Genomic DNA, 56497 nt, shown 5'->3' on the forward strand with positions numbered 1-56497 from the left:
ACGACTACCGCCTGACGAACTCGCACGGACTCTGCGAGCGAAACTCCCCTTAATAAGGGGAAGTCGCGGGATGAGTCCCCGGACAAGTGGCGATTTAATGAAGAAATTAGCTTAATTGCTATTCTACTTTCGTAAGCGCCAGCCCGCATCAAACCGGACAAAATAAATGAGCCTTAATCAGTGAAGTAAGCATTAATTTGCTTTTGGGAGATTCGTAGGCTCCTTTGTCCTTTCAACCCTTTTTCTCCCTAAACTAGATGAAATATTTAATCGTCGGTATTGACGTTAGTCGGTCGTCAATTGCCGCGTGTTTTATGCTGGAAAAACCCAGCAATCCCCGTGATGACTACTTTGACGCCGATATCGAAGTGTTTCACTCGAACCTTGAAAATTTGAATAAGTTGAGAGCCAAAATTGAAAGCTTTAAAGCTGACAAAATTATTGCTATCTGCGAACCAACCGGGATAAATTACGCACAACTGTGGATGAACAAACTTGCGGACTGGGGCTGCGAGGTACGCATGATATCAAACAGCAAGCTCCCTAATTACCGGGCGGAACTGATGGGAAAGGAAGGCAAGAGCGGGGCAAAGACTGACGATATTGATGCTTTTGCGATCGCCTGTTGGTACTTTGACAAGCCAGAAAACAGCTACCTCAAAATTCGCGACCCCCTCGTTAGTCAAATTAAGCACATCTGTTTACGACTAGAGCACCTCAACCGAGTACAAAGCCCAATCATCAACAGAATGAGACAGGAGCTTGCGTGGCAATGCCCGGAAATTGCTTTAGTGCGATCGGCAAAACTGCAAGATGATTTGGCACCGCTGCTGTGGGGATGGCTTGCAGGAAAAAGGAAATCCCAAAAGTACAATCGCATTTTGGAGAGAACGATCGGCTCCGGCATTGAACAACAAACTCGCTGGGCCGCCAAACAATACTGCGAGATTGAGGAAGAAATTTTTACACTCAAAAAACAGTTAATTCAACTGATTGACCATCCGCAGTTTGAGGAGTACCGACGGATTTTTACAAAATTTGGGTTTGGGTATCAGCTCCAAGGCTATTTACTCGGAGCGATTTACCCGATCGAAGATTTCCTCAAAGACGGTCAGCCAGAAGTCAAAATTAGAAAAAACCGCCAGACCGGGAAAGAATCTAAGCTCAAACTTTCAGAGCGCCGCTTCATGCGAGCCGTAGGTATGGGCGTAGTTCGCGAGGATAGCGGTCAGAAAAAGAAGGGCAAACAATCAGGCAGCGCGCTTTGTAGAAAGGCGTTGTGGCAATGGTGTTTTACTCGCCTGGAAGTGGCAAAGAATAATCCGCCATTGCAATTTACTTACGGTCAGGGCAAAGATGAAGAGCTCATGTCGCCGGCGGAAAATCTCAGGCGACGGAAAAAAGGCGGCACCCCAATCAAACTAGCTCGCCAGCGAGTGATTGCCCGGTGCATCCGCGAGCTGTTCAAGGAACTGTGCAGCATCGTCAAAATCTAAAATCTAAAATCTAAAATCTAAAAAACCCACGGGAGTAATCTGTCCGTGGGTCTTTTAAATGCTGCAAGAATGTCTACAGTGAAAGTGGAGGCGATCGCAGCCACAGAAGGCGAAGACTGGATAATTATCACTGTAATTGTCAAATTCTTTTGAGCAGGAGGTTCCATGAAACTGACTTACGATCCGAGATACAACGTAGCTTATATATACCTGAAAGAAAAAACCACACAGGTAAAAACTATCCAGGTTAGCGAGCAAATGAATGTGGATATTGCCCCAGACGGTACTATTTATGGAATTGAATTACTCAATGCCAATCAACAATTAGGGGCGGATAGTCAAGGAAAACTGATTGTAGTCAACGAAGCTTTGGGAGAGTCCTCTGAGATTAAACTCGCACTATAACTGCCTTAATAAAATTCTGTTAAATACAGATTAAAACCTACCATGAAAGCCTACGAGTTTCCAGCAAAAGTCACAGATGAAGGGAAAATAGAATTTCCCGATACTCTCTTAAAACACTTGGCAGCTAACCAAGCAGTCAGAGTTATTGTTCTGGTAAAAGAACCAACTGACACAGAAGAAGATGAAGAAGAGGAAAACGCTGCTTGGCAGATCCTTGCTGCTGAGCAATTATTGGCTGGCTACAGCGAGGAAGATGCTATCTACGACAATATTTGAAAGATGCCAAATTATCAATCAGGAGAAGTTCTCTTACTGGCACTACCTTTTGCCGATGTAACAACATCAAAACTCCGTCCTGTGCTGGTAGTTTTGGATACAGGAGATGAAGATATTGTTGTTGCACGAGTGACAAGTCAAACAACTAGGACTGTTTTTGATGTTGAGATTGTAGAATGGGAGCAGGCAGGTTTGTTGCGTTCGTCAGTGGTTCGGCTGCATAAGGTGAACACAATAGAAAAGCGTTTGGTCAATCGTCGATTGGGAATTTTAACCCCTAGCGACTGGACGCAAGTTAGAGAAAGAACACAACAAATATGGTATTCTATTTGAGCAGGTTTTAAAAATTATTTACTTGCCAAATTTTTGAGGTGCGTTTTCACTAAAAAATGAACAAATCAAAAAGACGCAAAAATCAGTGGTCAAATGAACTAAACGACATCATTCGAGGCGCATCTGGCGGCTTTTTGTTCGGGATTCCCCTGCTTTATACGATGGAGGTTTGGTGGATCGGTTCGCATACTAAACCAGCGGAAATGTCGATCGCGATCGCAACTACTTTTATCGTCGTTTTCTTGCTGACTCGCACTGAAGGTTTTCGCAAAACTAAAGACATCCGCTGGCTAGAAGCTGCAATCGATACCGTAGAAGCGATCGCCATCGGCATTGTCTGCGCGGCTTTGATCCTGTTTTTGCTCAGGGAAATTACGCCGGAGACTCCACTGCAAGAAACTCTGGGGAAAATCATCTTTGAAGGCCTGCCCTTTGCCTTGGGAGTTGCCCTGGCGAACGGTTTCTTGAGTGGCGATCGCTATCAAAGCTCAGACAGTGACAGCGAACCTAATATTAACCCAACTTTAGCAGATATCGGCGCTACTTTAATCGGCGCGATGATCATTGCTTTCAACATCGCCCCAACTGACGAAATTCCCATGCTAGCGGCAGGTATTTCGCCGCCTTGGCAATTAGCAATTATCGCTGCTTCGCTGCTAATTTCCTACGGTATTGTATTTGTAGCCGGCTTTACTTATCAAGCAAAACGGCAGCAGCAGCAAGGGATTTTTCAGCGTCCCCTCAGCGAAACTGTCATGGCCTATTTAGTGTCGCTGGCGGCTTCTGCATTTATGATGTTTTTCTTCCAAAAACTCACTTTTGACGACCCGTGGTCGCTTTGGTTGAACTATACGTTAGTATTGGGATTGCCGGCGGCTGTTGGTGGCGCGGCGGGGAGGTTGGCGGTATGAGTAAAAGTAATAACGAACAGCAACAAAAAAGAACGCCTGCTGAATGGGTGACATTTGCGATCGCCTGCTCTATCCTTTTTACCATCACCGGGCTCGTACTCTACAACTGGGTGACTAAAAAGCAGGAACCTCCGATTATTTCTGTCACTCGCAACACGCCTATTCGCGAAAATCAAGGGCAATTTTACGTACCGTTTACAGTGACAAATACGGGTGGCGAAACGGCAGAATCAGTGCAAATTATTGCCGAACTGCGCGTCAACGGTGAAGTTGTAGAATCCGGCGATCAACAAATTGATTTTTTGTCAAGTGGCGAAACTCAAGAAGGAGCTTTTATTTTCAGCCGTAACCCGAGTCAAGGTGAGTTGATTGTGCGATCGAGCAGTTATAAACTACCTTAACAAACATCAAAATCGGCGGTTAAAACCTTTTCACCTCTGTGAACTCTTTCTCTTCCTACCCTACCATTCGGGAACCCCTGCCGGGAAAGAGAAAGGCTTCGCCGAACGCGCCCTTTGAGTCTTCGCGGTTCGTTCAACCTAAAAACCCCCTTGCGCGTTGGCATTTATTGCTATATGCCGCACAGGCGCGATTTCAATCGCTTTGGAATTGCGATATATCTAACGCTTCACGAGATTGTTTTCCCACTTCCAAACACAGCTCGAAATCAAATTTGTGCAGATATGAGCCGTAATTGGCACTAACAAATTCCCAGTAGCTAACACACTGTAACCCAACAGCAATCCGACAGCCGTTGCCCAAACAGCATAAGGCCACTGATCCATGCCTCCCAAGTGCAGAATACCGAAACAAAAACTCGATAAAACTAAACCGGTAACATTCAATCCCAAAGCAGACAGCATCACCCCACGAAATAGCAATTCTTCGCTAAGTCCAGGCAGCAGTCCCAGCCAAATCAAATCCGGCCAAAACAAAGGTTTTAGCACTACTTCCAAGTAAACATCCGCACTCCGGCGATAACCCGGCCAGAGGTGATAAACGATCGCACTGCCGCCTGTAATTGCCAGTCCCAGCGCAAATCCTTTGAGCAAGTCCATTCCTATCAATTTGACTGGCAAAAGCGATACCGATCCAAATAGCAACCACAATTTAGCTACCGCCAGCAACATAATTGCTGTCACGCCCATTGCTACTAAAACTTGGGTGCGCGTCAAAGGTTCAATTTCAGGATTTCCGGGAAGTTTTTCTGCCACTTAATCACTTTTAGATTTGAGGTTTGAGATTTTAGATTTGTTGAGTTTAGTCAGACAAACAACGCAGGGAGGAGATGTCTGCACCCAAGGAAGCTGGACTGATGCCGGCCCGCAAAGCGACCAAAACTCCGATCGCCTCTAAATATGAGTTTACCTGCAAAGCTTTGATTCCGAGTTTTTCTGGAGTCGCCTGCATCTGGGTTTTGTTGTCCCCCACAGCGATGATTTGTACCGACGATCGCCCACTTAAACTCAGAATAGCACTGCCGCCGCAGGCTGTGGCGGGTATTACCACCGCATCGACTCGATCGGCGGTAATTGATAATTGATTGTGCTGCTGGCTTTCTGGCGCTACGAATTGGGGAGCTTTGCTGAGGCCGGCAAGGACGCAAGGTAGGAAAGTATAGCCGATTTCCTCAGCAGCCGATCGCGGGGACAGGTGCGGATCGAGGGGAAGTGGGGAAAGCGCGGGGGCGTGGGCGCAGGGGATTTTAAACGTCCTGACGATGAGGTGGCTGATGACAGCTTCGGCGCCGGCGAGGGGGTCAACTCCTTTGCCGCGGCGGTAGTTTTCGAGGGCGAGGCTGCCTTCATCGTCGGGAAATCTGGCGACAACTGCGATCGCCTCTACTCTTGCTTGTTCAATTAATTTTTCTGCCGCGCGCAATAAACTGTCGGGATTGCCGATCGTCCCCCAGGATGCCCCCGATTCAGAAATACGCAATTCTACTTGCAGAGGGCGATCGGTTAAAACACAATCAGTTATATTCAAACCCAATGTAGCTCTCGCTGCATCAGCCGCTTGCAAGTGGCGCAACTGCAAGTCTGGTTCAATGCCAGCATCGAGGATTAAGCCGATGCGATTTTGATGTACCGGTTGCAGTCCCCAGCATCCGGCAGCAAATTTGTCAAGGGCGTAACCTTCAACGTAGAGAGCGTTAGGTATCGGCCAATAAAGTTGAGCGCCGTTGAGGACGTTGGGGTGAGTGAGCAGGGTGTCTGAAATTTGGGCGATCGCCCTAGCCACCGGCAGCGCATCTCCTGCAAACCCACCAATCGATGCTCCAACGCCTGTGGGGACTATCAAAACCACTGTCAAAGGGCGGGGGTTCACGGTGTTGCGGGGGATGCTTCCACGAGCACGTAGCCTTCTACCACAGCCTTTTGCCGATCGACATCCACGTCTGTGACGGCCCAGCGCAGGGGTTCGCCGTGCTTTTGCAGTTCAATTTCAATAGCCGAGTGCAGTTGCTCGGCGGTATCGTGGAGGTCAACTTCTGCGGAAATGAAATGGGTGGTCATAGGGCGATCCATAGTGGTTTTACCGCTAACGGTACTTAGGTCAATTTTAGCTTAGTGCTAGGATTTACCGAATTGGCGATCGTACACAATGTCTTCTTTTTCTGTTTCTATCTTCAAGTTCGATCGGGGATAAGCAACGCACAGCAATACATAACCTTCTGCCTGAAGATCGGGACTAACGCCCATACCATCAGCTTGATCGACCGTCCCTTCAATAATTTTACCAGCACAGGTAGTACAAACCCCCGCATTGCAAGAACTCGGCAACTCAATGCCGGCGTCATTAGCGGCGCGGAGAATTTGTTTATCTTCGGGTACTTCTACGGTATAGGTAGAGCCTTGGTGGATCAATTCAACAGTGTAAGTCTTAGACATATTTCAATTATTGGTTTTAATTCCCCAATTGGAATTTACGCTAGATTTGGAAACAAAGCAATCAGTATTTTACCGCTGTTTGTGCTTTTGTGCAAATTTATAACTGCTGTTTTTATTGATTATTTTTTTTATTAATTGGGTGGGGCGAGCGAGCGGCATTTTGTCAATGACTTTTTCACAAATTATTACAATCCTCACGGCGGAACTCTGCCACAAAGCACTTATACCTAATTAATTTTTGGCTTTCAAGCCAACAACTCATCAACCGCAACACTAAAACCCGGCAGCACTAGGTGACTGCTGACTGTAGAGCCCCGGTTAAAGGTTAACTTTTGAGTTTGAGTCACGATCAATATCCAGCGACTTTCTGGAAAAACAATCCAAGCTTCCAGACAACCTGAATCTAAATATTCTTGTGCTTTTAGAAATATTTCTTCCGCAATATCAGTAGGAGAAACTATTTCAGCAATTAACGGCGGACTTTGAGGCAAAGTAGGAACATCGCCATATTGTGAGACTAATTCTGGAGTCAGATAAGCTACATCAGGACGGCGCACTCGCCTGTCAGTACGGCAAGGAACTTCTGTATAAACTTCGCCTCCTTGTCCGCTAGAATCTTTGTAATTTCCCCAAGCACGATCTAGTCTTGATTGGATTCGACTGTGTTTTACTGTCATACCATTTTTCTCCGAGATTTGCCCGTCCACCCATTCCATATCATCGGCGGGACAGGCTATAAATTCTTCTAGAGAAACATTTTCTGATAAAACTGCTGCCATTACCATAGCCATTTACTCCCTTTTGCAGAATTCACTCGTATTGTAGCAATCTATTGGTAATTGGTAATTGGTAATTGGTAATTGGAACTAACAAATAACCTATGCCCTATGCCCTATGCCCTATGCCCTATGCCCCATGCCCAATTTACTCAATATCAATTTGATTGGGAGGCTTAGGTTGATTCTGTTTGTCATCGTTCAAAGTTTTGCGCCCAGAACTAGCATAATCTTTATAAAAATCCACAAACATCTTGGTTAACTGCTGCAAAGAAAGTTGTTCCCCATTAACTTGAGCTTTCATATAAGCTTTAAGCACTTCAATGTAAGCCAAACCGAGGGCAAGCGTGAGAGTTGCTGCGGTTGCACCGGAGATAGCACCGCCGACAACAGTACCCGCACCAGGAATCATTTTAATCAAATTAGTAACAATACTTCTGCCAACAGCAGTAACCCCGCCTGTGCCGCTAATAGCAGACAGCATCGCCGAAATAAAGCCCTTATCAAAGGGCATTCCAAAAATCACAGTAATATTAGCAATCATTGCCGTTTGCATCGTCATCAAAATCGGCGCATCAGCAAAGGGTACAGGAGTCGCACCGACAATTGCAGAACCTGCAACATAAGCACTTAGATACTTAAATGCCATATCTGATTTGAGCGCAATATTAGCAATTTGTTCTTTAACAAAAGCTTTTTTAGCTACTTCCGGCAACAGTTGAAAAGTTGCATCTACCAACTTATCTAAACCGTGAGATTTTACTGTATAATCCTCATCTATTTCTTCCGGCTCAGCCATGACGGGGATGATTTGACTGACGGGCAAATTCATGTGTTCCAGTTGCTTGAAAAACTCGCTCGGCTTTTTAGATGTAGTCTGAGTCAGCACTAAAAGAACTGGTACATCTTTGACTTCCATTTCTTTTAGCCAGTTTTCCTCCACAGATTCTATTCTATTGGCGCTGTGATTGATGCAGTACCAGATGACGTGAATGTGTTCTTTGGGGTGCAGGAGTCTTTGGTCTTCAATCAGTTTAGCAACGTTTAATTGAATAACTTTAATTTGTTCGGCATTGAGTTCGAGTCCGGGAGTATCGTAGACTGTAATTGGGCAATTCGGTTTGGTATATTGGCGAATGCCTTGAGTGATGGGACGGCCGACTCCGGTTTCTGCTAAGCGTTGGCGAAAAACTGAATTTATCAGGGTACTTTTGCCGACGCCGGTTTTGCCGATGACTAAAACATTGCACTGTCCCACTTGGTTTTCTGCATCTTTGAAGGCGTAGTAACTTCTATTTAAAAGCTCGTCTAAGGAAAAGTCGTCTGACATGGCGGTTTGCTCCGATAATGGTGGGAGATTAATTAAATACCACCGAATAGAATTCCGATGCTCTACAAACGAAGTCCGCGAAGGCGGACTGAGGAGTCTTAAGAATATTGTAGCAATTTGATTTAAGAACTGGTGCAACGGGTAGAGGAGAGTTTTGTGTCGCGTGCTGCTAAATGAAAGGTTGTAGAATTTAGTTTAAGCTAGCAATCGATCGACATCGATGCTAAACCCGATCAGGATTTGTTGGGTGCTGGCGGTATCGCCGGATCTAAATGTCAATATTTGATTTTGAGCCATGACAAATATTAAACGACTTTCTGGAAAAACTAGCCAGACTTCCTGACAGCTAGATTCTAAATATTCCTGTGCTTTGAGAAATACATCTTCAGCGATATCGGTGGGTGAAACTATTTCGGCAATTAAGGGAAAACTTTGGGGTAAAGTGGCAAGATTGCCAAATTGTGCAACTAATTCGGGTGTGAGATAAGCGACATCGGGGCGGCGAATTTGTTGGTTAGTGCGGCAAGGTGGTGAAATATAAACTTCTCCTCCTTGTTTGCTGGAAATCATGTAATTTGCCCAAGCACAACCCAGGCTTGATTGAATTTTACCATGCTTGAGCGTGGCTCCATTTTTCTCCACGAGTTGTCCGTCCACCCATTCCATGTTGTCGGGGGGATTAGCCATGAAGTCTTCTAAAGTAAAATTCTTCTGTGCAGCAGTAGCAGTGACCATAGTTATTTATTCGCTTTTAGTAAACTTACTTATTACTATTATGAGCGATCGCCCTTGCCAATCGCACTTTGACCCACACTGCTGAAATTATACTGTAACGCCGTCAGGCCGAGCAGCGTAGGCTGACTTGCTTCTAATAGCGACAGCTTTTAACTTATCGGTTGTCGGCATTACGGGTATTTCCGGCGATCGACTTATGCAAATAAATCAGTTCCTCGGCTCATTTTTACAGAACAGTACCCAGAGGGAACCTTACAATAGCGACATTCCCAATCACTAGGTTTTGGGTTGGGAGGTTGAGAATTACAAAGCATGGCAATTAACTGCTGCAAACGCTGTCTAAATTGCTCATTAACACACCACTTAGGAATATCTAAAATGCCATCTCGATAAACTAAGCGCCCGTGCGGAATGTGACCTTTAAACATATCTTTGGTTTCGGGGGCAAAGGGCAACATTGACATATAGAGGAGCACTTGCATTTTATGGGAATCTTTGCGCTTGCCGGTTTTGATATCTTCGACAACTGCCCAATCATCTTTGATAGCAATGATATCAGGTCGGCCGGCAACGCAGATATCAAAAATTTGACCTTTATATTTGAAAGAATTTTGATTTTCAACATAGACAGTGAAGCCTTCGGTTTGCAGTTGGAATGCTCGTTGAATCAGCTTTTCTTCATGTTCTGAGGGGGCATAGGTACTCGGTTGTTTTTCAAATTGATAGTGAGTTCGTTGCCATAATGCGTGTAGGCAATCTTTTTCGGTTGCTAAGACTTCGGCAATCGCAGTTACAGTGGCGTAGGGATTGAATCTTTTTTGCGCTTGTACTAGCTTCATAATCAACTTCCTTTTAGTTAAGATTCCAGGTTCATAGTTTCACTATAAAAAAGTTGACATAGTTGGCAATACCCTTGACATAGTTGTTTTTATAGCGAGTCAGTTTATTTAGTTAAAATAGTCTAAATAGTTGAAATAGTTTGAGGTTTTTAGTGCCTTTTATTTCTGCTAGGGATGTGCTAGGTTGAAAGAGAGGTTTCAGAAACCCGGTTTCTGGCTCGTTGCATAATCAGAGGTATCCCGATGACTCCTGAACCAAAAAAGTTTCTTGACGACATTGCCGCAGAAATGAAAACGCAGCCGGCGTTTAATGATAGAGAGTCATTATTTTTCCCGCTGCGCTTCGATAAAAATCGCCCTTTTGCAGTTCAACACAAAGAAATTGCTGAAAACTTAATGCCAAAAGATCCTCTTCTTGGAGGTGTAAATTATGTAAGTTCAATCGGCACAACGGTGCAAAATATTGTGAGTGCAATGGTAGGGAGATTAGAAACCGAACACAAAAAAGCAATTTCAGGTCTATATGAAGCGGAAATGAGAACCGATGGGGTTGATGTTGATAGCTTACTGAATGGAAAAAAGGGAGAAAAAGGTACTTGGGAAGTCGTTTATGATTGGCTGTGGCATCATAAATACCTACGGTGGCTTGATAAAAATGGCTGGCAAATTTTGCAGGAAAAAGCTAAATCGCCTCCCAATTGGCTACAGTTTTTAACCAAACAGGAAATGGCATCCGTGCAAAGGGGAACTAGAGCCTTAATTTTGCCTCCGCCTCCCCCTGCGGTACAGAAAACTACGCCAACAATTCCCGTAGAACAGTCTCTTTGGATGGTTATTGATTTAGAATTTGATAATTCTCAATTGCTGTTGTTGAATCGCAGCCAAGATGGGCAAGCTTTACTCTGCCCGTCTTCCGCTTATGCACCGCATCCGATAGTGGATAAATCGCCGATTTTGCTGCCTCAAAATGATGCTTGGGCTGGTAATAGAGAGGAAAAGTTTGTGTTTGGGGAAGCGGGAAAGGAGGAATTTTTAGCAATTGTGTTGGAGAAGCCTTTGAGTTTACCTTGGCTGACTCCCCGCGAAGATGAATCTTTACCGGAATGGAATGCTGAACGGATTAAGGAGTTATTTGAACAATTGGAAAAACAAGGCAATTGGCAAGTTTTTTATCAAAATTTTGATGTCGTGTAAACTGCCTAATTGTAGTTGGGAGTGATCGAAAAAATAATCACAGAGAATAGAGGAAAATAACCATGTACGAAAATCGCAGGGCTGCCTATTTGCAACTCATCCAAAAACTGCTCAAATCTTCTAAAGGGGAAGAATTGCAAATCTTAAACGCACACTCCGACTTACTCGACCCCGGACTTTTGCAAATCATCATTTTGATTGCTCAACAATTTGATGATAGCGACAACCAAAATCTAGCTAATTTTTTAACTAACCTTGCCTTGCGACTGGGGGAACTTCTCGGTAGTAATCAACAGCGAAGGAAAGTAAGAAAAGTAACAGCAGCTATTTTATTTTTGTGGGGGAAAGAGCAATTTTACATGAGGCAGTTTCTCATTGCTTTCCAATGCTGGCAACAGTCTCTTGTCATTTATCAAGCTACTCACGACCGACAATGGGAAGCCAATTCTCTGGGAAATTTAGGCATCGCTTACGACTTTCTAGGAGAGTCCGAACTTGGGATCGCCTGCCAAGAAAAGCAATTAGCTATTTATAGGGAAATCAAAGATCGGCAAGGGGAAGCCAATTCTCTGATAAATTTAGGCATCTCTTACTGTTCTCTCGGAGAATATGACCTTGCGATCAGATCCCACAAAGAATCTTTAGTCATTTGTGGGCAAATCAAAGACCGTCGAGGGGAAGCAGTTTCATTGGGAAGTTTAGGTGTTGCTTACAAATCTATGGGAAAATACAAAAGAGCGATCACCTACCACGAAATGTCTTTAGCCATTAAACTAGAAATCAAAGACCGCGAAGGGGAAGGGAATTCACTAGGAAAATTAGGCGACGCTTACTTCTATCTGGGAGAGTACGAACGAGCGATTACTTACTACGAAAAGTCTTTAGCAATTTGTGGGGAAATCAGAGACCGCCGAGGGGAAGCAAATTCACTGGGACGTTTAGGCGACGCTTACAATTGTCTGGGAGATTACCAGCGATCGCTCGCCTACCACGAAAAGTCTTTAGCAATTTGTGGGGAAATCAAAGACCGCCAAGGGAAAGCAAATTCACTAGCAAGTTTAGGCATTTCTTACCGTTCTCTTGGAGAGTACAAACTCGCGATCGCTTGTCACGAAAAGTCTTTAGCCATTTGTCTGGAAATTAAAGATCGGCAAGGGGAAGCAACTTCACTCGGAAGTTTAGGTAACGCTTACCTCTTCCTGGGAGATTGCAAACGAGCGATCGCCTACTACGTCAAGTCTTTAGCTATTTGTTTGGAAATCAAATACCGCATTGGTGAAGTTGCTTCTCTCAACAATCTTGGTAACGCTTACCGCGAATTGCAGGAAACAGAGTTAGCAATACAAAAATATCAAGGTTGCCTAGAAATTGCTACCCCCGAAACCATGCCACCCGAATCCTTTACAGCCGGCCATAACCTCGGTAACATTGCTTTGATCAAAGGCGACTGGCATCTCGCCTTAGAAGGATACGAACCCGCTATAAAAGCCGTCGAACAACTCCGCAAAGGATCAACCACCGACGATCGCCGCCAAAAAATCATTGCAGAAGCCCTCTCAGTTTACGCCAACGCCGTCCAATGCTACATCAACCTCAAACAATACGATCGAGCTGTCGAAACCGCCGATCGCTCCCGATCGCGCCACCTCGCCGACTTATTCGCCAGCAAAGACCTCTACCCCCAAGGCGAAATTCCCCCAGAAGTCGAAGCATACTATCGCCTGCAACAACAAAGCGATCGCTTGCGTATTTCTGAAAATGACGGTACAAAAGCGATCGCCGCCACTCGCCAACCAATCCCCAACGGCGACGCTATCATCGAAAAAATTAAAGAATTAGAAGCAGAAAAACAGCAAGCTTGGCTAAAAATTCGCAGCAAAGACCAAGTTTTGGCGGCTCAATTGCAACCAGCCCCCCTCAGTTTCGACCAGATGCAAGCCTTAATTCCCGATGCCGAAACCGCCATCCTCAATTTTTACACCACTGCTGAGCATACCCACATTTTCATCTTGCGCCAAAGTCAAGCAACCAAACTCCACACCTGCGAAGGTCAAGGACTTGAAACCTTGCAAAATTGGCTATTGAACAACTGGTTAAGGCCTTATGTCGAAAACAAAACCGCATGGAAAAATCAAATGGGTGAATTTCTCCCAGAACTCGCTAACCGCCTGCAAATTAATCAACTAATTTCCCAACATCTCAACGGCATCAAAGAACTGATTATTATCCCTCACCTGTACCTGCATCAAATCCCCTTTGCTGCCTTACCATTAAACGAGATTCCCATTCCCCAAAGTGATACAGCTTCCGACAAAACACGCGGCTTAAAACCTCTGAGCAAACCCACCATCACCCCTACGAAAACCCCGCCCCAAAAACAACCCGAGTACCTCAGCGATAAATTCCGCATCCGCATCGTTCCCAGTTGCCAAATTCTCAACTTTTGCCACCAGCGAGGCAACCTCAAACCTGCGACAATGGGAATCGTAGAAAATGCCACAGGCGACCTCGTTTGCGCTGGCTACGAGTGCGAAACCCTGGCAACCATGCACCAAATTGATAAAAATTCCCGCCTCGAATATGAGCAAGCGACGATCGGCAACTATCACAACTTACTCAACCAAGTGCAAGTCCTTCATTCCAGCCATCACGCCAGTGCCGATCTGAATAATTCCCTAGAATCAAAACTGCATTTATTTGATGGCGATATCAACCTCGGTCGTGTTTTTACCTGGAGATTTACCGACTTAGCTGAAGTGTTCCTATCTTGCTGCGAAACTAATTTAACTTTTACCCAAATTACCGACGATCCGCTCTCCATTGCTAGCGGTTTTCTCTGTGCGGGTGCGCGAAATGTGGTTAGTACCTTGTGGGCTGTGGATGATTTAGCAACCGCTTTATTTTGCATTTTATACTATCAGGAAAAGCAGACTAATAGCCGATCGCAAGCGCTGCAAAAAGCACAATTTAAGCTACGCAACTTGACAGGTGATGAGTTATCTAGTAAATATAAACCCCTGTTAGAGGATTATTTTGAGCAACAAAAAGGAGAAAAACAAGCAGAAATTGTCAAAAATGTGCGATTGCGTTTAGACTGGCTTTGTCGGCAAGAATTGCCGTTTGTCAGTCCCTATAATTGGGCGGGGTTTATGTCGCAGGGTTTGGCGTAGGAGAAACAGAGGTCAAGAAAATCATCTTTTCGCCCAAAAAAAAGCGCCTGAGTTGCCTCAGACGCATACCATAAAATCAACAAATTGTCAACCCTAACCTAACCGTTCAAAGCCTCAGCACCGCCGCAAACTTCCAGGATTTCCTGAGTAATTGCCGCTTGCCGCGCCTTGTTATAAGTCAGCGTCAAACTACCGATCAAATCGCTAGCATTCTCACTAGCATTGTTCATCGCCGTCATCCGCGCAGCCAACTCGCTAGCAGCAGACTCTTGCAAAGCCCGCAGCAATTGGTTGTTCAAATACAAGGGCAAAAGAGCCTCCAGAATTTGCGCCGGATCTTGCTCGAAAATCATGTCTCTGGGCAAACTCTTCGTAGGTGAAGCAACCTTCTCCCGCGATACTTGAAACTGTCCGCCTTGCGATGTCAAGCGGAAGATTTCATCATCAGGAGTTTCCAAACCTTGGGGGTCGAGGGGCAGCAAAGTTTGAATTACCGGACGCGAACTAATTAATGACACAAACTTGGTGTAAATTAGCTCAACTCTGTCCACAGTTCCTGACAGGAACAAAGAAAGCAATTCGTCAGCAATTTGTGCCGCTTCCGGTGCTGTGGGAATTTGTTCTAAGTTAGCGTAAGTAGCATCGATCGGCTGTTCGCGGCGCTGGAAATACTGAGTAGCTTTGCGTCCTACCAACACGTATTTGTAGTCTAAGCCTTCAGCTTTGATTTCCTTAGCGCGATTTTCGGCGTATCTGATGATGTTGCTGTTGTAGCCGCCGCACAAACCCCGATCGCCCGAAACTACCAACAGTCCCACCGATCGCACTTCGCGTTTTTTCAGCAGCGGCAAATCCAGGTTTTCAAACTGCAAGCGTTCCGCCAAACCGTACAATACCTCTGCCAGTCGATCGGCAAAAGGACGAGTAGCAGTCACCTGTTCTTGAGCGCGGCGCACCTTTGCAGCGGCCACCAAGCGCATTGCTTCTGTAATCTTTTTAGTGTTCTTGACCGACTTAATGCGATCGCGAATAGTTTTCAGATTTGCCATAACTTTCTCCTTACATCCTTGCCCGCATCTTCTTAATTAAAACCGCAGATTAACGCAGAGTAACGCAGATTAACTTCAGATTATCTGCGTTAATCCGCGTTCATCTGCGGTTCAAAATTCCTACTTGTCTACGCAGAAACTAGAAAACTTTGCTTGTATTCAGTGATGCCTTCTTTCAGCAGCTTCTCAGCTTCATCAGTCAAAGCTTTTCCGCCTTGAACAATTTCGCCGTACTTCGGCTTGCTAGTCCGCAAATAGTCGCGCAAACCAACAGTAAACTTGCTTACTTTGTCCACATCGATGTCATCCATGTAGCCGTTAATGCCAGCATAGATCACAGCCACTTGTTCGTTCATCGGCAGAGGCGAGCTTTGAGGCTGTTTCAACAGTTCCCGCAAGCGCTGACCGCGCGACAATTGATTTTGAGTAGCTTTATCCAAGTCAGAAGCAAACTGAGAAAATGCTGCCAGTTCTTCAAACTGCGCCAATTCCAATTTCACCTTACCGGCTACTTTTTTCATCGCCTTAGTTTGAGCTGCCGAACCAACCCGCGATACCGAAATACCGGGGTTTACTGCCGGACGCAAACCAGCGTTAAACAAGTCAGAAGAAAGGAAGATTTGACCGTCGGTAATCGAAATTACGTTCGTCGGAATGTAAGCAGAAACGTCACCAGCTTGGGTTTCGATAATCGGCAAAGCTGTCATGCTGCCTTCGCCCAACTCGTCGCTCAATTTAGCAGCGCGTTCTAGCAAGCGAGAGTGCAGGTAAAACACGTCTCCGGGATAAGCTTCGCGACCGGGAGGACGGCGCAGCAACAGAGACATTTGGCGGTAAGCTTGTGCTTGTTTGGAAAGGTCATCGTAAATGACCAAAGTGTGCTTGCCTTTGTACATGAAATACTCGGCTAAGCTAGCACCTGTGTAGGGAGCCAAATATTGCAGGGTTGCGGGGTCACTAGCGTTGGCTGCTACTACGATCGTGTAGTCCATCGCGCCCTTTTCTTGCAGGACGTTGACGATGTTAGCTACTGTAGAAGCTTTTTGACCGATCGCTACGTAAACGCAGATCACGTTTTCCGATTTTTGGTTGATGATTGTGTCGATCGCGATCGCAGTTTTACCGGTTTGTCTGTCACCGATAATCAGTTCCCGCTGTCCTCTTCCCACCGGAATCATCGCATCAATAGCGGTAATTCCTGTTTGCATCGGTTCGTAAACAGAACGGCGAGAAACAATCCCCGGTGCCGGAGATTCAATCAAGCGAGATTCAGTAGTTTTAATTTCTCCTTTGCCGTCAATCGGACGGGCCAAAGCATCAACTACCCGTCCCAACATTGCTTCACCCACGGGGACTTCAGCAATTCTGCCAGTAGCAGTAACTGCCGAACCTTCTTGAATGCCGAGGCCTTGGCCCATCAACACTGCACCCACGTTATCTTGTTCGAGGTTCAGTGCAATGCCCACAGTGCCGTCGGCAAATTCTAGCAATTCCCCAGACATGGCTTTATCCAAGCCATAAATCCGAGCAATGCCGTCGCCTACTTGCAGAACAGTACCGACGTTAGAGACTTTTACGTCTTGGTCGTACTGCTCAATTTGCTGGCGAATAATGCTGCTAATTTCGTCAGGTCTGATTGCTGCCATGTTAGTTATTATTTGTCAGTTGTCAGTTGTTAGTTGTCAGTTGTACGTCGATGTTTTCGGCCAGAAAGAATTGGGATTTGGTAATAAGCATTTGGGAATAACAACTAAAAAACAGAAATTAATTTCTTCCTGCTTCCTGTTTGATTCTTCCTTCTTCCTTCTTCCTTCTTCCTTCTTCCTTCTTCCTGCTTCCTTAAATCAGGAATTCAAGCGAAGTCCCAAACGGCGCAATTGTCCCCGCAGGCTGGCATCAATTACTTGAGAGCCTACTTTGATTACCACACCGCCGATTAAATCTGCGTCTATTTTGGTTTCAATTTCTACGCTTCTAGCGCTGGTCATCGCCTGCACTTTCTCGCGAACAGTCTGCTGTTGAGCGTCTGAAAGCGGGACAGCCGATGTAACTTCAGCCAATACTGTTTGGTTGAGTTCTCGGAGCCTTGCCAAGTATTGTTTCCCAATTCCTTCTAAAAAAAGAATTCTTCCTTTGTCTACTAAAAGCTTCAGAAAGCTGTGCATCAAGGGGCTCATTTCTTCACCCGCTATTTGCTGAATCACAGCTTTTTTAGCATCCGGTTTGATCAGCGGATTGGCTAAAAATTGACGCAAGTCTTCCGAACCTTCTAGCAGGCTCAGCAAGGAACGAATATCTTCGCCGAACTTCTCTGAGAGATTACTGGACTGAGCCAGTGACATCAAGGCAGATGCGTAAGGCTGTAAGACTTCTGTGCTAACTGTACTCACGTTTTAGCCTCCCAGTAACGCAATGCTGCGATCGATTAATTGGTGTTGAGCGCTGTCGTCCAAGCTAGTTTTTAGCTGGCTTTCCACCTTTGCTAATGCCAGAGATACAACCGCCGATCGCAGTTGGGCGATCGCTCTTTCCCGCTCCGCTTCCAACTCTTGACCTGCTGTTGATCTCATTCGTTCAACGTCCTGCGCTGCCTGAGCTAGAATTGCTTCTTTTGCTTTCTTGGCAGTTTCTTCAGCAGCGGCACGAATTCGTTCCGCTTCTGCTTGCGCTTGAGTCAATTTTTGCTGTTGCTCTGCTAGAGCTGCTGCTGCATCTTTTTGGCGTTTTTCTGCTTCTTGAATCGCCTCTTGGATAGCCGAACGCCTCTCTGTCAGGATTTTACCTACAAATCCGCGCCCGAAATAAAACAGCACTGCAATAATAATGACCAGGTTAATCAGGTTGGTTTCTAAAATATCGAAATTTAAACCGAAACCACCTTCGTGGCTAGCTTCTGTGGCTAGCAATAAAACAGTCCCCATGATACTCTTCCATAATTGCGCGTGCAGATTGGGTGAAGCGATTTTAGATTTGAGATTCCATCAAAAATCTAAAACTCTTCTGTCTCGCTATTTGGCCAGCGACTGCCCTAATAGCTTTTCGAGAATTTGGCCGCTGAGCGCGTCTACTTGTTGTTCTAGTGAGCGCATTGCTTCTTGCTTTTGCTGCTCTATTTCTTGCCCAGCCTTTTCTCGCGCGACTTGAGCTTCTTGTTGAGCCTCAGCTACTTTTGCTGCCCCAATTTTTTGGGCATCAGCTTGAGCAGCAGCAATTACTGATTGAGACTGTTTGCGAGTTTCTCCCAGTTTTTGCTCGTACTGCTGCGCTAGTTGCTGAGCTTTTGCCAAGCGTTCTTGAGCGGAGACTTGAGTGTTGCGAATGTAATCGGCGCGATCGTCAATTGACTTGCTGAGCGGCTTGTAAAAAATTACATTCAAGACTGCGACTAGAATTAAAAACTGCACCGCCATCAGAGGCAGCGTAGCATCTATATCAAACAGTCCCCCTTCCTTAGCCGCTTCTTCAACTGCTAGTAATACTGTCCAGTGCATCATGATTTTTTGACGGCTTCCATCTAATTCGCTTAATCGATTTTAGATTTGAGATTTTGGATTAGAATCGCCAAAACCTCAAATCTAAAATTTTCAATTATTATGCGAAGGGGTTGGCAAACAGCAGCACTAGGGCTACGACCAAACCGTAAATTGTGAGCGCTTCCATGAACGCCAAACTCAACAGCAAGGTGCCGCGAATTTTACCTTCTGCTTCCGGCTGACGGGCAATCCCTTCTACAGCCTGACCTGCTGCATTTCCTTGACCGATGCCAGGGCCGATTGCAGCTAAACCTACTGCCAAAGCGGCGGCAATTACGGAAGCGGCAGCAACTGTTGGGTTCATGATGATTTTCCTTATCTAAAGTACAAAATTGAGAACAGAAAGTCTAGAGAATTGTCCGATGTGACGGGAGGAAGTTTGAGTTCAGAAATTTTCTTTTTCCTCCTTCATTCTTCGCCGTTTATCGTTAGTTAATCGTGGTGTTCTTCGCCGTGACCGCCTTCTAGAGCTTCACCTATGTAGGCTGCGGCTAAGGTTGCAAAAATCAAAGCTTGAATTGCACTGGTAAATAGTCCCAGAACCATCACTGGCAGAGGAACAAATAAAGGCACTAGCAACACTAGCACTCCGACCACCAACTCGTCCGCAAGAATGTTGCCAAACAAACGGAAACTTAGGGACAGAGGCTTAGTGAAATCTTCTATGATTTTGAACGGCAACATGAAAGGCACCGGTTCAACATAGTGGGCGAAATACCCCAAGCCGCTTTTGCTGAGACCTGCATAAAAATATGCTAGAGAAGTCAGCAGTGCAAATGCTACCGTCGTGTTGATGTCAGCGGTAGGAGCTCCCAATTCGCCTGATGGCAGCTTAATCAGCTTCCAAGGAATTAGAGCGCCAGACCAGTTTGACACAAAGATGAACAGAAATAATGTACCAATAAACGGTACCCAAGGGCGATATTCTTTTTCCCCAATTTGGTTTTTAGCCAAGTCCCGAATAAATTCCAGCGCATACTCCATAAAATTTTGCATTCCGCTGGGAATTCGCTGGATTTTGCTGGTTCCTAAAATCGAAACTACGACTAAAACAGCAATTACAAACCACGAGGTTAGAAAAACCTGTCCATGCACTTTCAGATTGCCGAGTTGCCAGTACAACTGCTGGCCAACTTCCAATTTGGCGAGGGGGAAACGATTAAAGGTGTTTAGAACGTCAAGCATTGCCATTCAACGGGCTTCCCCATACAAATCGATGAGTTGAGTTTTGCTCTTCTTACCTGACTTACCTGTAATCTAGTGCTAATGCACTTCGGATCACGTAAACCATCAGCGCAGCTTTGTAAGTCAGAAATCCCAAAAATATCGGTAAAATCTGTAGCTGATTCCACTGTGTTCCTACTATCATCACCGCGAAAAACAGACCGAGCCTTGTCTTGCTGATGCGTTGATTTTGGCTGCCGATTCGTTCAACGTCTCTAGCCAACATCTTTAAGTAAACCACACCTGTGACCGCCCCAAGCAAATAATTCAGGGCAATGTTAAGGGAGTAAAAAATCCAAACGGAGATAAAAATAATCGCCGTAAAAGCAAGGGTGTACGCCAACAACTCTTGTTGAAGGCGATAAAAGTCTTGCATGGGATTCGTTGTCTCGGACGAGACTGTCGAGACTGTCGAGACTGTGCCAGCTTGAGGAATATCCTCGGTTGCTGGTGTGGGTTCGGTGGGTGTGTTTTGCGTGTTCACGAAGCTCAGAAACTAATGCAGGTAGCAGGCGAGTGCTTTGCAAACTCAGAAAAATAATACCACGCTGCGGTAACAATACTTAAAATAAAATTAATCATATTTTCGGAATTTGGTTCCGGGCGCTTCGGAAACCTCAAGCCGTTAAATGTCCGATCGACCTTACCCTAAATCTTCCACCGCCAGATAACACTTTTTTACACATTGTTCTCGTCTTTCTCACTAAGTAAGCCTCACGTAGTGAGAGGGTACACAGGACGATCGCACGAATCGATGAGGTAACTCTCCCTTGTCTGCCTCTGCGCCCTACAAGAGTTAATTCAAATTCGATCTCATTCAATAACCTTAAACTCTTGAAGCGCCGGGATGAAATTTTTATTCTCGTGACTCGATCGACTAAGCTTAATCAAAGCAAATCGCTGTAGAGGCTGCAAACTCGCCCACTGGGCCAAAGAAATTGTCACGCCGAGCTCTTGCGCTTTTGCAGAAACCGACTCCGGTACAGTTGCAGCATCCATCCACGGGGGATTTTCATCAACAGCCAAATCAGTTCCCGGTTTGCCTGTCTGTTGAATTAATATTTGATTTAGCTGTTCTCGGTAATCAATAATTTCTGCTTCTGTCAAGCAAGGTAACTCTACAAGACTTTGCCGTTCTGCTTGGTTAAAATGATTCCAATCCTGCAACTTCAATTTAATGCCGCAAGTATCTAACTTGAGACGTACTTGCATGGGGATGCAGCGCAAAGCTTCGACAAAATCAGCTTCAAATTCAAAGAATGTCATAGATGTATAGACTTGCAAACTAGATTTTTTTTATTAACCGCAGAGGACGCAGAGAGCACAGAGTAAGAGAAAAGAGAGAAATCGATGCAGGTTTTTTGCTTTCTATCAATAATTGCAGAAAATGCGATCGCCATTTATAATTAAATAATATTACAAACTATTGACATGGATACCGTAGACTACCTTCGGATTAGTTTAATAGACCGCTGCAACTTCCGCTGTCTCTACTGTATGCCGGAAGGTAGCGAGTTGGACTATGTATTGCAGCAGCAGTTGTTAACTCACTCGGAATTGCTAACTCTGCTGCGGGAAGTTTTTATACCTGTGGGATTTACCAAGTTTCGCTTGACTGGGGGGGAACCGCTGCTGCGGCCTGGGGTGGTGGAATTGGTGAGGTCGATCGCATCTTTGCCCGAAACGCGAGATTTGTCAATGACAACTAACGGCTTTTTGCTGGCGGGAATGGCGGAAAATCTCTACAATGCTGGTTTGCGCCGGATTAATATTAGTTTGGATTCCTTGGAACCGGAGACTTTTGATAAGATAATTGGCAGTCGGGGACGATCGCGATGGACGCAGGTTTGGGAGGGAATTCAAGCAGCTTATCAAGCTGGATTCGACCCGCTGAAACTGAATGTTGTGGTAATTCCCGGTGTGAATGACGGCGAAATATTGGATTTAGCGGCGTTAACAATTAACCGGAATTGGCACGTTCGTTTTATTGAGTTTATGCCGATCGGGAATGGGGATTTATTTGGCGATAAAGGTTGGGTAGCATCGGCCGAATTGCGGCAACAAATTAACGACAAATACGGGTTAGCTGAGTCGGGTGTTCGCGGAAATGGGCCGGCGGATGTGTTTCAAATTCCGGGGGCGAAGGGCACTTTAGGATTTATTAGCCAAATGTCCGAGTGTTTTTGCGATCGCTGCAACCGGATGCGTTTGTCTGCTGACGGGTGGCTGCGGCCTTGTCTGCTGAACGAAACGGGTCAAATTGACTTAAAAACTGCTCTGCGTGGTGGGACTCCTACAAGCGAATTGCGCGATCGAGTGCGGCACATATTAGAAATTAAACCGGAGATTAATTTCAAGCAGCGAGATTCGGGAACTACTCAAGGAAGTTACAGCCGCACCATGTCTCAAATCGGCGGATGAACTGCCCGAAATCGATAATTTAGTTGGTACACTTAAGACATCATCCAATTTTGTAAGTCAGATGAACACCATCTCGATCGCCATTTCAGACCTGCTGATGCTGAAGCTACAAAAAGTTGCTGCTGAGATGAATGTATCCATCGAAGAATTAGTCTTGATGAACATTGAAAGCTCGATCGCGCAACGAGAAAATCCCGCAGCAAATACCGATAGAGATATCTTCAATAAAAATGCTGAAATTTCGAGCCAGGTAATTGACAAATTTTATACTCTTGCTACGGAATGGGAAAGTCAAGTTGCGGGAATGTCTTCCACAGCTCAAATGTCTCAGCATCCTGCATATCAGGAAATCATTAATATGGGATCTCAAGTCGTGCCGCTGTTGCTATCGGAACTGCAAAAAAATCCCCTTTACTGGTTAGCTGCATTGAATGCAATTACGGGTGAAAATCCCATTAAACCGGAACAAAGGGGAAGGGTAAAACAGATGGCATCAGCTTGGATAGAGTGGGGTAGTGATCGAGGCTACGCGATTGAAGAGAATGTATAGAAGACCGGAACTTGAAATTAAATGGCCTAACTTGTCTCACACTGATTATCGAGTTACTAGCCAAAAGTCACAGGAATATAATTGCTTTGCATGGGCTGCTGGTGAAGAAGATCGCTGGTGGCAACCGATACCGGGAGAGCAATTCTATTGGCCAGAAGGCGTGCCGCAAGAGGAGACTTTAGACGCATATATTCAGGCTTATCAAACACTGGGATATGAACTTTGTAATGGTGATATATTAGAAGCTGGATATCAAAAAATAGCAATATATGTTGATTCTAGCGGTATCCCTACTCATGCAGCCAGACAGTTACCTAATGGTAAGTGGACAAGTAAACTTGGATGGTTGGAAGATGTTGAACACGAATTGGATGGATTGACAGGCGACAGGTATGGAGTTGTCGGTCAAATTCTTAAATGTGCGATAAATTAGGGAAAGGCGATCGCTTTAACTCAACCCAATTTACAAATAATTATATTAAATGCGATCGAGTGCGGCACATATTAGAGATTAAACCGGAGATTAATTTCAAGCAGCGAGATTCGGGAACTACTCAAGGAAATTACAGCCGCACAATGTCTCAAATCGCCGGGTGAACTAACCGACATAGAGCGCTGAAGAAATAAAATACTTAAGGCAATACTTGAGTATAATTGTCACAGTATTCGATTCTCAACAAACTCGATGACCATCAAGCCGATTCGGTGGGTTGGCCTTGCCCGCGAAGAAATCCAATCTCTTCCTGAAGATGCCCGAAAAGAAGCCGGTTTTTCACTTTGGACTCTCCAGCAGGGCATACAACCACCAGACTTTAAACCGATGTCGATCGTAGGTAAAGGCGTTGAAGAAATTCGGATTCGGACAGAAAATGCCTATCGGGTTTTCTATATTGCTAGATTTGAAGAAGCTATTTATGTGCTCCATGCCTTCCAAAAGAAAACTCAGAAAACAGCCAAGAAAAATATCGAAGTTGGGCAGAAACGCTACCAAGATTTGTTACAAAATCGTTTAAACTCAAGAGAACCGGCACAATGAGCGAAAATACTATTATCCAAGCAGCCGATAATATCTTTCTAGACCTCGGATTTTCAGCCGAAGAAGCTGATAACTTACTAATCCGATCGCAACTAATTCTCGCCCTGACTCATCAGATTAAAGAGCGCGGTTGGACTCTCGATCAAACGGCTCAACATCTCCAACAGTCCAAGGATCGAATCAAAGCTCTAACTCAAGGTAAAATAGGGCAGTTTTCCGTTGACAGTCTGATTGCAATGCTCAATAAAGTAGGTATGACTGTCAAAGTCGAAATTTGCCCCAAGGTAGCTTAGGTAAAAATTATGCAATTTGGCGCATTCTACAACTGAAACTCTCCTCCCAAAACTTGTCCAGCCGTCAAATTCAACTGCGGAAATGTTGGAGAAACAAGTGTTTGTTCCCCTTGAAACATCCCAACTTCCACATACTCACCCGATTCTAGTTGAAGTACGGCTACAATTTGCTCTTGAGGGTCAACAATCCAATACTCAGGGATACCCCGCGCTGCATATTGAGCTCGTTTAGTAATGTAATCGCGATCGCGCCCAATTCTCCCAGGACTAACAACCTCAACCACCAACTGAGGAGGCGGCATATCAAGGGTGATAGTTAGCCTAGATGCTGTCAGCAAGATGTGTTCTGGCCGCAAAATCACTAAATCGGGGTAACGGTTAGCTGCGTCGCCCTCGCGCAGGATCGGAACTTGGATTTCGCACATATGTGTTTTGATACACCGCCAAGGGATGCCAGTATTGACGAGGACTAAAAACAGATAGCTGACAATGGCGTTGTTGGGTTCAGATTCTGGTGGCAATGTTACTAAGTCTCCGTCAATTAATTCGTAGCGGTTGTCGGTGTCGTCCTCATAGGTGAGGTACTCTTCAAAGGTAAGTTTTTGTTTGTGGGCTTGTATCATCTTTTACCTTCCAAGATTGTTATTGTTATTAAAATATTTACACATCCGAGGGAAGTGGCGGCCGCAGTGATTTTCATTGAATTAACAAGCTGGGTAGCACTGTCCGATCGACACGGGGCGATCGTCTCGACATCTCCGACACTTGGCACGGCTGCCACGGCTCCAAAATTGCACCATTTAGGGCGGTGTGGGTGAGTTTGAGGTAGATTGGATGGTGAGGACTGCCACGGCTGGCACAATTGCACCTAACCACGGTTGGAGCGGTGGGAGTGTTGCGGGTCTAGCGCGCGCGGTCGCTCGGAGCGATCAAACTGTTGCCAGTGTCGGAGCGGTGGCGGTCTAGCTTTTTTGCGTCACACTCGCACGTCACAACAGCACCGCCCCGACACTGCCAGCACCGCCACTGACCGCAGGGGCAATCGCCTCACCACCGCCACCACCTAACACCACACCAGCGCCGTCTATTTGCGCGTTTAACCCCTCTCTATCCGCTCTCGTGCCGAGATATGTCAATGGTATATACTTGTTGTTTATCTATAAGTTATTTACAATGTTGTCTGGGCTGGTAGAGCGCACACTACTTGGAGGTTTTATGTATCGCGTTGAATATTTAGTTATTGCAGCGGTAAGTATTGTTTTTATATTGCTAGCGAATTTACTTAAAGTATTTAGTAATGATTTTTTTCGACTTCTCTATTCGTTTGGTGTAATAGTAGGCATAGGGTTAGTATTTTGGATATTTTTCACAAATAGTGGTAAAACTTTTGCTCGCAATTACAATAGTAAGTTACAACGGACACTAACAGCCGAAGGTAAATTATTTGCCCAAGGGGAATCTTTAATTAGTGAAATTCCTTTCGACTATTTAATGAATAAGTTTAGAAATCTTTCTACTTTTTCTGAGGTAGCTGAATGGGATAAAGAAGCTGAAGTTGTTATCGCTGAAATAGTTGATAAAATAAAACTTTTAGATACGGTTGTTTTGCAGTACAGTAATGTTAATACTGCTACACAAACAAAATTCAAGCAAAAGTATCAAGAAATTCTAGAAAACATGGCATTAAAATTGCAGGAATCTATAGATTTCACTCCTAATAATTCAGATCAACAAAAAGCATTACTAAAAGAATTATCTTTTACCAAAAAAGAGTTGCAGTTGCAGAAGAAAGAGGTTACATCTACCATGAAGAATGTTAACGAAAGAGCGCGTTCAAAAAGTGTTCGTGCTGGCGGTAATTTTTTAGGTATTTATAATTCTAAAATTGCAGCTAGCGAACGACGTAATATTCGTTATCAAAGGGACGCACAGTTAAGACCTAACGAAGCGAGGAAAGCTGCTATTGAACGTCAAATTTTACAAATTGAAAAAGATATTCTATCAGTAAAACGTTTTACTAAATAATTATTTTTATCCATTGTTATCTAGGGAAGTACCCTGCCTATCGTTATATTCTCGTAGGGACAGGGTGAAAGCCTTTGTCCCTACACTTCATCAACCTGGAATAGGTTGTATCAATTGCGCGATTGTTGGATATTGCGAGAAACATTACCAATCGCGTCAATGGCGTATTTGTTTCCTAAATTAAACGCTAAGGCTCGCTTGAAATTGACTAACGCGGTTTGGTAGTCTTTCTGTTTCATTCCTGCGTATCCCAAATTCATACAGGTTTTGAAATCTGGACAAGTACCGGGTATCGCCATCACGTAAGGCTCAACAACGTTAATTTGCGTAAATGCTTTGATATCTTCTGGTTTGAGGAGTAAGGCTTGCTGAAAATAGTTGAGCGCTTGGGCTGGATTCGACTTAAGTTGCGTTTCCCCGCGACTCATGCAGTCGTTGAACGTCAGACAAACGCCTTCCGAACCTCCGCCACTGGGTGAACGAGAACCAGAACCGGAAGAACCCGACCCAGAACCGGAAGAACCCGACCCAGAACCGGAAGAACCCGACCCAGAACCGGAATTGTGACAATGGTATCCGCTTGTGCGACTGGTATGACATCCCTTGGCATCAGTGCCACCAGGACTTGCCCAGCTATTGTCCGTGAGCGAGATAGTCGATAAAGCTAATAAAGCAGCAGTTAGGGCTTTGGATACCTTGTGATTAATTTTCATGAGGTGTCATAGTGGTTTGGTATTTTGGTCAAACAAGCCGTAGATGCTGCGAAATCAAGAGCGAGTTACGATCGCGTTACGATCTATCCTACAGCGCCTGACATAAGAATCCACATTAGTGTGTTCTTTTTCTGCCGTATCCTGATTTTTGTCGTTTTTTCAAATAGGCTAAATTTAATTGTCACAATAAAATAAATGTTACGGAGAGACAAAGGATATGACGCTAAAGGAAGCAGGGCGACGAATTGACCAAGCAATCGAGGAAAAATTGACGGAACTGGATTTGGCTGGGTTGGGCTTAAAAAGATTGCCGGAGCAGATTGGCAAGTGTACACAGCTTAAGACCTTGGTATTGGGGAAGTGGGATGAGGAAAAAATAAAATGTGTGGGAAATAAGCTAACTAAGTTTCCTGATGGTGTTCTTCAATTACCCAACTTACAAACCCTTGACCTTGCTTGCAATCAAATTACCTTCATCCCAAAAGCTATAGGGCAATTGTCGAATCTGATAGAGCTTAACCTCAGTAGAAATAAGATTACCTCTATTTCAAAATATCTTGGGCAATTGTCTAATCTGAGAATACTTCACCTCAGTGACAATGAGCTTACCTCCATTCCAGAGTCGCTTGGGCAACTATCCAATCTGAGATGGCTTGACCTCAGTCGCAATCAGATTACCACCATCCCAGAGTCGTTCGGGCAATTGTCTGATTTGATAGTGCTTTACCTCAATAACAATAAAATTACCTCTATTCCAGAGTTGCTATGGCAATTGTCCTATCTGAGAGTGCTTCACATCGATAACAATGAAATTACCTCTATCCCAGAGTTGCTCGGGCAACCGTCCAATTTGTCAGTGCTTCACCTTAATAACAATGAAATTACTTCCATCCCAGAATCGCTTGGGCAAATGTCCAATCTGGTTGAGCTTGACCTGGATAATAATGAGATTACCTCCATCCCCGAGGCGATCGGGCAACTGTCCAATCTGATATTCCTTGACCTTAATTACAATGAGATTACCTCCATCCCCGAGGCGATCGGGCAACTGTCTAATCTGAGACGGCTTGATCTCGGTAACAATGTGATTACCTCCATCCCAGAGGCTCTTGGGCAACTGTCTTCTTTGGAAGTGCTTGACTTCAGTAGCAATAAGATTACTACCATCCCTGAAGCGCTTGGGCAACTGTACAATCTGATATGGCTTAATCTTAATTACAATGAGATTACCACCATCCCAGAGGCGTTCGGACAACTGTCGAATCTGACAGAACTTTACCTTAGTCTTAATAATATTACATCCATCCCGGAAACGCTTGGGCAACTGTCCAATCTGACATTGCTTGACCTCAGTAGTAATAAGATTACCTCCATTTCAGAGGCGCTCGGGCAACTATCGAATCTGACAGAACTTTACCTTAGTCTTAATAATATTACATCCATCCCGGAAACGTTTGGGCAACTGTCCAATCTGACATGGCTAGACCTCAGTAGTAATAAGATTACCTCCATTTCAAAGACGCTTCTTGACATTGTAATGCTGGAAAAAGTCGCATTGAAAGGAAATCCGATAATCCGATCCTAACTTCTTCTTAAATTTTCCAAAAAGAAGAATTTTAAAAACCAAAGCGATTTACTTAGTATTTTCGACTTTAACTGGTTCCCAGGCTAAGGCCTGGGAACCGAGATCCAGAGGCTCTGCCTCGCTTGCGGATAAAAACAAAAACAGGAGGCAGATGCTCATGGAAGGTGTTCCCAGGCTCTAGCCTGGGAACGAGCAAACACCTACGCTTTGCGCTTCCGACGGCGAATCAGCACACTCATCACTTGCTTCGGATTGGCTGCACGCTGTACGGGACTCCAATCGCCCACTTGTGCAAATCCCAGGCGGTACAAAGTGAGTATGGTTTCCCTGACACCCTTGGGCGAACCTGTCACCGTTACACAAACCACATCCTGTTCCGATTCTGCTGCTGAGCCGTCATTTGGCCGATCGAATTTGTTGTCGTCAGGCAAGAATTCCTGTGACATAATTATGTTCTCCTGGTTTTGGGTTTTCTAGAAAAACCCAAAAACCCAGCCGCCCCGCTTTTCAACGCATAGCAGGGCGGCTACAGAGGATGTTAAGATACTCCGTTAGCCTCCAGACTGCTGATACCAGTTTGGCGGTTATGCTGTCCATTGCTGTTACCAGCAGCTTTGGGCAGTGCAACTAGATTTTTGGGCGACGCGGGCTACTTCCTCTACAAGCAAAGCAACCTCTAACTTCAAAGCGTAGCCGCAGACGGGGGCCTGTGTCAATCCATTTGGGATTTTACCGGGAGTCAGTAAAGAAGTAAGAGTGAACTGAGATGTTGCACCATTCTCAAGAACGGGCAAGATGCCCGTTCCACAAAAGATAAATTTTCTTGTGGAACAGGCATCTTGCCTGTTCATAAAAGGCTAATTGAGAATCGTGCAAGATTTAAGATTAAATGAACCGCGAGGCACGCGGACGCGAAGGAAGAGAAAGAAAGAGATGCAGTTCTTCCTTCGCGCTCTTGGCGTCTTCGCGGTTCGTTCACATAATGAAAAAGCCCTATAATTTCGGTGTTAGCAAAATGAGCTGTTTTGACAAGATCGATCGCACTTCATCCAATCCAATCTCCACATCCGCCAAAATCTCTCCTATGCTTTTGCCAGACGGGCTTCCCTCTTTCTCCCCCCCTTGGTAAGGGCTTCCCTCTTTCTCCCCCCCTTGGCAAGGGGGGGCTGGGGGGGGTAAACAACCTTGCAAAAACTCAAATTCAGCACTTGACAAATTGATCAATTGGTAGTTGCAATCAAACACTTGTTGACTGGGCCAACCGTGCATACAACCACTCAACTCTGGAATTGCCGCCAAAAGAGCCTGATCGTCCGACCAATCAATTTTATTAACAGGCTTTTTGCCCAAGAAAAACTCGTAATGAGTGATTTCCGTATCCAATAATTCAATTAATCGATAAAGCTCCCGTTCCGTCAAACCCTGAGCTCTTTCTATCAATTCCGGCGCTTTCCCCAAAAGTCTTTCTAACTGCCAATATCCCGGATTTGAAAAACCAATAAATTCCAATCCCGAAGCATCAATTAACTCGAACAAAGTCTCAATATTGTAGTCAATTTCCTGCGGGTGAACATACATATCAGCAAAACATTCGTCCCGCTGATTTTCTCCTGCCCAACGCTGTTTTTCGTACTTGACAAGACGGTTGTTTTCTGGTAAAGAAGCAAAGATTTGACGGCCGACTTTCACACCATCGGGATAGTCACCTTTTTGCGGGCCTTGAAGAAGTGCGATCGCCCTTTGCATGAGTTGAATTTCCCAGCGTCCGAGCTCAGCATACACAAAAATGTGCATCAAACCGCCCTCGGCCAACTTCGCCGCCAGCGCTTGAATGCCCCGGATCGGATCTGGTAAGTGGTGCAGCACGCCCACGCAGTTAATCAAATCAAACTCGCCCTCTAACTCGGCGGCATCGTACAAGCTGAGGTGGCGAAAATCAGCTTCGCGCGCCCCCGATCGCCGACACCGTTCTTGTGCTACTTTCAAAGCACCTTCACTCAGGTCGATCGCCGTCACCGAAGCTTCAGGATTGAGGTGAATCAGATAATCGGTGCTCGAACCAGTGCCGCAGCCAGCATCTAAAATCCGAATATCGAGTTTTGGCGGCTTTTGGCCAGTGCAAAAATTGTAAGCATCAGGCCAACTCCAGCGCCAGTTGTACCCAGGCGGCGGTTCATCTGACAACGGATCGGGCGGGAAAGGGAAAGTATCGTAAAGCCGCCGCACGGCAGCACTGATATCAGGCGTAGTATCCATAGGTGAGGTAATTGTGCGTGAGTTTGGAGATTGGTTGTCAGTAGCTACGGACGAACAGCGCGACGCGATGCACTTCTATTGCTTCCTTACTGGCAACCAAAGTGGCGTCTCGCCAAGTTGGGAAGCCTAAGAGAGAGGGATCGGGCGATCGACAAACCCCTGGTAGCCAAGCCCTGACAGCTTCTGCGTAATAAAACTTATCATTTTTTCTCATATAAGCTCTCTTAAATCTATACAATAAATCTCGACAGGCTTTTTAACAAACAAGGACTGTCAATAGCCCACCGCTGAACTGTCGAGTAAAGCGGAGGCGTCTTTCCGCAGAAAGTCAACAGCCCCGAAACAGGCAGAAGAAAATTTTTGATTTTCTTTTCCTTTAATTCAAGGCACTTGCTGCAATTCCCCAAAGGCAACTCTCCTGCCGAGTCTTTTTTTCCACGGGTATACCGGCGGATCGCAGCGGAGGGAGTACCCCGTGCCTGCCTTCGGATCGGACATTTCCCCGCAGGCAGAAAGATGAAACCAAAACATTTTAATCTAAGAAAGTAAGCGCGCCCGAACCTCGTGACAGGTAAAGGCAAAAAGTAAACAAAGCAAAAATACCTACTTTGACCTGCATGAGAAGGCAGCGTTAGTCTGGGTAAATGCTACAACGATTTAGATAGGGAGCTAAGGAGTCTAATGACTGTAAAGGCAAGTGGTGGAAGCTCGGTTGCGCGTCCGCAACTATATCAAACTGTACCGGTCGCAACTATTTCGCAAGCAGAACAGCAAGACCGCTTCCTACAGCGGGGTGAACTCAGCGAACTGGCAAGTTATTTCAGTTCAGGGGCTCTTCGGATCGATATCTCTGCGACGCTGACCCAAAACTCGGAACTGATAGTATCCCGCGCAGCCAACCGGATTTTTACCGGCGGTTCCCCGCTGGCATTTTTGGAAAGACCACAAGAACCTGCGATGGCTGTAGCAGGGGCGGCTCGCGGCGGTACGGCGAATGTCTCTGAAGGCATGAAACTGGGAAATGTCACCTACGTAGAAAGCCGCTCTGGCGGCAACGGCGGTGGCGGCGGTGGTTTCTTGGGGCTGGGAAATCTATTTTCTGGCAACGGTGGCGGCTACAGCGGCCCAATCCCTGCAGGATTTCAGCCGATCAATGTCTCGCGCTACGGCCCGGGCAACATGACCAAATCTCTGCGCGACTTGAGCTGGTTTTTGCGCTACATCACCTACGCAATTGTCGCTGGCGACCCGAACATTATTTCGGTGAACGTGCGCGGATTGCGGGAAATCATCGAAAATGCTTGCTCTTCGGCGGCCACAATTGTGGCAATGCAGGAAATGAAGGCAGCATCTTTGGGCTATTTCAGAAACAATGCAGAGGCAAGTGCGATCGTCGGACAGTATTTCGACGTAGCAATTACCGAATTCAAAGCTCCCACACCTTCAGACAAGGTGCGGCAGCGCGAAAGCAACGACCAGCAAGGGCTGCAACTGCCCCAAATCTACTTCAACGCAGCCGAGCGGCGATCGAAATTCGTCATGAAAACCGGTCTGTCGTCGGCCGAAAAGCTGGAAGTAATCAAAGCAGCTTACCGCCAAGTATTCGAGCGCGACATTAGCCGCGCATACAGCCAAAGCATTTCTGACTTGGAATCCAAGGTCAAAAATGGCGAAATCTCGATGAAAGAGTTTATTCGCCGCCTTGGTAAATCTCCTCTGTACCGTCAGCAATTCTACGAGCCGTTTGTCAACAGCCGCGCTGTAGAACTTGCCGCCCGCCACTTCCTCGGTCGCGGTTTGAGCTCGCGGGAGGAATTTAGCAAGTATTTTGCGATCGTCAGCAAAGGTGGCCTGCCAGCCCTCGTAGACGCGATGGTTTATTCCCAGGAGTATTCCGACTACTTCGGCGAAGAAACAGTGCCTTACCTGCGCGGTTTGGGCCAAGAAGCTCAGGAGTGTCGCAACTGGGGCCCGCAAATTGATTTGTTCAATTTCAGCGCTCCGTTCCGCAAGGTTCCTCAGTTCATCACCTTGTTTGCCGGCTACAACCAGCCTCTGCCAGACCAGCACGTTTACGGTGTTGGCAATGACCCCTTAGAAATTCAGTTCGGCGCGATTTTCCCGAAAGAAACTCGCAACCCCAAGAGCCGTCCGGCTCCCTTCGGCAAGGACACACGCCGCATCCTAATCCGTCAAGGTGCGGGGATTGACAATCAGTTGAGCAATCCGGCGGCTCGCGGTGCTGCTCCTGGTTCTCTGGGCCCCAAGGTCTTTAAATTAGACCAGTTACCGAGCAACTATGTTGCTTCCAAGAAAACTGCTCGCGGTGTCTCTAGCAGCTACAGCAATGCTTCCAGTGTCAAATATACCGAAAGTTCCACCCAAGCGGTAATTCGGGCAGCTTACCTGCAAGTGTTTGGTCGCGACGTGTTCGACGGCCAGCGCCAAAAGGTAGCGGAAATTAAGCTGGAAAACGGCGAGATTCCGATGCGCGAGTTTATTCGGATGTTGGCGAAGTCTGACGTGTTCCGCAATATGTACTGGAGCAAGCTTTACGTTTGTAAGGCGATCGAGTACATTCACCGCCGACTCCTGGGACGCCCTACCTACGGCCGTCAGGAAATGAACGCTTACTTTGACATTTGCGCCAAGAAGGGTTTCTACGCGCTGGTCGATAGCATCATGGACAGCATGGAGTACAACGAAGCTTTCGGGGAAGATACAGTACCCTACGAGCGCTATGTAACTCCCGGTGGTTTGTCGATGCGGACGATGCGATCGGGTTCCGTCGCTGAGCAAAATGTCCAAGCTAAGACTCCTGAAACTCCTCGGTTTATCGAACTCGGCACTGCGCTCGATCGGGGCGATTTCGAGTTACAAAATAGCCTCGCTCAAGGTGTCAGCAAGCGGCGCGAACAAACAAAGGTGTTCAAGCTGACGAATACTTCGGACAAAGTAGCTTTGAAAACTTTAATTCAAGCTGCTTACCGTCAAATTTTTGAGCGCGACATCAACCCCTATGTTGTGAAGAATGAATTCACAGCGCTGGAAAGCAAACTTGGCAACAATGAAATCAATCTCAAGGAGTTCATTGAGGCTTTGGGCTGCTCGTCGCTGTACGTCAAACAATTCTACGCACCTTATCCAAATACTAAGGTGATTGAGTTGGGAACCAAGCACTTCTTGGGCCGCGCTCCCCGCAATCAAGCCGAGATTCGCACGTACAACCAAATCTTGGCAAGTAAAGGGATTAAGGGCTTTATCAACGCCATGTTGAACAGCGTTGAATATGCTGAGGCGTTTGGCGAGGATACTGTTCCTTACCGTCGCTTCCCGACTCTGCCGGCTGCGAATTTCCCGAATACCGAAAGGCTGTACAATCAACTCACCAAGCAGAATGGTGAGTTGGTGGTTCCAAGCTTTGAGCCAGTAGCTGCTACTGACAGAAGCTAACAACAAACTGCAAGAAAATTGATTTTGTAGGTTGACAAAAATCCCTCGCTATGGTAATTCTGTAGCGGGGGATTTTTGGTAATGTTACCCTCATTATGAGTCGGCGATTGAAATCGCTTCTACAAAAACCAAGTCCGGATGGTGCGCGGACTAAGATATACATGGATTTGGCATCTGTATAATAAATTATGCGAATGCGCCCCGGTGAGTGAGGACACACTCAACCGAGACGACTTCTCCACAGTCCGACTATCCGAACTAGGAGTAATATCAATTCCGGTTGCAGCCGTCATGATTGTTGACCCTTCGACTTCGCTCCGGGCAACGCTGTTGACTGTTGACGGGCGGGTCGAAAAACTTAATGGTTGAGTGTTAACTGTTGACTCGATTTTATTATTCCGATGCAACCGGAAACGATATAACTTAAAGTATGCCAAAACCCATATACGACGAGGAGAAAGATGAAGCCCGCCATGCAGCAGTGAGTGAAGAATACTGTAAGACATGGCAGACACTTACGGGTGGCTCAAGACTCAAGAAAAACAGCCTGCTGAGGTTTAGTAAAAGAAAAGACATTCACAAAGAATATAACGACAATGATAACAAACAGAAGTGAGGACAAGTCAATAGACTTAAGTTCACAAAGGTTCTATCATGGCACTAAGGCAAATCTGAAGCAGGGAGACCTGATTGAACCCGGCTTTAATTCAAACTACGGTAAGAGGGAGAAGGCATCCTATGTCTATCTAACCGCCACCTTGGATGCTGCTATTTGGGGAGCTGAACTTGCCTTGGGCGAAGAACCAGACAGAATTTATATAGTAGAGCCGACTGGTCCGATTGAAGATGACCCCAATTTGACGGACAAGAAGTTCCCTGGAAACCCAACAAAGTCATACCGTTCTCGGAATCCGCTACGGGTCTCTGGTGAGGTTACAGATTGGCAGGGACACACCGCAGAACAGCTCAAAGCCATGAAGGAGCATCTTGAGCGACTTAAGCAACTTGGTATTGAGGCAATCGAGGATTGAGCAAAAATGTCAAAATAAAGTCGCAATTCACTTTTCTCCGCGAGTGGATTAAAACTTTATAGATTTATTGAAATGTGTAAAATTCTAACATCCGTTTGATTTTTGGCAACTGTTTTTCAGATTTCCCAAAAGCCAGCTAGATACAATTGTTAACAGCCTATTCAGGTTTGAGGACAAGTGTCAAGCGATTTTCTTTCACCCGATCGCCACATTAACCCCCCCAGCTCACAGAGGCAATCCGAGCCACAGCTCCTACTTCTGAAGCGCCAGTAATGGCAGAGTCGATCGCCCCACTCAAACTTTCTTGCTCAGTCGTCAAACTCAGGGCAGTAATATTTAGGAGCCAGAGCGTTAAGTGCATCAACTTCAGCATTGCCTTGAGGTTGCAGCAAGTCGATCGACATTCCCGCACTCAGGGCATTACATATCCCGCGCGCACGTTGGATAGCGGCTTGGGGATTTCGCTGAACGCGAGACACGGCATCGGATGAGGCTGAATTGAGCCGTTTGCTCAACGATCGTTGGTAACTATTAAGAAAGTCTTGGTCATTGGGCTGTAAAGCGATCGGGCTGCCTCTATCACTACTTCCACAAAGCTTACCTAAGTCGATCGTTCGACCATCACTCGTCTGTATATAGCAAACATAATCAACGGGTATTTGAGCGACTGAATCTCTAGATTGAGATAAATCAACGCCAAAGGCGATCGACATCATTACCAGAGTATAAAACACTCGTTTCGACTGGCGGACATATTGCACGACTATTTAAACTCCCACAAACCGTTAAACTTTCATCAGCTTATAGAGAACCCACACCGGATGTTGCCACAATCCGGCGTGATTCAATTCTGCATAGTGCGAACATAAGAGCGTTTTACAGGCAAATAAAATGCTCGCACTATAAGGCAATAATGTTATGCTCCTCGTTGAGACTTCCAAGGGCCCCAAATGGCAAACGTGATGCCTGGGGTTTGCATATTAACGAACAAAGTTTGACCATCTGGCGAGAAGCACGCTCCCGCAAACTCCCGATCGTTGAGAGCATTTTTTGCCAGACGATACAGTTCCCCGTTGGGAGTTACGCCCACCACGAACTGCTCATCATTACCATCTTCGCAAATAATCAGATCGCCATGAGGTGCCACAACAATGTTGTCAGGACCATCGAGTTCGTCAGCCGATTTAGCCTCAACAAAAAGTTCGATCGTATCTCGATCGGGAAGATACCGCCAAACCTGACCAAATCCGTTGGGTCTGCCATTAGCATCAACAGAGCCACCGTTTGTACAACAGAAATAAACTTCACGATTGCCGTACCAGATGCCTTCCCCACGAGCAAACTGGGCAGCACCTTTACCGAAACCTTCGACCCGTACCGTATCCGTAGCAGGGTCAGGATTGTCAATTGTCACCCATTCCACCGGTATCGGTTGGCCCTTGGGAAAGCCTGCAAAAGTCTTTGCTTGAGGCATATTCTTAATCTTCAGCGCTTGCAGAGTGCCCCCAGCGCTTAAATTATTCGGTTGAGATGGGATAAAGCGATAGAAAAGGCTATCTCTTTGGTCTTCAGTCTCGTAGACAATTCCGGTTTTGGGGTCGATCGCCACCGCTTCATGGTTAAACCGCCCCATCGCAACTAAAGGTACGGGATTCACCGGCACCTTTGCCTCAGCCGGAACTTCAAAGTTGTAGCCGTGAGATTTCGAGACATTTGTGGCATTGCCAGGTCTATTAGTCGCCACAGTCGAGGTATTCTCCTCGCAAGTAATCCAAGAACCCCAGGGAGTCGGGCCGCCCGCACAATTTCGATAGGTGCCACTAAGCGAAGCGTAGTGGTTGACGAGCTGACGATTGGGTCCAACCTGTAGTGTTGTTGTCCCCCCTTTGCAAAGAGGATCGTAAGGATTGGGGCCCACAACTTGTGTTGTAGAATTCGGGCTCAGTTCGTGATTGCGAACCAGAATCACCGTGTTTTGGGGACCTGGGAAAGCCGCCATGCCATCGTGGCCACCGGGAACAGGGGAACCATCGTTCATCATTTCGCCGGTTCGTGAAAAAGCCCGATACTGAAACCCACGGGGTAAATCTAACAATCCATTCGGATCAGCTACGAGGGGCCCATACCCTCCCCCAAATACTGATTGACCATTCGCCTTTCTGGCATAAAGCGCTTCTAGGGGAGACATCATCAAAGTGCCAGCAGCACTCGCTCCTGCCAAGGTAAAAAACTTTCGTCGTGATAGTTGCATCAGCTTTTCCGGTGAATTAAACAAAGCATACTAAACTTGCACCAAGACCAAGATAAGGTTGGTTTAACTTCTCGTTAAGGTTGTTTCATAGTTGTTCAATGTCAATCCCAGTGGCTTGTAATTGAGCCGCTAACCTGGCTGTTCGTTGCTCTATCTTTTTAGCCTGTTTTAGTAGGGAATTCTAGGTGGATAGTAAGTTAATCGGCTTTCTCTCAAGAGGTTTTTATAAAGGAGTGTAGGTCTATTAATTTGTCAAAAATTAGGAGAAGTCACTAAAGTTGATCAGCCTTGTGTTACCACAGTTGTTTTTTTTACTTTATATCTTTATTTTTTAACAGCTAGTATTTGGGTACTATTTACCCCAATACTAGCTGTGTCACATTCTACACAACGGAGCTGACTTCAAGTATTTCTACAAAAATTGCCTATTAAAATATAGCAATCCTAAATCATTCATATCAATTTGTAGGGGTAGTGCTAAGAGTGCCTACCCCCTATCTATCGGGGCAACCGGGCGTGGGATTGCCCCTAGAATAATTACGCAAATCATTTAAAATTGCTATAGCGGTTGGCAATTGGATAAAGTACACCCGAAACGAGGAGCTTAAGCTGTTACGCATTTAAATTGGAAATTTGGGACAGGCTAGAAGCCCGTCCCACAAAAGTTTTATTGATTTTTGACACACAGTTTAAATGTAGAACAGCTTATTATTTTCTGTTTTTTTACCGAAGCAAGCTGCACACAAGTAGTCGGGAAGAACGCTAATTTTAGCAAAGTTCCTACTTTTCAAGTTGGCGTTGTGGCCAGAGGCTCGTCACAGGCCAAAATCTCGCTTCGGCAGCAGGTGTCGGTCACAAAATGGTAGAATTGATCAAAAATAAGTAGATCAAAAAAAATATCACACTGAGAGACCAGGTTTCTTACACCACACCTTCGCGCCTAAGTCAAAATGCTCTAAGAAACTAGCTTGGGTTGAGGCACTCGTACCCAACGCCATCAATTTTAGATTTGAGATTTTTTCTCCCATCTAAAATAGCCAATCTAAAATATTTTGTTGGTTTCGCTCCACTAGGGTTCAACCTACAACGTATGATTAAAAAAACCAGGTTTATGGATACCTGATTTCTACCTGTTTTTGATTCGGTTAACCGTACTTTACTACTCACTTGATTGGAGAACATTACTGTCATTTTTTCGTCTGTGATGTCAATAAAGTCGCGCTCGCTATACGAGAATAAATTACTGAGTTATGGGAGGTTTTAGTGAGTTTTATTTATTTCCAGCCGTCAAAAAAAGTATAATTTTGGAGTGCTGATGTAGGCAGGCATCAAGATATTGATTGCCCCGTAAAACAGCGAAATAAACTGAGAAGTGGTGCTGATTATTACCATAGCGAAACGAATAAGCTATTAGGGCATAATGTTGTGAAAGATGGAACAGGGTATGGAACTAAATTTACAGAAATTTTATAGCGCCTGCAATCCGAGCTACACCCTGGCAGTAGCAAATCAACAAGACCGACAATACTATATCGATTTCTCATCAGTGCGGGGCGGCACAATCGTCGAACAATTGGAGCGGACCATCAGCCGTCTCTCCCCCGATGCACCTACCTGTCAATTATTCACCGGTCACATCGGCTCTGGTAAATCAACTGAATTGCTGCGACTGCAAGCTCAATTGCAGCAACAAGAATTTCATGTTGTTTACTTTGAGTCGAGTAAAGACTTAGACATGGCAGATGTAGATATCACTGATATTTTGTTGAGCGTTGCTCGTCAGGTGAGCGAAAGCATTGAGAAAATGAAAATCAAGCTGCAGCCGACGGGTTTTAAAGCTTTGCTCAAAGGGATTGCTGATGTTTTTCAAACTCAAATAGACTTGAGCGCGGAAGCTAATGTTCCGGGTTTTGGGGAAATAAATGCCAGCACGGAGGGAGAATTTTCTCTGGCGTTGGGAATTGGCAAAATTACTGCTAAGGCGAAAGATGCTCCGAATCTGCGATCGGAGTTGAGGCAATATTTGGAGCCGCGAACTAACGTAATTTTAGATGCGCTTAATAAGGAGTTGCTGGAGCCGGCTAATCAAGAACTCAAACGCCAAGGGAAACAAGGACTTGTAGTAATTATCGACAATCTCGATCGCATACACCTGTGCGCGAAACCGACGGGGCGGCTGCAGCCGGAATACTTGTTTGTCGATCGCGGCGAACAGTTGGCAAGACTAAATTGCCACGTCGTGTATACAATTCCTTTGGTGCTGATTTTCTCTAACGATTTGGGCCAGTTGACTAATCGCTTTGGGGTAGATCCGAAGGTTTTGCCGATGGTGCCGGTGCAGTTGAGCGACGGTTCTGAGTGCTCTGAGGGTGTGGAATTGCTGCGACAGATGGTTCTGGCGCGGGCTTTTCCCACGGTGCATCCTTCGCAGCGCTATGCTTTGGTAGGCAAAGTTTTCGACTCTGCCGAAACTCTCGATCGCCTGTGTCGAGTCAGCGGTGGTCATGTCCGCAATTTGCTGCAACTGCTGTATAGCTGTCTGCAGAAACAAGACCCTCCTCTGTCGCGGGAAACTTTGGAAAATGTGATCATCCAGCGCCGCCACCAGCTTACTTTGGCGATCGAACCTGATGAGTGGAAATTACTGCGCCAAGTATCCGCTACCAAAACTGTGAACGGGGAAACTAAATACCAAATCTTGCTGCGTAGTCTCTGGGTGTTTGAATACCGTTACGGCGAGGATTATTGGTTTGATGTCAATCCGATTTTGGCTGACGCCAAAGAGTTTCGGCAAACAGTTGACAGTTGACGGTTGAAAGTTGACAGTTGACGGTTGACTGTTACTCGGCGAGGAAAATCGCTTCTGAACCCACGAAGTTCTCTCCTAGCCGACTCAAGAATAAGGGCCCAAGGGTAGTAGGATCTGGTATGAAAACTAACAAAACTCAACCGTTAACAGTCAACAGTCAACAGTCAACTAACAAAAATGATTAAAGGCACTACTAAACTGTTGGGAGTAATTGGTCATCCCGTCGAACATTCTCTGTCGCCGGCGATGCACAATGCTGCTATTTCCCAATTGGGAGTCGATTTTGTTTACCTGCCGTTTCCGGTAAAACCAGGGGATTTAAAAGCTGCTCTTGCAGGATTTGCGGCGATCGGCGTTCGGGGATTTAGCATTACGATTCCGCACAAACAAGCAATCTTACCACTGCTGTCGGAAGTTTCCCCGATCGCCCGATCGATCGGCGCAGTCAATACCGTATACTTGACTGACAAAGGTTGGTGTGGGACAAATACTGACGTTGAAGGCTTTCTCGCCCCGCTGCAAACCCCCCCAACCCCCCCTTACCAAGGGGGGGCTAAAGACGCGATTTCTTCCTTAGAAAGGGGCAATACGGGTGTTGAATCCTGTCCCCCCCCTTACCAAGGGGCGGCTAGGGGGGGTTCCGATTGGAGTCAGAAAGTAGCGGTAATTTTGGGGAATGGCGGGGCGGCGAGAGCTGTTGTGGCTGGATGCGCTCAATTGGGATGTGCAGAGATTCACGTTGTCGGTCGTAGCGAACAAAATTTAGCGGAATTTCAGCAGAGTTGGGTCAATTCTCCGATGCCCGTGCAGAATTTGCAGGTGCATACTTGGGATAATTTGTCAATGTTAATCTCGCAGGCAGATTTGCTGGTGAACACGACGCCTGTGGGGATGTATCCGCAGGGGGAAAAGTCGCCGGTTGCGGATGGTGATCTCGATCGAATTTCAGCAGGTGCGATCGTCTATGATTTAATTTACACCCCTAATCCTACCCAATTTCTCAAAGATGCGAAGATTCGGGGAACGCGAGCTATTGACGGACTCGAAATGCTAGTTCAACAAGGAGCAGCCGCCTTAAAAATTTGGCTGGATAAAGAATCCGTCCCAGTCGATGTGATGCGCCAAGCCTTGCGACAGCATTTAGGTCTAGACTAATGCCATTTGTTCAAAAAGTAGCTGTAGTTTTCAGAATTCCTATAAGTAAGAATTTGAGGCTGAATTCGCGCTAAGCTGAGAATTAAAATATACTTTCCCCGCCATTTATGAAATTTCGAGCTATCAGCCTTTTTTTTGCTACTTGCCTAATCGGAATTTTTAGTTTGGTATACACTCCACCTGCTTGGGCTCTGACGCAGATTAAACTTTCCGACCTTTCTTATCGCGAATGTCCTGCCGAAATGGGAGAAGGAACAGTCACCAGTGGCAGTTCTATGGAAGCTACCTGCTTTTTGATTACTGGGAAAGCTGAAAATAGCACCGGCAAACCAGTTGTCAATGCCGATATTTTCGGCCGCATTTATGATGCCGATGACAATCCGGTGATGCAAAATCGCACTCGCTTGGGTTCTATAGAAGAAGTTCCTCCCGGAGTTAGCGATTTTCAGCTCAGAATTTCGGTTGCCGCCAATCAGAGAACACCTTTGAAGCTCAAGCAATTTAAAGCTACAGGTTTTACTGGCGTGGTTCGCCGTTAAGGAAACTCTTTGAGATTTAGGGTTGGCTGCCCGTGAAAGTGCGATGCTGTTTTAGATTTGAGATTTTCGATTTGAGATTGTTGAGTGGCTGGCAATTTCTCATTTCTCATGTACGATGAACTCCCCAGCTTTTCAACCGGGGAGTCTATCTAAAAATCTCAAATCTAAAATTTAGTTGCCGGCTGCTAGGTCTGCCAAACAATTTACGCTCGATGCTTAAAAACTTAAGCTTTTCAAACTACAAGGATGTTTGCAAGCTGGTCAAAAGACCGATCAAGAATTCCGAGCCGAACTGAAGTACAAAAAATGCAATCAGTGGCGAAAAGTCAATCCCTCCTAAGGGGGGGATAATCGATCGGAATAGATTCAGGTAAGGGTCTGTTAACTGACTCAAAATTGAAAAGGGGGGGTCGTACCAATTGATATTCGGGAACCAGCTTAATAGCACGCGACAAATCATTAGGGCTACATAGATTTGCAGAAATGTGGACAGCGTGGTTGCCAAAAGGCCTATGGAATAACTCATATATTCTCGTTGAAGTTTGAGTAAAGTTTACAGACACTTTAACTTAAAGTTTAGCATAGGTGGGGGAGAGGGGGAGCATCACGCTGTTTGCGGGCGGGCTAGAAGAGCAACTGCCCACAATAAAAATCACTGTTTGCTTCACAGACTCGAAAGGTCTGTGAAGCGAGAATGCTGCAAGATGTGAGTAGCCCGCATTGATGTGCCCGACTAATCTAAAATCTTAAATGGAGTTAGGAGTCTTGAGCGATCGATCCCTCGCTGCCCGGAGCCGGCGTGTTGCCGTTTACGTCTCCGAGTTGCAGCCGCACGTCATCTATTGCCTGATTTAGCTGGGCAATTTTATCTTCTAAACTCAGCCTTGCTACCTCCATGCCGTCGGCTTCGAGTTGGCTGGCTTTCCTCTGGCGGATTTTTCTGGTTTTTTCGTCTGAAGGTTCACTCAGCAAAGCTTCAGCAGCGCGTCGCGACAGCACCGCGCCCAAAACTGCACCCACCAAGCCGCCAACGGCAGCTCCAGCAATAAATCCCCCTGTAAAACCCTCTCGATTACTCATAGCTCAACTCAACTGCGCGATATTTCCTTGATTTGTTTATTTTGACATTCTCCGGGTGAGAAACCGGGAGATTGTTAGTTGTCAGGTAAGACGAGAATTCCGACTTCTTGGTGGAAGCGGATCATTTCCAAAGATCGCTCGCCATACAGGTCTTCAATGTGCTCCAAGCAGCAGTCGATCGCGAAATCGTTCAATTCAGTCGGCTCAACGCCGTACATTTCCTGAAACACCTCTGAGTCTACCCGACAAAAGCGCGGTCGATCGGCGTAGATTCCGCATTCTCGCGTCGCTCTGTCAAAATTGATACACCAACCATCCTCTCCGACTAAGCTCAAATAGAGCGCTAATTCGTCTTCAGATAAATACTCGTCTAAGTCTGGGCGCTCTGTTGGGTCGAGGTAACAACAAGCACCGCACTGCTTTACGCAACGCCAAGTAGCCATAGTTTGATTTTAGATTTTAGATTTTAGATTTTAGATTTTAGATTTTAGATTCGGAGCATTATGTGGAAAATGCCAAACTTTAGGAGATTGGGGCTCTTAAAGTATATCAATTGCCAGCGCCGGAGACGGAGATTCCGAAGGGGCGGTTCGATTTTAGATTTTAGATTTTAGATTGGGGGCACTTTCCGGGAAGGGGCATCAAGTCTCTGGTTTCCTGTGACTGGGAGGTCGATCGTAGTTTACATTTTGTTGAATTTTGTAAAGTTCCTTAAAAAATATGGTCGATCGCCCGGTAAAATCAGAAGCGGATTTTCTAATTCAACAATCTAGACTTAATCACTACAGTCAGGAGGACAAATGGACTTTATAACCGATCTTTTCAGTGGTCTGGGTGGTGTAGACTACCAACTCATTGTTCAGGTAGCTTTACTCGCAGCCGTCGTGCTTTCTGGCCCGATCGTGATTTTTCTCTTGGCAGCTAAAGGCGGCGACCTGTAATTATAGCACGCTAGGCGGCGATCGAGAGTTGGGAGTTTTGAGTTTTAAATTATTCAAAATTCACAACGCTCGATGGCCAATTTTCCCTGCTGCACGAGCTTTCCGCTCAAATACCGAGTTATCAAATACCCAGGGCGTGTTTAGCAGTTTGAATCAAATTCTCAAAAAAAGGTAGAGATACATCGACTTCTCTAGCATCTTTGCGGGAGTTACCTAACAAACCGATGTTTTGTCCGGGTGCAACAGCCAAAACTTGCCCTTGAGAGTTGCGAATTCTCAATTCCTCGATCGACCCGGCGGGAGATAGACTGCAAGAATAAGTGCGATCGCAATAATCAAACTCCACTTTTCCGAACTTCGGTGGCCTGGAAGTAGCAGCATTTGCCGGTAGCCGAACGCCCAACAATTCTAATTCAACCGATGTCTTGCCATTAAAACTATTTTCCCGCAATCGGTAAGCAATATCAACCCGCCGAGGTAAAGGAAAATATTCCCCCCAACGCCAAGCAATCGCCTTCACACTAGCCGATACATTTCCCTCTTGAGTTGCAGTTAGTTTAACGTGACCTCCTTTCCCCACAATTTTCTGTTCAGTTATGCAAACATTAGGCGTCCAAAAGACAGGAGCCTTATTTTCAATCCCACAAGGTTCCAGAGCATCAATTTGTCGGTAAAGGTCAAGATTAATCTCAGCCAAATCTGCTCGCACGTCAACTGAAACCAGCGGTTTTAGGTGTTCCGGCTGCAAACATTGATTAGCAAAAATTGACAGTTGAGTGCGGAATTGTTCGAGATTCTGGGCCGGCATCGAAAAACCGCCCGCCGCTTTGTGTCCGCCAAATTTAGTTAATAAATCAGCGCAAAAATTCAGCCCGTCAAATACATTAAACTCAGGAATTCCTCTCGCCGAACCCCTGATAATTTTATGGGCAACCTCCCCTACAGCCTCATCCTCAAAAGTACCAATAAACACAGGTACGCCGTAGCGTTCCACTAACCGAGAAGCCACAATCCCGATCACCCCGTGGTGCCAACCGGGTTGCACGACAACTAAAACTCGTTCTTGCTGCAAGTCGAGATCACTTTCCTCGCACCAAGCGATGGCTTCCTGCTCAATTTCCTGGCACAACTCCTGCCGGCGCTGATTAATTTGTTCGCACTGCATCGCGTTTTTGAGAGCCAATTCGCGATCGTCCGTAGTCAGCAACTCTATCACAATTTGAGGGTCAGCCAGCCGCCCGACAGCATTAATCCGGGGGCCAAGCCTAAAACCAATATCTTCAGGCTTTAACGTATTGCTAGCTGGGCTTTTTGAATTCAGAAGAGGTAAACTTTCCGCACTTCCCGGCTGCACTCCTGCCACCTGAATCAAAGCCTGAATACCCGCCAATTGCGAGTGAGGTAACAGCCGTAAACCACGCTTTACCCAGCGCCGATTAACTCCTGTTAAAGGTGCTAAATCCGCAATAGTTCCTAAAGTAAATAACTCCAGCAAGGGATTCACCAACCCGCCCACTTTCTGCATATCCTGAGCCAAAGTAATAGCCAAAACATAAGCAACACCTACGCCAGCCAAACCGCGATAGGGTGAAGATTCGGCGATTAATTTCGGGTTGAGAATAGCATCAGCCGGTGGCAGTTTGGGCGGCAAATCGTGGTGGTCTGTAATAATAACTTTGACACCGAGTTCTCGCGCTCTGGCAACCGGGCCGTAAGCTGCAATTCCGTTGTCAACCGTGAGAATGAGAGCGACACCTTCCGAGTGAAATTCTTCTACAATGCGATCGTTAATCCCATAACCTTCTCGCATCCGGCTGGGAATAGCATAATCCACATTCGCCCCCAGCAGCCTCAGAGCGCGTAACAACAAAGCCGTGCTCGTCATCCCGTCAGCATCGTAGTCACCGCAAATCGCAATTTTTTGCGCTCCCGAAATCGCCTCCCGCAACAATTTGACACTCGCCGCCAAATCTGGAAACTCATCCATTGGCGCGGGCAAAACCAGAGATTCCGGTTCGATAAACCCTTGCACTTCTTTCAGAGAATCGATGCCCCGGTTAATCAGTACCTGTGCCAGCAAGGGCGACAAACAGATTTCAGTGGCAAACTGTTCGGCTTGCTGTGTTTGAGGCGAATAAATTTGCCACCGTTGGTTTGGCAATCGGTGAAAATGCGGGGGTACAGATGTCGGTAGCTCTTGCACGGAAGCTGAGGTTTAAATATACATAGTTAATCTTACCTAATTAAGTGCATCCATCCATCAATTTTAGATTTTAGATTTTAGATTGATGAGTTTTTTGGGTAAAATCCAAAGGTTGTTTGTAGGAAAGCTTTTTTCGGAAGCTCTCACCGCACCCAAATAGGGATACAAGCCCCTGACAGCAGTCGTGGAGACCAAAAAATTTTAGACCAAAGTTCAAACGCCTCAGATTTATCTGTGGAGTCAATCTAAAATCTCGAATCTCAAATCGACTGGTGGGAGCCGAAGAAATAAGTGTAGCAGGCAGTTGTGCCGCCCGTGCTAGGACGGGGCTAATTTAATTTAATGAGGAGACTTGCATGAGTGTCGATCGACCACCTTGGTTTAAAATTGCATTACAGGTTCGGGGGTCTGTCATTCCCTCAATTTTGCCCCGCGTTTTGCTGTGTGGCGGCTTTGGAGTTCTTATTTCCTTGCTGCACTTTTTAAAGTGGCCGGTTTCCTTACCAATTTTGTCTAGTATTGTACCCAGTATTGTCCTGGGTCTACTGTTAGTTTTTAGGACAAATACAGCCTACGAAAGATTTTGGGACGGTCGAAAAATGTGGGGAACTTTAGTCAACAACGTCCGCAATTTGGCGCGCCAAATCTGGGTAGCAATCGAGGAAAAAGACCCGCAGGATATCGTAATCAAAAAGTCAGTCCTGCGCCTCTTACCTGCCTTTGCAGTAGCCCTGAAACTGCACTTGCGCCAAGAATTAGTAAATTCAGAATTGGAGCATTTGATGTCCCCATCGCAGTACCAAAAGCTCAAGTCGATGAACAATCCGCCCCTAGAGATTGCCTTTTGGATTGAGGATTACTTGCACGAACAGTACGAGGGCAATTGCGTTGATGTCTATCAGTTAACTGGTATGAAGGAGTTAATCAACTCTATGATAGATGTATTAGGCGGCTGCGAGCGAATTTTGAAGACCCCTATCCCTTTGGCTTACGCGATTCACCTGAAACAACTATTGTTGCTTTACTGTTTGGCACTGCCCTTTCAAATGGTAAACGAGGTGAGTTGGGGAACTGGCCCTGTTGTGGCTTTAATTAGTTTTACTTTGTTCGGGATTGAAGAAATCGGCATTGAAATAGAAAATCCCTTTGGACACGATGCCAATGATTTGCCTTTGGACAATATTTGTGCTGCCATGCAGCGCAATATCGACGATTTAATTTCTTTATCTCCTAGCGTTCACGAACACGTGAAAGATAAGTAGAGTCATTCGATTTTAGATTTTAGATTTTAGATTGGTACATAAAATCTAAAATCTAAAAGCTTCGGATTAATTTTTTTTAACAATAAACAGCATTAACCCAGCCCATACTAACAATACAGGCGTCAGCCAATCTCCCCACCGCACGTACAAAGTCCGAGTTCGCCGCTGATAAATAGTAACATCTCGGACTTCATAAGTATTAATTCCCGACTTCCAAATTGTCTCACCGTGAGGATTAACAAAAGCAGAGTAACCTGTATTAGTTGCGATAACTGCCCATCTATCCGTCTCAATTGCCCGCATCACATCTAAAGCGTGATGTTGAGCTAACATCGGCGGTTTGTAATGGGCATTGTTGGAAGCGGTAATCATAAATTCGCCTCCCATCGCCGCCTGATATCGGAAATTTTCAGCAAAGGCTGAATCGTAACAAATTCCGACAATGGCGCGGCCAAACGGCGTATCAAACAATTGTTTAGAATTACCGGGTACTAAATGAGCATCTAAGGGAGAAAGACGATTAATAATCCCGCCTAAGATTTCGTAAAAAGGGATATATTCACCTAAAGGTACGAGCTTTAGTTTATCGTAGCGACCGACAATTTCTCCAGTGCCATCGATCGCCAATAAGCTGTTAGTGATACTATTGTCTTGCTGGGCGAAGCCTCCCACCCAAGCCACAACGCCGCGTTCGAGAATAGCTTGGTAAAAAGAAAGAGTAGAACGCTGATACTCGTTTGTCCAGATAAAAGGCAAAGCTGTCTCTGGAATTAACACAGCATCGACTTTTCTGTCTGCTAACTGTTTGTATCCAGTGGTGTAACCTTCCAAAGCGCGCTGCCAACCCCCTGAATCAAACTTAATCTCGTTAGGAATGTTGCCTTGAATAATGCCAATTTTTAAAGCGGTTGCAGCTTCTTGATTCAAAGGGCGGTTGTACAAACTCCAGCCTGCAATATGGAAAATTAAACACAAAATTACAGGCAAAATATAAGCAATCCACTTCTGCCTTCTGCCTTCTGCCTTCTGCCTTCTGCCTTCAATAAAAGCTTCGGCGATTAAGCCATTTACTGCTACAATAGCGGCTGTTACTGCGCTGGGCCCGGAGAGTTGACCGAGGTGCAATATTGCTAAATTATGGGGGCTTTGCGTGTAAGATAGTGATGTCCACCACAGCGAACCTGTACTCCAAATACTTTCTAAGGCACACCACAAAGCTGTGCCAATTAAAACGCGAGTTAATGCTGAAACTTGAGCTTTACCCCCCCCAGCCCCCCCTTGTAAAGGGGGGGAGTTAAGAATAATAAGATCGGAGCTACCCCCCCCAGCCACCTCTGGTAAAGGCGGGGAGTTAAGAAGAACAATAGGATTTTTGCCTGGTAAAGTGAGGGAGTTGAGAATTACAAATAGCCACGCCCAAACGGAGACTAATGCGGCTCCCCACAGGGTGATGAATGCCCAGCAAAAAAGTGCGATCGCCAAACTCGGCCACCAAGGAACTCCCAACCAAGTCATCGGGTGAATTCCCATAATCCAAGATAAAGCTAATCCGTGATAGCCAATTCCCCAGAGTGAAGGAAGAAGGAAGTTCGGCAATGGATTATGTAACGGATGTAACGGATAGATGTTGAGGAAAGAAGGAAGAAAGAGAAATTTTTGTTTTTGTTCTTCTATTTTTGGCTTTTGATAACTGGCAACCAAAACCCACAGGGGAGCTAATGCTACCCAAGCCAATAGCCAAGCATTTACTGGTGCGGTTGTCAATGCCATCAAAATGCCGCTAAAAAATGCGATCGCCCAGGCTAATGTTTTGGATTTATGAACCACGAGTTTTTCAAATTTGTGCCTGTTAAATATCGCCACTTTGATGATTGCCAAAAATAATAATTCTTAATCAATATATCAGATCGATCGGGAAGAAGGAAGCTCGGAAACGCGCAGTGTATGGGATTTAAAGGATTTAACGAATTTAACAGAAAAAAATCTACAGCACTTCTCAATCTTGGTGAGGTATGCCCTATGCCCTATGCCCTATGCCCGCTTATCAAGCGTGTACCTCATGTTACTGAGAAAGGCTATATCAAATTCTAGTTGCCAAAACAAAAAGCGCCCCTATTTCTAGGAGCGCTTTTTGTTAATCAAAAGCTAAATTTAGCCGTTGATGGAAGGAGCAACCATTGCTACGGGAGTTGTTTCACCGGCGGCCAAGTCGAGGGGGAAGTTGTGAGCGTTGCGCTCGTGCATTACTTCCATACCCAAGTTAGCGCGGTTGATCACATCAGCCCAAGTGTTGATGACGCGACCTTGCGAGTCGATAACCGATTGGTTGAAGTTGAAACCGTTCAAGTTAAACGCCATCGTGGAAATACCCAAAGAGGTAAACCAGATACCGACAACTGGCCATGCACCTAACAAGAAGTGCAAAGAACGGCTGTTGTTAAAGCTCGCGTATTGGAAAATCAAACGACCGAAGTAGCCGTGGGCTGCAACGATGTTGTAGGTTTCTTCTTCTTGACCGAATTTGTAACCGTAGTTCAAAGATTCAGTTTCGGTTGTTTCACGAACCAAAGAAGATGTTACCAAGGAACCGTGCATGGCGGAGAACAGAGCACCGCCGAAGACACCAGCAACTCCCAACATATGGAAGGGGTGCATCAGGATATTGTGCTCAGCTTGGAACACGATCATGAAGTTGAATGTGCCGGAGATACCCAAGGGCATACCGTCAGAAAAGCTGCCTTGTCCGATCGGGTAAATCAAGAATACTGCGGTGGCTGCTGCAACTGGTGCAGAGTAAGCCACGCAGATCCAAGGACGCATACCTAAGCGGTAGGACAGTTCCCATTCACGACCCATGTAGCAGAAAATGCCAATCAGGAAGTGAAATACTACCAATTGGTAGGGGCCGCCGTTGTACAACCATTCATCAAGGGAAGCTGCTTCCCAGATGGGATAGAAGTGAAGCCCGATCGCATTCGATGAAGGAACAACAGCACCAGTAATGATGTTGTTGCCGTACATCAAGGAACCTGCAACTGGTTCGCGGATGCCGTCGATGTCCACTGGAGGAGCAGCGATGAAGGCGATGATGTAGCAGATGGTGGCGCTGAGCAAGGTGGGAATCATCAAGACGCCGAACCAACCGATGTAAATCCGGTTTTCAGTGCTTGTGACCCATTCACAAAAGCGTTCCCAAACGTTGCCGCTTTCGCGACGCTGTACGGTTGTTGTCATTTGGTTTATGATGGCTTAATTGAATTTTCAAGGTTCGTTGTGGGGATGCCCCACGCTTATATTAGTAACACCATTCACTAAAGTTTGCCAAGGAATTTCTGCTGACAATTTAAACATTTTACAAACTTTTACAAAAACTGGATTATTGGTAAATATTTGTAGTTTTTTACAAAGCAATATTACCCGCATAACAGGTTAAATATAGCGACCTGAAGAACTGCATCTATTAGCTGTAGATGGGTTCAGCAGTTTTAGCAAATTATTTTTGTTCAGATCGATTCTCTTTCTGTTTAAATATCTCTTAATTACGTCTCGGGTAAAGAATTTTTAATATTTATTCACATATACCCTGTGGATTCTGCGAGGGAAAATTTTTATCTGGAGAATAGTGCAAACCGGGTTTCTAGTGCGGGCTGCATTCTCAATAATCTCCAATCAACTGGGTTTATTGACGAAAAAAGAAACCCGGTTTCTGAGGCGCTTGGCAATAGAAATCAACCGGGTTTCTGAGGATGAGTCCGCAAGTTCGGGGTAAAAATTAGGATTTAGCCTGGGGGCCACTTCATCTGCCGACCGCCGAGAATGTGAAGGTGCATATGGTCTACAGTTTGGCCGCCGTCGCTGCCGCTATTAATGACGACGCGATAGCCGTTGCTAAGTCCGAGTTGTTCTGCTACCCGTTTGACAGTCAGCAGCAGATGTCCCATGAGAGCATGATCTTCTGACTCGGCATCGGCTAATTTGGCAATAGGCTGTTTGGGAATGACGAGAATGTGGACGGGTGCTTGCGGATGGATATCTCGGAACGCGAGGGCCAAGTCGTCTTCATAAACGATGTCTGCGGGAATCTCTTTGCGGATGATTTTGCTGAAAAGCGTTTCTTGAGTTGTCATGAGTGTTAACGAAGTTCGGCAACGGATTGTGTAACGGAGGTAACGGATGTCGGGAAGAGGGAAGAGGGAAGACTCAGCAGGAGAGAGGGAAGAGGAGAAAAAGAAGAGGCAAGGAAAAGTTTTTCTTGCCTCTCCCGATATTCATTAGTCATTGTTAATCATAATAGATGATGAATCAAGGACAGGCAAATTAAGGATAAAGAAAAATGCTTGCTAGGGTTTGGAGTGCATCGATCGTTGGAATTGACGCGGTAAAGGTGGGTGTTGAGGCTGATGTGTCAGGGGGGCTACCGAAAATTGTGGTTGTGGGATTGCCCGATTCTGCGGTGCAAGAAGCTAAAGAAAGGGTTAAGGCTACGCTAAAAAATTCGGGATATGGTTTTCCGATGCGGAGTATTGTGATTAATTTGACACCGGCAGATTTGCGGAAGGAAGGGCCGAGTTTTGATTTGCCGATCGCCATTGGCATTTTAGCAGCATCGGAACAAGTCAGCGCTGAACTTTTGGGAGATTATTTGTTTTTAGGGGAACTTTCTTTAGATGGGAGTTTGCGGCCTGTGGCTGGGGTTTTGCCGATCGCCGCTGCTGCTCAAAAAATGGGTATTTCAGGATTAGTTGTACCGGCTGGTAACGCGCAGGAAGCGGCTTTGGTACACGGAATATCTGTTTATGGTTTTGAGAATATTTTTGCAGTTACTGATTTTTTGAACAATCCTCAAGTTTATTCGCCTGTAGAAGTAAACGGTCGAGAAGAGTTAGCAAAAACGCGGTTTCCAGGTCTAGATTTAAAGGATGTAAAGGGGCAAATTCACGCGCGGCGGGCTTTGGAAATTGCGGCGGCGGGGGGACACAATTTAATTTTTGTGGGGCCCCCAGGGAGCGGTAAGACGATGTTGGCGAGGCGTTTGCCGGGTATTTTGCCGCCGCTGACTTTTGATGAAGCTTTGGATGTAACTCAGATTCATTCGGTGGCGGGGTTGTTGAAGGATAAGGGAAGCTTGGTGGGCGATCGACCTTTTCGCAGTCCTCACCATTCGGCATCTGGGCCTTCTTTGGTAGGTGGCGGCAGTTTCCCGCGTCCGGGTGAAATTTCTTTAGCACATCGTGGCATACTTTTTCTGGATGAATTAACTGAGTTTAAAAGAGATGTTTTGGAGTTTTTGCGACAACCCCTGGAAGATGGTTATGTGACGATTTCTAGAACTAGACAATCGGTGATGTTTCCGGCTCAATTTACATTAGTGGCAAGTACGAATCCTTGCGCTTGCGGTTATTACGGCGATTCGATCCAACAGTGTACTTGTTCGCCGCAAAAGAGGGAGCAATATTGGGCAAAACTGTCGGGGCCTTTGATGGATCGGATTGATTTGCAAGTGGCCGTTAATCGTTTGAAACCGGAAGAAATTACGCGACAGCCGACGGGGGAAGAGTCGGAACCGGTGCGGGTGAGGGTGCAGCGGGCGCGAGAACTCGCTACTCGCCGTTTTCAGTCGGAATCTAGTTTGCGCTGTAATGCGGAGATGCAAAGCAGTCACATTAACAAATGGTGTCAGTTGGATGATGCTTCTCGGAATTTATTGGAGATGGCGATTCGGAAGTTGGGGCTTTCGGCAAGGGCGAGCGATCGCATTTTGAAGGTTGCTAGAACTATTGCTGATTTGTCGGGGGATGAAAGCTTGAAAACGAATCATGTGGCGGAGGCGGTGCAGTATCGGACGATCGATCGAATGCAGTAAACAGCCGCTCAAAAGACACAATCCCCCGATCCCCGACTTCTTAAAAAAGTTGGGGATCTAACAGTTGATTCGGCGATTTAAATTGCTTCTAAACATACGAAGTCACAGCAGAGGGGGACGAAGGGATTAAGGGGGTATTGAAGCTCGATTGATATTGTCCAATTATTTAATTGAGCAACTGAAACGCCCCCATGTTCCCATGTTTATTGTCTGATTTTTTGGTGCATGGTGTCAGGATAACTTGTGACACTTGTGTAAGTTCTGTTAGTGTTAGATTGGGATGCGACAGCAAACCAAGGCAGCAGTTAAAGTGGCGATCGAGGAAGCTTTAGGCCAACTGCCCGAAAGCTAATCAACTCAAGTGTATCAGCGCAAATATCAAGAGGTTTATCAGCAAGTTTAGGAATCTTATTCTGAGGCCGGACGCAGTATTTATACCACCGCAGTTTGATGCTGGTGTCAAGGACACCCACCCACAGCTTTTGTCAAAAATCCCTCATAATTTCATCAAAAATTCATCAAGTTTTTACCCACTTTTTATCATTTTTACTGTAATTTATGATACCGATCGCCCAAGTTGCCCGAATCTCCACAACGGCCGAATTTTTAATATTTAATTTCCCGCTCTCGCTCTCCCTCGCTCTCCCTCGCTCTTCCTCCCTCTTTCTCTTTCCCTCGCCCCCTCTCCCTGTTTCACCATAAAATTTGAAATTTTTGAGTGACGAATTATGGCACGATCGCAGCGCGTTTTGATACCATTCAATCAAGCGCAAGACTATCAGGGAATGCACTGGAGGTGTGTAAATGGAGCTTTTGGCAGAACAAAAACGGTGCTTGGATTGCTTGGTAAGCTCGATCGAGCAATTGGGAGGCAGAGTAGACATTCCAAAGCTGGAGCAGATAGCTGAGCTAATCATTCAAACGATGAGAGGGCCTTGGCGCTACTTTCACACGTCGGAACACATTTTTGAGGTCGGGGGGTCAGTCGATCCGATCGAGGTGCTGGCTGCGCTGTTTCACGACCTCGTGTACGTGCAAGTGGATCAGGGCGTTAGTTTCAATATTAGCAGTGCCCTTTGTCCTTTTGTCAAAGAGGTGCGATCGCAGTTAGTTATTAGAGATGAAACCGAACTGCCCGATGATGCCATGTATCAGCTAGTGGCCTCAGTGTTTGGGTTTATTCCCGGCAAGACTCTCTCTCCGTTTGGCGGCCAAAACGAATTTTTGAGTGCCGTTATTGCTGCCAAATCTTTGGAGCCTTTTTTGCCAGCTAGTACGATCGCTGAGATAACAGCTTGCATCGAAGCTACTATTCCTTTTCGTCCGGTTGCGCCCAGCGGTTTGAGCGCGATCGAACTTTTGCACGAGCGTTTGGTAAGTATAAATTGCGATTTTAACTTGGGATGGAACCCTGCAGAAATTGTAGAACTTGTCAAGCGTGCTGTCAGGTTAGCAAATAGAGATGTCGAGAATTTTGCCTCTCGAAATTCCTCTGATTTCTTAGACAATACCTGGAATTTGATGCCAGAAACCAACCACGAATTGACAAATGTTAATTCCTATACTGTTGCCGGATATCGCAGGTCTCTGCAAAAAATGGAAGGATTTTTGAACTTCCTCAAACCCGAACTGGTTTTCCAGCAGTTTATGCAAGAGCCGGACGATGAAACCTACGCTAACCTGGTTGCCAGAACTCGCAAAAATATCGAAGTTGCTAAACTTTATCTGGGGGTAAAGCTAATTACTATCGCCATTTTAGAAGCTCTTTCCTACCGTTTGGGGCGCGATATTCCGCTTTCAACTATGATGGGAGAATTGCGTACACCAGGATTTAAAACCTCGGTTTTGGAAGATTACTTGCCCAACAGACAGAGCGCTTACCCTTTAGACAGTCAGTTGCAAAGAGAAGTGTTAGACCTGCTAGAAATAGGACGCAATCAAGAATCGCGCTATGATATTAAAAACTCCCCCGTTTCTACGTTTATTATCAAATCTATCGGCTTTGCTGAAACAGAAAACTTTTTGAAGAAAGCTCAAGAGTTTTTTGCAGATCCTACTTCCTCGGAAGAGTTTCTCTCTTACTGCGCTCCCGATGTCATCGAGACCATCTCCTCCGGCGTGATGAAACTCTTTGATAGCAGAAAGACGGCTTTAGGGAAAGTTAAATTAGTTCACCAAACAGTTTCTTAGGATAGGTTGGCATAATCTTAAAACGTTTTCCATCGCAGAAACCTGGTGTCTTGAGTTCAGCCACAATGTCCGGTTAGTCTGAGATGTTGCACCATTCTCAATAAGGGGCTCTGGGGCCCGTTCCACAAAGAATGAGTTTTCTTGTGTGGAGTAGGGGTTGGATAGGAGAACCCGCAAAAAAAAGATTATTAAGAATGGTGCAATATCTCAGTTTAAACCATAAAAAAGTCCTCTTTAACTGAGATATTGCACTATTCTGAATTAGCATTTTATAAACAGACTTTCCGGCCTGTTCCACAAGAAAATCTACTCTTTGTGGAACAGGCCGGAAAGCCTGTTCTTTAGAATGGTGCCAGATATCAGCTTTAAAGGACTTTAGCTATGAGTCAGGGGTTTGTACCCCTGGCGGACTAATTCGGCATCAAATTTTTATTGCGGTGAACCAGCCGTACCCTCTGCGCCGGAGTTGCTATCAGGTACTGCCGTATCTCTAGGATTAGAATCGCTCTGGCTTTCGGTATTAGTTTTGCCGCTGGTACCTGCTCCAGAAGCACCATCATCTTGAGTTGGAGATGGAGTAGCTGAACTCTCAGGTGCTGGAGTTGGTGGAGTGGAATCTGGCTCCGTCTGCGAATTCGGAACCGTAGTATTGGTATTATTTGACGGCGAAGATGGAGAC

General features: G+C 45.8%; 61 protein-coding genes and 1 pseudogene (1 of these 62 cut by a window edge). 27 read left to right on the plus strand and 35 right to left on the minus strand.

Features of this window, described 5'->3' with window-relative positions; translation table 11 throughout:
• Positions 1-257 precede the first annotated feature (257 nt).
• The 6 genes from QUA10_RS17140 to QUA10_RS17165 all read left to right on the plus strand — a co-directional run bounded on the left by QUA10_RS17140 (position 258) and on the right by QUA10_RS17165 (position 3822).
• The gene (locus QUA10_RS17140; protein WP_333083712.1) at positions 258-1496 is read left to right on the plus strand and encodes an IS110 family transposase; all 1239 of its coding nucleotides are present in this window, start codon (positions 258-260) and stop codon (positions 1494-1496) included.
• A gap of 165 nt (positions 1497-1661) precedes the next feature.
• Entirely contained in the window at positions 1662-1901 is a 240-nt protein-coding gene (locus QUA10_RS17145; RefSeq protein WP_333083710.1) for a DUF2283 domain-containing protein, read from the plus strand.
• A gap of 42 nt (positions 1902-1943) precedes the next feature.
• A complete protein-coding gene (locus QUA10_RS17150; protein WP_333083708.1) occupies positions 1944-2177 on the plus strand; it encodes a hypothetical protein in 234 nt (77 codons plus the stop codon).
• Positions 2178-2180: 3 nt separating this feature from the next.
• On the plus strand, positions 2181-2510 hold the full coding sequence (locus QUA10_RS17155; protein WP_333083707.1) for a type II toxin-antitoxin system PemK/MazF family toxin: 330 nt from the start codon (positions 2181-2183) through the stop codon (positions 2508-2510).
• A gap of 56 nt (positions 2511-2566) precedes the next feature.
• Positions 2567-3421 (plus strand): TIGR02587 family membrane protein, encoded by an 855-nt coding sequence (locus QUA10_RS17160; protein ID WP_333083706.1) that lies wholly within the window; start codon positions 2567-2569, stop codon positions 3419-3421.
• A complete protein-coding gene (locus tag QUA10_RS17165; protein ID WP_333083705.1) occupies positions 3418-3822 on the plus strand; it encodes a TIGR02588 family protein in 405 nt (134 codons plus the stop codon). The genes QUA10_RS17160 and QUA10_RS17165 overlap by 4 nt, the downstream gene beginning before the upstream one ends.
• Before the next feature lie 219 nt (positions 3823-4041).
• On the opposite strand, the gene QUA10_RS17170 is transcribed toward QUA10_RS17165, so the two are convergent.
• The 8 genes from QUA10_RS17170 to QUA10_RS17205 all read right to left on the minus strand — a co-directional run bounded on the left by QUA10_RS17170 (position 4042) and on the right by QUA10_RS17205 (position 9992).
• The gene (locus QUA10_RS17170) at positions 4042-4635 is read right to left on the minus strand and encodes a CPBP family intramembrane glutamic endopeptidase (protein ID WP_333083704.1); all 594 of its coding nucleotides are present in this window, start codon (positions 4633-4635) and stop codon (positions 4042-4044) included.
• A gap of 46 nt (positions 4636-4681) precedes the next feature.
• A complete protein-coding gene (locus QUA10_RS17175) occupies positions 4682-5749 on the minus strand; it encodes a DUF3326 domain-containing protein (protein ID WP_333083702.1) in 1068 nt (355 codons plus the stop codon).
• Positions 5746-5937, minus strand: a complete 192-nt coding sequence (locus QUA10_RS17180) for a hypothetical protein (protein ID WP_333054545.1) — start codon at positions 5935-5937, stop codon at positions 5746-5748. The genes QUA10_RS17175 and QUA10_RS17180 overlap by 4 nt, the downstream gene beginning before the upstream one ends.
• A 57-nt stretch (positions 5938-5994) precedes the next feature.
• Positions 5995-6312 (minus strand): 2Fe-2S iron-sulfur cluster-binding protein, encoded by a 318-nt coding sequence (locus QUA10_RS17185; RefSeq protein WP_333083700.1) that lies wholly within the window; start codon positions 6310-6312, stop codon positions 5995-5997.
• 245 nt (positions 6313-6557) lie between these two features.
• Positions 6558-7103, minus strand: coding sequence for a Uma2 family endonuclease (locus tag QUA10_RS17190; protein ID WP_333086319.1), 546 nt, complete (start codon positions 7101-7103; stop codon positions 6558-6560).
• 133 nt (positions 7104-7236) lie between these two features.
• Positions 7237-8418: a GTPase gene (locus QUA10_RS17195; protein ID WP_333083699.1), complete on the minus strand. Its 1182-nt coding sequence runs from the start codon at positions 8416-8418 to the stop codon at positions 7237-7239.
• A 195-nt stretch (positions 8419-8613) separates the two neighbouring features.
• Positions 8614-9153: a Uma2 family endonuclease gene (locus tag QUA10_RS17200; protein WP_333083697.1), complete on the minus strand. Its 540-nt coding sequence runs from the start codon at positions 9151-9153 to the stop codon at positions 8614-8616.
• Between the two features lie 194 nt (positions 9154-9347).
• On the minus strand, positions 9348-9992 hold the full coding sequence (locus QUA10_RS17205) for a PD-(D/E)XK nuclease family protein (protein WP_333083696.1): 645 nt from the start codon (positions 9990-9992) through the stop codon (positions 9348-9350).
• Between the two features lie 243 nt (positions 9993-10235).
• Between QUA10_RS17205 and QUA10_RS17210 the strand changes: the two genes are divergently transcribed.
• Both QUA10_RS17210 and QUA10_RS17215 read left to right on the plus strand, forming a co-directional pair.
• Complete coding sequence (locus tag QUA10_RS17210) at positions 10236-11186, plus strand: hypothetical protein (protein ID WP_333083695.1); 951 nt, start codon at positions 10236-10238, stop codon at positions 11184-11186.
• A gap of 62 nt (positions 11187-11248) precedes the next feature.
• Positions 11249-14356, plus strand: a complete 3108-nt coding sequence (locus tag QUA10_RS17215; RefSeq protein ID WP_333083694.1) for a CHAT domain-containing tetratricopeptide repeat protein — start codon at positions 11249-11251, stop codon at positions 14354-14356.
• Positions 14357-14454: 98 nt separating this feature from the next.
• Here the strand turns inward: QUA10_RS17215 and QUA10_RS17220 are convergent, their stop codons facing one another.
• The 9 genes from QUA10_RS17220 to QUA10_RS17260 all read right to left on the minus strand — a co-directional run bounded on the left by QUA10_RS17220 (position 14455) and on the right by QUA10_RS17260 (position 21428).
• A complete protein-coding gene (locus tag QUA10_RS17220; protein ID WP_006631110.1) occupies positions 14455-15405 on the minus strand; it encodes a F0F1 ATP synthase subunit gamma in 951 nt (316 codons plus the stop codon).
• Positions 15406-15533: 128 nt separating this feature from the next.
• Positions 15534-17051, minus strand: coding sequence for a F0F1 ATP synthase subunit alpha (gene atpA, locus QUA10_RS17225; RefSeq protein ID WP_333083692.1), 1518 nt, complete (start codon positions 17049-17051; stop codon positions 15534-15536).
• Positions 17052-17249: 198 nt separating this feature from the next.
• Positions 17250-17795 carry an ATP synthase F1 subunit delta gene (atpH, locus tag QUA10_RS17230; protein WP_333083690.1) on the minus strand — a complete coding sequence of 182 codons (546 nt, stop codon included), beginning with the start codon at positions 17793-17795 and terminating at the stop codon, positions 17250-17252.
• Between the two features lie 3 nt (positions 17796-17798).
• Entirely contained in the window at positions 17799-18326 is a 528-nt protein-coding gene (locus QUA10_RS17235; protein ID WP_333083688.1) for a F0F1 ATP synthase subunit B, read from the minus strand.
• A gap of 87 nt (positions 18327-18413) precedes the next feature.
• Positions 18414-18899: a F0F1 ATP synthase subunit B' gene (locus tag QUA10_RS17240; RefSeq protein WP_006631106.1), complete on the minus strand. Its 486-nt coding sequence runs from the start codon at positions 18897-18899 to the stop codon at positions 18414-18416.
• Positions 18900-18996: 97 nt separating this feature from the next.
• Positions 18997-19242 (minus strand): ATP synthase F0 subunit C, encoded by a 246-nt coding sequence (gene atpE, locus QUA10_RS17245; RefSeq protein ID WP_006631105.1) that lies wholly within the window; start codon positions 19240-19242, stop codon positions 18997-18999.
• Between the two features lie 128 nt (positions 19243-19370).
• Positions 19371-20129, minus strand: a complete 759-nt coding sequence (gene atpB, locus QUA10_RS17250) for a F0F1 ATP synthase subunit A (protein WP_242717111.1) — start codon at positions 20127-20129, stop codon at positions 19371-19373.
• A gap of 55 nt (positions 20130-20184) precedes the next feature.
• Complete coding sequence (locus QUA10_RS17255; protein WP_333037348.1) at positions 20185-20646, minus strand: ATP synthase subunit I; 462 nt, start codon at positions 20644-20646, stop codon at positions 20185-20187.
• 329 nt (positions 20647-20975) lie between these two features.
• Complete coding sequence (locus tag QUA10_RS17260) at positions 20976-21428, minus strand: nitrate reductase associated protein (protein ID WP_333083687.1); 453 nt, start codon at positions 21426-21428, stop codon at positions 20976-20978.
• Between the two features lie 165 nt (positions 21429-21593).
• Between QUA10_RS17260 and moaA the strand changes: the two genes are divergently transcribed.
• From moaA to QUA10_RS17290, 6 genes and pseudogenes are all read left to right on the plus strand, one after another.
• The gene (gene moaA, locus QUA10_RS17265) at positions 21594-22583 is read left to right on the plus strand and encodes a GTP 3',8-cyclase MoaA (RefSeq protein WP_333083686.1); all 990 of its coding nucleotides are present in this window, start codon (positions 21594-21596) and stop codon (positions 22581-22583) included.
• A gap of 61 nt (positions 22584-22644) precedes the next feature.
• On the plus strand, positions 22645-23133 hold the full coding sequence (locus QUA10_RS17270; RefSeq protein WP_333083684.1) for a hypothetical protein: 489 nt from the start codon (positions 22645-22647) through the stop codon (positions 23131-23133).
• Positions 23134-23164: 31 nt separating this feature from the next.
• Positions 23165-23566 (plus strand): DUF7689 domain-containing protein, encoded by a 402-nt coding sequence (locus tag QUA10_RS17275; RefSeq protein WP_333086320.1) that lies wholly within the window; start codon positions 23165-23167, stop codon positions 23564-23566.
• A gap of 56 nt (positions 23567-23622) precedes the next feature.
• Positions 23623-23730, plus strand: a pseudogene (locus tag QUA10_RS17280) (cyclic pyranopterin phosphate synthase MoaA); the annotation flags it as partial.
• Between the two features lie 88 nt (positions 23731-23818).
• Entirely contained in the window at positions 23819-24169 is a 351-nt protein-coding gene (locus tag QUA10_RS17285) for a type II toxin-antitoxin system RelE/ParE family toxin (RefSeq protein WP_333083682.1), read from the plus strand.
• A complete protein-coding gene (locus QUA10_RS17290) occupies positions 24166-24462 on the plus strand; it encodes an XRE family transcriptional regulator (RefSeq protein ID WP_333083681.1) in 297 nt (98 codons plus the stop codon). Before QUA10_RS17285 ends, QUA10_RS17290 begins: the two co-directional genes overlap by 4 nt.
• A gap of 26 nt (positions 24463-24488) precedes the next feature.
• Here the strand turns inward: QUA10_RS17290 and QUA10_RS17295 are convergent, their stop codons facing one another.
• Positions 24489-25085 carry a Uma2 family endonuclease gene (locus QUA10_RS17295; protein WP_333083680.1) on the minus strand — a complete coding sequence of 199 codons (597 nt, stop codon included), beginning with the start codon at positions 25083-25085 and terminating at the stop codon, positions 24489-24491.
• Positions 25086-25151: 66 nt separating this feature from the next.
• Here QUA10_RS17295 and QUA10_RS17300 point away from each other — a divergent pair, with 66 nt between their 5' ends.
• Positions 25152-25280 (plus strand): hypothetical protein, encoded by a 129-nt coding sequence (locus tag QUA10_RS17300; protein ID WP_333083679.1) that lies wholly within the window; start codon positions 25152-25154, stop codon positions 25278-25280.
• A gap of 171 nt (positions 25281-25451) precedes the next feature.
• Here QUA10_RS17300 and QUA10_RS17305 read toward each other — a convergent pair whose 3' ends face one another.
• The gene (locus QUA10_RS17305; RefSeq protein WP_333083678.1) at positions 25452-25598 is read right to left on the minus strand and encodes a hypothetical protein; all 147 of its coding nucleotides are present in this window, start codon (positions 25596-25598) and stop codon (positions 25452-25454) included.
• 79 nt (positions 25599-25677) lie between these two features.
• Here QUA10_RS17305 and QUA10_RS17310 point away from each other — a divergent pair, with 79 nt between their 5' ends.
• Entirely contained in the window at positions 25678-26487 is an 810-nt protein-coding gene (locus QUA10_RS17310; protein WP_333083677.1) for a hypothetical protein, read from the plus strand.
• A 110-nt stretch (positions 26488-26597) separates the two neighbouring features.
• Here the strand turns inward: QUA10_RS17310 and QUA10_RS17315 are convergent, their stop codons facing one another.
• Positions 26598-27200 (minus strand): YHYH domain-containing protein, encoded by a 603-nt coding sequence (locus QUA10_RS17315; protein WP_333083676.1) that lies wholly within the window; start codon positions 27198-27200, stop codon positions 26598-26600.
• 217 nt (positions 27201-27417) lie between these two features.
• On the opposite strand from QUA10_RS17315, the gene QUA10_RS17320 reads away from it, so the two are divergent.
• Complete coding sequence (locus QUA10_RS17320) at positions 27418-28785, plus strand: leucine-rich repeat domain-containing protein (RefSeq protein ID WP_333083675.1); 1368 nt, start codon at positions 27418-27420, stop codon at positions 28783-28785.
• A gap of 200 nt (positions 28786-28985) precedes the next feature.
• On the opposite strand, the gene QUA10_RS17325 is transcribed toward QUA10_RS17320, so the two are convergent.
• The 5 genes from QUA10_RS17325 to QUA10_RS17345 all read right to left on the minus strand — a co-directional run bounded on the left by QUA10_RS17325 (position 28986) and on the right by QUA10_RS17345 (position 31572).
• Entirely contained in the window at positions 28986-29231 is a 246-nt protein-coding gene (locus QUA10_RS17325) for a hypothetical protein (protein WP_333083674.1), read from the minus strand.
• Between the two features lie 156 nt (positions 29232-29387).
• Positions 29388-29636 (minus strand): hypothetical protein, encoded by a 249-nt coding sequence (locus QUA10_RS17330; protein WP_333083673.1) that lies wholly within the window; start codon positions 29634-29636, stop codon positions 29388-29390.
• Positions 29637-29778: 142 nt separating this feature from the next.
• A complete protein-coding gene (locus QUA10_RS17335) occupies positions 29779-31041 on the minus strand; it encodes a class I SAM-dependent methyltransferase (RefSeq protein WP_333083672.1) in 1263 nt (420 codons plus the stop codon).
• A 37-nt stretch (positions 31042-31078) separates the two neighbouring features.
• Complete coding sequence (locus QUA10_RS17340; protein ID WP_333037358.1) at positions 31079-31255, minus strand: hypothetical protein; 177 nt, start codon at positions 31253-31255, stop codon at positions 31079-31081.
• Between the two features lie 167 nt (positions 31256-31422).
• Positions 31423-31572 (minus strand): hypothetical protein, encoded by a 150-nt coding sequence (locus QUA10_RS17345; protein WP_333086321.1) that lies wholly within the window; start codon positions 31570-31572, stop codon positions 31423-31425.
• 150 nt (positions 31573-31722) lie between these two features.
• Here QUA10_RS17345 and QUA10_RS17350 point away from each other — a divergent pair, with 150 nt between their 5' ends.
• The 3 genes from QUA10_RS17350 to arr all read left to right on the plus strand — a co-directional run bounded on the left by QUA10_RS17350 (position 31723) and on the right by arr (position 35525).
• Positions 31723-34494: a phycobilisome rod-core linker polypeptide gene (locus tag QUA10_RS17350; protein WP_333083670.1), complete on the plus strand. Its 2772-nt coding sequence runs from the start codon at positions 31723-31725 to the stop codon at positions 34492-34494.
• Positions 34495-34698: 204 nt separating this feature from the next.
• A complete protein-coding gene (locus QUA10_RS17355; protein WP_333083669.1) occupies positions 34699-34863 on the plus strand; it encodes a hypothetical protein in 165 nt (54 codons plus the stop codon).
• A 227-nt stretch (positions 34864-35090) separates the two neighbouring features.
• Positions 35091-35525, plus strand: coding sequence for an NAD(+)--rifampin ADP-ribosyltransferase (gene arr, locus QUA10_RS17360; RefSeq protein ID WP_333083668.1), 435 nt, complete (start codon positions 35091-35093; stop codon positions 35523-35525).
• 308 nt (positions 35526-35833) lie between these two features.
• On the opposite strand, the gene QUA10_RS17365 is transcribed toward arr, so the two are convergent.
• Together QUA10_RS17365 and QUA10_RS17370 are read right to left on the minus strand one after the other, a co-directional pair.
• Entirely contained in the window at positions 35834-36286 is a 453-nt protein-coding gene (locus tag QUA10_RS17365) for a DUF732 domain-containing protein (RefSeq protein WP_333083667.1), read from the minus strand.
• Positions 36287-36441: 155 nt separating this feature from the next.
• The gene (locus QUA10_RS17370) at positions 36442-37776 is read right to left on the minus strand and encodes an alkaline phosphatase PhoX (protein WP_333083666.1); all 1335 of its coding nucleotides are present in this window, start codon (positions 37774-37776) and stop codon (positions 36442-36444) included.
• A 1444-nt stretch (positions 37777-39220) separates the two neighbouring features.
• Between QUA10_RS17370 and QUA10_RS17375 the strand changes: the two genes are divergently transcribed.
• From QUA10_RS17375 to QUA10_RS17385, 3 genes are all read left to right on the plus strand, one after another.
• A complete protein-coding gene (locus tag QUA10_RS17375; RefSeq protein WP_333083665.1) occupies positions 39221-40585 on the plus strand; it encodes a P-loop NTPase fold protein in 1365 nt (454 codons plus the stop codon).
• Positions 40586-40762: 177 nt separating this feature from the next.
• Positions 40763-41740, plus strand: coding sequence for a shikimate dehydrogenase (locus QUA10_RS17380; RefSeq protein ID WP_333083662.1), 978 nt, complete (start codon positions 40763-40765; stop codon positions 41738-41740).
• A gap of 107 nt (positions 41741-41847) precedes the next feature.
• Positions 41848-42279, plus strand: coding sequence for a hypothetical protein (locus QUA10_RS17385; protein ID WP_333083661.1), 432 nt, complete (start codon positions 41848-41850; stop codon positions 42277-42279).
• Positions 42280-42517: 238 nt separating this feature from the next.
• Here the strand turns inward: QUA10_RS17385 and QUA10_RS17390 are convergent, their stop codons facing one another.
• The 3 genes from QUA10_RS17390 to QUA10_RS17400 form a co-directional block, all read right to left on the minus strand.
• Entirely contained in the window at positions 42518-42805 is a 288-nt protein-coding gene (locus QUA10_RS17390) for a YggT family protein (RefSeq protein ID WP_333083660.1), read from the minus strand.
• 230 nt (positions 42806-43035) lie between these two features.
• Positions 43036-43359, minus strand: a complete 324-nt coding sequence (locus QUA10_RS17395; RefSeq protein WP_333083659.1) for a hypothetical protein — start codon at positions 43357-43359, stop codon at positions 43036-43038.
• A 74-nt stretch (positions 43360-43433) separates the two neighbouring features.
• Entirely contained in the window at positions 43434-43802 is a 369-nt protein-coding gene (locus QUA10_RS17400; protein ID WP_333083658.1) for a YkgJ family cysteine cluster protein, read from the minus strand.
• A gap of 357 nt (positions 43803-44159) precedes the next feature.
• Between QUA10_RS17400 and psb30 the strand changes: the two genes are divergently transcribed.
• Positions 44160-44300 carry a photosystem II reaction center protein Ycf12/Psb30 gene (gene psb30, locus QUA10_RS17405; RefSeq protein WP_015175616.1) on the plus strand — a complete coding sequence of 47 codons (141 nt, stop codon included), beginning with the start codon at positions 44160-44162 and terminating at the stop codon, positions 44298-44300.
• 121 nt (positions 44301-44421) lie between these two features.
• On the opposite strand, the gene recJ is transcribed toward psb30, so the two are convergent.
• Positions 44422-46503, minus strand: a complete 2082-nt coding sequence (gene recJ, locus QUA10_RS17410) for a single-stranded-DNA-specific exonuclease RecJ (protein ID WP_333083656.1) — start codon at positions 46501-46503, stop codon at positions 44422-44424.
• A 356-nt stretch (positions 46504-46859) separates the two neighbouring features.
• On the opposite strand from recJ, the gene QUA10_RS17415 reads away from it, so the two are divergent.
• Complete coding sequence (locus tag QUA10_RS17415; protein ID WP_333083654.1) at positions 46860-47765, plus strand: bestrophin family ion channel; 906 nt, start codon at positions 46860-46862, stop codon at positions 47763-47765.
• 66 nt (positions 47766-47831) lie between these two features.
• Here QUA10_RS17415 and lnt read toward each other — a convergent pair whose 3' ends face one another.
• The 3 genes from lnt to QUA10_RS17430 all read right to left on the minus strand — a co-directional run bounded on the left by lnt (position 47832) and on the right by QUA10_RS17430 (position 51892).
• The gene (gene lnt / locus QUA10_RS17420; RefSeq protein WP_333083713.1) at positions 47832-49628 is read right to left on the minus strand and encodes an apolipoprotein N-acyltransferase; all 1797 of its coding nucleotides are present in this window, start codon (positions 49626-49628) and stop codon (positions 47832-47834) included.
• Positions 49629-49916: 288 nt separating this feature from the next.
• Complete coding sequence (gene psbA / locus QUA10_RS17425) at positions 49917-50999, minus strand: photosystem II q(b) protein (protein WP_333083652.1); 1083 nt, start codon at positions 50997-50999, stop codon at positions 49917-49919.
• Positions 51000-51544: 545 nt separating this feature from the next.
• A complete protein-coding gene (locus QUA10_RS17430) occupies positions 51545-51892 on the minus strand; it encodes a histidine triad nucleotide-binding protein (RefSeq protein ID WP_333083650.1) in 348 nt (115 codons plus the stop codon).
• Positions 51893-52098: 206 nt separating this feature from the next.
• On the opposite strand from QUA10_RS17430, the gene QUA10_RS17435 reads away from it, so the two are divergent.
• Both QUA10_RS17435 and QUA10_RS17440 read left to right on the plus strand, forming a co-directional pair.
• Positions 52099-53628: a YifB family Mg chelatase-like AAA ATPase gene (locus tag QUA10_RS17435; protein WP_333083649.1), complete on the plus strand. Its 1530-nt coding sequence runs from the start codon at positions 52099-52101 to the stop codon at positions 53626-53628.
• Positions 53629-54432: 804 nt separating this feature from the next.
• Positions 54433-55818, plus strand: a complete 1386-nt coding sequence (locus QUA10_RS17440) for a hypothetical protein (protein WP_333083648.1) — start codon at positions 54433-54435, stop codon at positions 55816-55818.
• Between the two features lie 429 nt (positions 55819-56247).
• Here QUA10_RS17440 and QUA10_RS17445 read toward each other — a convergent pair whose 3' ends face one another.
• Positions 56248-56497 carry the 3' end of a hypothetical protein gene (locus QUA10_RS17445; protein WP_333083647.1) on the minus strand. 587 nt of this gene lie beyond the right edge of the window, so 250 of the gene's 837 nt are visible here — the last part of the coding sequence; its start codon lies beyond the right edge, outside the window — the gene reads right to left on this strand; the stop codon is at positions 56248-56250.

Source organism: Microcoleus sp. Pol8_D6, from assembly GCF_036700965.1.
Classification (GTDB): Bacteria; Cyanobacteriota; Cyanobacteriia; order Cyanobacteriales; family Microcoleaceae; genus Microcoleus.

What these genes read in the sequence shown, in the direction of transcription:
- QUA10_RS17140 (WP_333083712.1), top strand. Translation starts at nt 258, where the DNA reads ATGAAATATTTAATCGTCGGTATTGACGTTAGTCGGTCGTCAATTGCC.
- QUA10_RS17145 (WP_333083710.1), top strand. Translation starts at nt 1,662, where the DNA reads ATGAAACTGACTTACGATCCGAGATACAACGTAGCTTATATATACCTG.
- QUA10_RS17150 (WP_333083708.1), top strand. Translation starts at nt 1,944, where the DNA reads ATGAAAGCCTACGAGTTTCCAGCAAAAGTCACAGATGAAGGGAAAATA.
- QUA10_RS17155 (WP_333083707.1), top strand. Translation starts at nt 2,181, where the DNA reads ATGCCAAATTATCAATCAGGAGAAGTTCTCTTACTGGCACTACCTTTT.
- QUA10_RS17160 (WP_333083706.1), top strand. Translation starts at nt 2,567, where the DNA reads ATGAACAAATCAAAAAGACGCAAAAATCAGTGGTCAAATGAACTAAAC.
- QUA10_RS17165 (WP_333083705.1), top strand. Translation starts at nt 3,418, where the DNA reads ATGAGTAAAAGTAATAACGAACAGCAACAAAAAAGAACGCCTGCTGAA.
- QUA10_RS17180 (WP_333054545.1), bottom strand. Translation starts at nt 5,937, where the DNA reads ATGACCACCCATTTCATTTCCGCAGAAGTTGACCTCCACGATACCGCC.
- QUA10_RS17185 (WP_333083700.1), bottom strand. Translation starts at nt 6,312, where the DNA reads ATGTCTAAGACTTACACTGTTGAATTGATCCACCAAGGCTCTACCTAT.
- QUA10_RS17190 (WP_333086319.1), bottom strand. Translation starts at nt 7,103, where the DNA reads ATGGCTATGGTAATGGCAGCAGTTTTATCAGAAAATGTTTCTCTAGAA.
- QUA10_RS17195 (WP_333083699.1), bottom strand. Translation starts at nt 8,418, where the DNA reads ATGTCAGACGACTTTTCCTTAGACGAGCTTTTAAATAGAAGTTACTAC.
- QUA10_RS17200 (WP_333083697.1), bottom strand. Translation starts at nt 9,153, where the DNA reads ATGGTCACTGCTACTGCTGCACAGAAGAATTTTACTTTAGAAGACTTC.
- QUA10_RS17205 (WP_333083696.1), bottom strand. Translation starts at nt 9,992, where the DNA reads ATGAAGCTAGTACAAGCGCAAAAAAGATTCAATCCCTACGCCACTGTA.
- QUA10_RS17210 (WP_333083695.1), top strand. Translation starts at nt 10,236, where the DNA reads ATGACTCCTGAACCAAAAAAGTTTCTTGACGACATTGCCGCAGAAATG.
- QUA10_RS17215 (WP_333083694.1), top strand. Translation starts at nt 11,249, where the DNA reads ATGTACGAAAATCGCAGGGCTGCCTATTTGCAACTCATCCAAAAACTG.
- QUA10_RS17220 (WP_006631110.1), bottom strand. Translation starts at nt 15,405, where the DNA reads ATGGCAAATCTGAAAACTATTCGCGATCGCATTAAGTCGGTCAAGAAC.
- atpA (WP_333083692.1), bottom strand. Translation starts at nt 17,051, where the DNA reads ATGGCAGCAATCAGACCTGACGAAATTAGCAGCATTATTCGCCAGCAA.
- QUA10_RS17235 (WP_333083688.1), bottom strand. Translation starts at nt 18,326, where the DNA reads ATGGGGACTGTTTTATTGCTAGCCACAGAAGCTAGCCACGAAGGTGGT.
- QUA10_RS17240 (WP_006631106.1), bottom strand. Translation starts at nt 18,899, where the DNA reads ATGATGCACTGGACAGTATTACTAGCAGTTGAAGAAGCGGCTAAGGAA.
- atpE (WP_006631105.1), bottom strand. Translation starts at nt 19,242, where the DNA reads ATGAACCCAACAGTTGCTGCCGCTTCCGTAATTGCCGCCGCTTTGGCA.
- atpB (WP_242717111.1), bottom strand. Translation starts at nt 20,129, where the DNA reads ATGGCAATGCTTGACGTTCTAAACACCTTTAATCGTTTCCCCCTCGCC.
- QUA10_RS17260 (WP_333083687.1), bottom strand. Translation starts at nt 21,428, where the DNA reads ATGACATTCTTTGAATTTGAAGCTGATTTTGTCGAAGCTTTGCGCTGC.
- moaA (WP_333083686.1), top strand. Translation starts at nt 21,594, where the DNA reads ATGGATACCGTAGACTACCTTCGGATTAGTTTAATAGACCGCTGCAAC.
- QUA10_RS17270 (WP_333083684.1), top strand. Translation starts at nt 22,645, where the DNA reads ATGAACACCATCTCGATCGCCATTTCAGACCTGCTGATGCTGAAGCTA.
- QUA10_RS17285 (WP_333083682.1), top strand. Translation starts at nt 23,819, where the DNA reads ATGACCATCAAGCCGATTCGGTGGGTTGGCCTTGCCCGCGAAGAAATC.
- QUA10_RS17290 (WP_333083681.1), top strand. Translation starts at nt 24,166, where the DNA reads ATGAGCGAAAATACTATTATCCAAGCAGCCGATAATATCTTTCTAGAC.
- QUA10_RS17295 (WP_333083680.1), bottom strand. Translation starts at nt 25,085, where the DNA reads ATGATACAAGCCCACAAACAAAAACTTACCTTTGAAGAGTACCTCACC.
- QUA10_RS17310 (WP_333083677.1), top strand. Translation starts at nt 25,678, where the DNA reads ATGTATCGCGTTGAATATTTAGTTATTGCAGCGGTAAGTATTGTTTTT.
- QUA10_RS17315 (WP_333083676.1), bottom strand. Translation starts at nt 27,200, where the DNA reads ATGAAAATTAATCACAAGGTATCCAAAGCCCTAACTGCTGCTTTATTA.
- QUA10_RS17320 (WP_333083675.1), top strand. Translation starts at nt 27,418, where the DNA reads ATGACGCTAAAGGAAGCAGGGCGACGAATTGACCAAGCAATCGAGGAA.
- QUA10_RS17325 (WP_333083674.1), bottom strand. Translation starts at nt 29,231, where the DNA reads ATGTCACAGGAATTCTTGCCTGACGACAACAAATTCGATCGGCCAAAT.
- QUA10_RS17330 (WP_333083673.1), bottom strand. Translation starts at nt 29,636, where the DNA reads ATGAACAGGCAAGATGCCTGTTCCACAAGAAAATTTATCTTTTGTGGA.
- QUA10_RS17335 (WP_333083672.1), bottom strand. Translation starts at nt 31,041, where the DNA reads ATGGATACTACGCCTGATATCAGTGCTGCCGTGCGGCGGCTTTACGAT.
- QUA10_RS17340 (WP_333037358.1), bottom strand. Translation starts at nt 31,255, where the DNA reads ATGAGAAAAAATGATAAGTTTTATTACGCAGAAGCTGTCAGGGCTTGG.
- QUA10_RS17345 (WP_333086321.1), bottom strand. Translation starts at nt 31,572, where the DNA reads ATGTTTTGGTTTCATCTTTCTGCCTGCGGGGAAATGTCCGATCCGAAG.
- QUA10_RS17350 (WP_333083670.1), top strand. Translation starts at nt 31,723, where the DNA reads ATGACTGTAAAGGCAAGTGGTGGAAGCTCGGTTGCGCGTCCGCAACTA.
- arr (WP_333083668.1), top strand. Translation starts at nt 35,091, where the DNA reads ATGATAACAAACAGAAGTGAGGACAAGTCAATAGACTTAAGTTCACAA.
- QUA10_RS17370 (WP_333083666.1), bottom strand. Translation starts at nt 37,776, where the DNA reads ATGCAACTATCACGACGAAAGTTTTTTACCTTGGCAGGAGCGAGTGCT.
- QUA10_RS17375 (WP_333083665.1), top strand. Translation starts at nt 39,221, where the DNA reads ATGGAACTAAATTTACAGAAATTTTATAGCGCCTGCAATCCGAGCTAC.
- QUA10_RS17380 (WP_333083662.1), top strand. Translation starts at nt 40,763, where the DNA reads ATGATTAAAGGCACTACTAAACTGTTGGGAGTAATTGGTCATCCCGTC.
- QUA10_RS17385 (WP_333083661.1), top strand. Translation starts at nt 41,848, where the DNA reads ATGAAATTTCGAGCTATCAGCCTTTTTTTTGCTACTTGCCTAATCGGA.
- QUA10_RS17390 (WP_333083660.1), bottom strand. Translation starts at nt 42,805, where the DNA reads ATGAGTTATTCCATAGGCCTTTTGGCAACCACGCTGTCCACATTTCTG.
- QUA10_RS17395 (WP_333083659.1), bottom strand. Translation starts at nt 43,359, where the DNA reads ATGAGTAATCGAGAGGGTTTTACAGGGGGATTTATTGCTGGAGCTGCC.
- QUA10_RS17400 (WP_333083658.1), bottom strand. Translation starts at nt 43,802, where the DNA reads ATGGCTACTTGGCGTTGCGTAAAGCAGTGCGGTGCTTGTTGTTACCTC.
- psb30 (WP_015175616.1), top strand. Translation starts at nt 44,160, where the DNA reads ATGGACTTTATAACCGATCTTTTCAGTGGTCTGGGTGGTGTAGACTAC.
- QUA10_RS17415 (WP_333083654.1), top strand. Translation starts at nt 46,860, where the DNA reads ATGAGTGTCGATCGACCACCTTGGTTTAAAATTGCATTACAGGTTCGG.
- psbA (WP_333083652.1), bottom strand. Translation starts at nt 50,999, where the DNA reads ATGACAACAACCGTACAGCGTCGCGAAAGCGGCAACGTTTGGGAACGC.
- QUA10_RS17430 (WP_333083650.1), bottom strand. Translation starts at nt 51,892, where the DNA reads ATGACAACTCAAGAAACGCTTTTCAGCAAAATCATCCGCAAAGAGATT.
- QUA10_RS17435 (WP_333083649.1), top strand. Translation starts at nt 52,099, where the DNA reads ATGCTTGCTAGGGTTTGGAGTGCATCGATCGTTGGAATTGACGCGGTA.
- QUA10_RS17440 (WP_333083648.1), top strand. Translation starts at nt 54,433, where the DNA reads ATGGAGCTTTTGGCAGAACAAAAACGGTGCTTGGATTGCTTGGTAAGC.